Source organism: Phaeodactylibacter xiamenensis (genome assembly GCF_000759025.1).
Taxonomy (GTDB): domain Bacteria; phylum Bacteroidota; class Bacteroidia; order Chitinophagales; family Saprospiraceae; genus Phaeodactylibacter; species Phaeodactylibacter xiamenensis.
In genome coordinates this window covers 1-52,510 of the sequence record NZ_JPOS01000054.1, presented here as the reverse complement: position 1 = coordinate 52,510, position 52,510 = coordinate 1, and the positions used below count along the sequence as shown (strand labels likewise).

General features: G+C 52.1%; 29 protein-coding genes and 1 pseudogene. 13 read left to right on the top strand and 17 right to left on the bottom strand.

Features of this window, described 5'->3' with window-relative positions:
• From IX84_RS18325 to IX84_RS34650, 5 genes and pseudogenes are all read right to left on the bottom strand, one after another.
• The coding region (locus IX84_RS18325) for an FG-GAP repeat domain-containing protein (RefSeq protein WP_152605133.1) at nucleotides 1–2,291 on the bottom strand (2,291 nt) is incomplete at its 3' end.
• 317 nt (nucleotides 2,292–2,608) lie between these two features.
• The gene (locus tag IX84_RS18315) at nucleotides 2,609–6,280 is read right to left on the bottom strand and encodes a hybrid sensor histidine kinase/response regulator transcription factor (protein WP_160213822.1); all 3,672 of its coding nucleotides are present in this window, start codon (nucleotides 6,278–6,280) and stop codon (nucleotides 2,609–2,611) included.
• Between the two features lie 632 nt (nucleotides 6,281–6,912).
• Nucleotides 6,913–7,155 carry a Kazal-type serine protease inhibitor family protein gene (locus IX84_RS18310; RefSeq protein ID WP_044224018.1) on the bottom strand — a complete coding sequence of 81 codons (243 nt, stop codon included), beginning with the start codon at nucleotides 7,153–7,155 and terminating at the stop codon, nucleotides 6,913–6,915.
• Nucleotides 7,156–7,204: 49 nt separating this feature from the next.
• The gene (locus IX84_RS18305; protein ID WP_072013670.1) at nucleotides 7,205–7,537 is read right to left on the bottom strand and encodes a Na+/H+ antiporter NhaA; all 333 of its coding nucleotides are present in this window, start codon (nucleotides 7,535–7,537) and stop codon (nucleotides 7,205–7,207) included.
• A gap of 30 nt (nucleotides 7,538–7,567) precedes the next feature.
• A pseudogene (locus IX84_RS34650) lies at nucleotides 7,568–7,630 on the bottom strand (hypothetical protein); the annotation flags it as partial.
• A gap of 31 nt (nucleotides 7,631–7,661) precedes the next feature.
• Here IX84_RS34650 and IX84_RS18300 point away from each other — a divergent pair.
• The 12 genes from IX84_RS18300 (at nucleotide 7,662) to IX84_RS18245 (ending at nucleotide 24,423) form a co-directional block, all read left to right on the top strand.
• On the top strand, nucleotides 7,662–8,276 hold the full coding sequence (locus tag IX84_RS18300) for a hypothetical protein (protein ID WP_044224014.1): 615 nt from the start codon (nucleotides 7,662–7,664) through the stop codon (nucleotides 8,274–8,276).
• Nucleotides 8,277–8,650: 374 nt separating this feature from the next.
• A complete protein-coding gene (locus IX84_RS18295; RefSeq protein WP_044224033.1) occupies nucleotides 8,651–11,059 on the top strand; it encodes a TonB-dependent receptor in 2,409 nt (802 codons plus the stop codon).
• A 122-nt stretch (nucleotides 11,060–11,181) separates the two neighbouring features.
• Entirely contained in the window at nucleotides 11,182–11,469 is a 288-nt protein-coding gene (locus tag IX84_RS18290) for an ArsR/SmtB family transcription factor (protein ID WP_044224012.1), read from the top strand.
• Between the two features lie 39 nt (nucleotides 11,470–11,508).
• Nucleotides 11,509–12,840, top strand: coding sequence for an adenylosuccinate lyase (gene purB / locus IX84_RS18285; RefSeq protein ID WP_044224010.1), 1,332 nt, complete (start codon nucleotides 11,509–11,511; stop codon nucleotides 12,838–12,840).
• Nucleotides 12,841–14,529: 1,689 nt separating this feature from the next.
• The gene (gene tnpA, locus IX84_RS18280) at nucleotides 14,530–14,991 is read left to right on the top strand and encodes an IS200/IS605 family transposase (protein WP_044224008.1); all 462 of its coding nucleotides are present in this window, start codon (nucleotides 14,530–14,532) and stop codon (nucleotides 14,989–14,991) included.
• Nucleotides 14,992–16,038: 1,047 nt separating this feature from the next.
• Nucleotides 16,039–17,811 carry a hypothetical protein gene (locus tag IX84_RS18275; protein WP_044224007.1) on the top strand — a complete coding sequence of 591 codons (1,773 nt, stop codon included), beginning with the start codon at nucleotides 16,039–16,041 and terminating at the stop codon, nucleotides 17,809–17,811.
• A 61-nt stretch (nucleotides 17,812–17,872) separates the two neighbouring features.
• On the top strand, nucleotides 17,873–18,778 hold the full coding sequence (gldA, locus tag IX84_RS18270; protein ID WP_044224006.1) for a gliding motility-associated ABC transporter ATP-binding subunit GldA: 906 nt from the start codon (nucleotides 17,873–17,875) through the stop codon (nucleotides 18,776–18,778).
• A gap of 5 nt (nucleotides 18,779–18,783) precedes the next feature.
• The gene (locus IX84_RS18265) at nucleotides 18,784–19,485 is read left to right on the top strand and encodes a hypothetical protein (protein ID WP_044224005.1); all 702 of its coding nucleotides are present in this window, start codon (nucleotides 18,784–18,786) and stop codon (nucleotides 19,483–19,485) included.
• 6 nt (nucleotides 19,486–19,491) lie between these two features.
• On the top strand, nucleotides 19,492–20,223 hold the full coding sequence (gene gldF / locus IX84_RS18260) for a gliding motility-associated ABC transporter permease subunit GldF (RefSeq protein ID WP_044224004.1): 732 nt from the start codon (nucleotides 19,492–19,494) through the stop codon (nucleotides 20,221–20,223).
• A gap of 91 nt (nucleotides 20,224–20,314) precedes the next feature.
• The gene (gldG, locus tag IX84_RS18255; protein WP_044224003.1) at nucleotides 20,315–22,036 is read left to right on the top strand and encodes a gliding motility-associated ABC transporter substrate-binding protein GldG; all 1,722 of its coding nucleotides are present in this window, start codon (nucleotides 20,315–20,317) and stop codon (nucleotides 22,034–22,036) included.
• A gap of 12 nt (nucleotides 22,037–22,048) precedes the next feature.
• Nucleotides 22,049–23,089, top strand: coding sequence for a DUF4340 domain-containing protein (locus IX84_RS18250; protein ID WP_044224002.1), 1,041 nt, complete (start codon nucleotides 22,049–22,051; stop codon nucleotides 23,087–23,089).
• Between the two features lie 71 nt (nucleotides 23,090–23,160).
• The gene (locus IX84_RS18245) at nucleotides 23,161–24,423 is read left to right on the top strand and encodes a zinc dependent phospholipase C family protein (protein WP_044224001.1); all 1,263 of its coding nucleotides are present in this window, start codon (nucleotides 23,161–23,163) and stop codon (nucleotides 24,421–24,423) included.
• Nucleotides 24,424–24,429: 6 nt separating this feature from the next.
• On the opposite strand, the gene IX84_RS18240 is transcribed toward IX84_RS18245, so the two are convergent.
• The 5 genes from IX84_RS18240 to IX84_RS18220 all read right to left on the bottom strand — a co-directional run bounded on the left by IX84_RS18240 (nucleotide 24,430) and on the right by IX84_RS18220 (nucleotide 29,559).
• Nucleotides 24,430–24,996: a GNAT family N-acetyltransferase gene (locus tag IX84_RS18240; RefSeq protein ID WP_052516187.1), complete on the bottom strand. Its 567-nt coding sequence runs from the start codon at nucleotides 24,994–24,996 to the stop codon at nucleotides 24,430–24,432.
• Nucleotides 24,997–25,171: 175 nt separating this feature from the next.
• Nucleotides 25,172–26,203, bottom strand: coding sequence for a Holliday junction branch migration DNA helicase RuvB (ruvB, locus tag IX84_RS18235; RefSeq protein WP_044224000.1), 1,032 nt, complete (start codon nucleotides 26,201–26,203; stop codon nucleotides 25,172–25,174).
• A 58-nt stretch (nucleotides 26,204–26,261) separates the two neighbouring features.
• Nucleotides 26,262–28,430 (bottom strand): xanthine dehydrogenase family protein molybdopterin-binding subunit, encoded by a 2,169-nt coding sequence (locus IX84_RS18230; protein ID WP_044223999.1) that lies wholly within the window; start codon nucleotides 28,428–28,430, stop codon nucleotides 26,262–26,264.
• The gene (locus IX84_RS18225) at nucleotides 28,427–28,909 is read right to left on the bottom strand and encodes a (2Fe-2S)-binding protein (RefSeq protein ID WP_044223996.1); all 483 of its coding nucleotides are present in this window, start codon (nucleotides 28,907–28,909) and stop codon (nucleotides 28,427–28,429) included. Before IX84_RS18225 ends, IX84_RS18230 begins: the two co-directional genes overlap by 4 nt.
• A 26-nt stretch (nucleotides 28,910–28,935) precedes the next feature.
• On the bottom strand, nucleotides 28,936–29,559 hold the full coding sequence (locus IX84_RS18220; protein ID WP_044223994.1) for a hypothetical protein: 624 nt from the start codon (nucleotides 29,557–29,559) through the stop codon (nucleotides 28,936–28,938).
• 400 nt (nucleotides 29,560–29,959) lie between these two features.
• Between IX84_RS18220 and IX84_RS18215 the strand changes: the two genes are divergently transcribed.
• Complete coding sequence (locus IX84_RS18215; protein ID WP_081968833.1) at nucleotides 29,960–31,069, top strand: MBL fold metallo-hydrolase; 1,110 nt, start codon at nucleotides 29,960–29,962, stop codon at nucleotides 31,067–31,069.
• A 140-nt stretch (nucleotides 31,070–31,209) separates the two neighbouring features.
• On the opposite strand, the gene IX84_RS18210 is transcribed toward IX84_RS18215, so the two are convergent.
• The 7 genes from IX84_RS18210 to IX84_RS33435 form a co-directional block, all read right to left on the bottom strand.
• Nucleotides 31,210–31,626 carry a VOC family protein gene (locus tag IX84_RS18210; RefSeq protein WP_044223993.1) on the bottom strand — a complete coding sequence of 139 codons (417 nt, stop codon included), beginning with the start codon at nucleotides 31,624–31,626 and terminating at the stop codon, nucleotides 31,210–31,212.
• 122 nt (nucleotides 31,627–31,748) lie between these two features.
• Nucleotides 31,749–32,807, bottom strand: a complete 1,059-nt coding sequence (locus IX84_RS18205; RefSeq protein WP_044223991.1) for an NAD-dependent epimerase/dehydratase family protein — start codon at nucleotides 32,805–32,807, stop codon at nucleotides 31,749–31,751.
• Nucleotides 32,808–32,907: 100 nt separating this feature from the next.
• Nucleotides 32,908–33,813, bottom strand: a complete 906-nt coding sequence (locus tag IX84_RS18200; RefSeq protein ID WP_044223989.1) for a helix-turn-helix domain-containing protein — start codon at nucleotides 33,811–33,813, stop codon at nucleotides 32,908–32,910.
• A gap of 245 nt (nucleotides 33,814–34,058) precedes the next feature.
• Complete coding sequence (locus IX84_RS33440; protein WP_044223987.1) at nucleotides 34,059–50,615, bottom strand: HYR domain-containing protein; 16,557 nt, start codon at nucleotides 50,613–50,615, stop codon at nucleotides 34,059–34,061.
• Between the two features lie 889 nt (nucleotides 50,616–51,504).
• Complete coding sequence (locus IX84_RS18190; protein WP_052516185.1) at nucleotides 51,505–51,786, bottom strand: DinB family protein; 282 nt, start codon at nucleotides 51,784–51,786, stop codon at nucleotides 51,505–51,507.
• 4 nt (nucleotides 51,787–51,790) lie between these two features.
• Entirely contained in the window at nucleotides 51,791–51,970 is a 180-nt protein-coding gene (locus IX84_RS33995) for a hypothetical protein (RefSeq protein WP_052516183.1), read from the bottom strand.
• Nucleotides 51,971–52,141: 171 nt separating this feature from the next.
• On the bottom strand, nucleotides 52,142–52,510 hold a 369-nt coding region (locus tag IX84_RS33435; protein ID WP_044223986.1), incomplete at its 5' end, for a hypothetical protein.

Below are 52,510 nucleotides of genomic sequence, written 5' to 3'. Positions count from 1 at the left end.
GAGGCCGATAATACATCCGCGTCGCCATCACCGTCCAAATCCATGGCGTATACGGACCTGGCACCTTCCGCTGATGTCGTTATGACCTGCTGCGCGCCAAAATTGCCGCTGCCGTCATTCTCGTACCACGCTATCTTATTATCAAGAGATGAGGCCGATAATACATCCGCGTCGCCATCACCGTCCAAATCCATGGCGTATACGGAAATGGCACCATTCGCTGATGTCGTTATGACTTGCTGCGCACCAAAATTGCCGCTGCCGTCATTCTCGTACCACGCTATCTTATCATCAAATTCAGAGGCCGATAATACATCCGCGTCGCCATCACCGTCCAAATCCATGGCGTATACGGAAATGGCACCATTCGCTGATGTCGTTATGACCTGCTGCGCACCAAAATTGCCGCTGCCGTCATTCTCATACCACGCTATCTTATCATCAAACAAAGAGGCCGATAATACATCCGCATCACCATCCCCATCCAAATCCATAGCGTATACAAAACTTGCATGATCCACTAGGGTAGTGATGATTTGCTGCCCGCTAAAATTGCCGCTGCCGTCGTTCTCATACCATACTACCTTATCATTATCACTTGCCTCTGACGCCGATAAAACGTCCGAATCGCCGTCGCCATCCAAATCCGCAGCGTATATAGTCGATTCATTAGCTGCAGCCGTAGTAACGAGCTGGACGCTAAAATTCCCACTACCATTATTCTTGTACCACACTATATTGTTTGAAAACCTTGAAGCCGATAAAACGTCCGAATCGCCATCGCCATCCAAATCCGCGGCGTATACCACACTATAACCAGCATCCACCGTTATCAATTGCTGCGCGCCAAAATTGCCGCTGCCGTCATTCTCGTACCACGCTATCTTATCATCAAATTCAGAAGCCGATAAAACCTCAGCATCGCCATCGCCATCCAAATCCGTGGCGTATACTGATTTGGCAGCATTCGCTGAAATCGATATGATTTGCTGGGCACCAAAATTGCCGCTGCCGTCATTCTCGTACCACGCTATCTTATCATCATTTCTTGAGGCCGATAATACATCCGCGTCGCCATCACCGTCCAAATCCATGGCGTATACGGAACTGGCATCATCCGCTGATGTCGTTATGACCTGCTGCGCACCAAAATTGCCGCTGCCGTCATTCTCGTACCACGCTATCTTATCATCATTTCCTGAGGCCGATAATACATCCGCGTCGCCATCACCGTCCAAATCCATGGCGTATACCGAATAGGCACCATCCGCTGATGTCGTTATGACCTGCTGCGCACCAAAATTGCCGCTGCCGTCATTCTCGTACCACGCTATCTTATCATCATTTCCTGAGGCCGATAATACATCCGCGTCGCCATCACCGTCCAAATCCATGGCGTATACCGAATAGGCACCATCCGCTGATGTCGTTATGACCTGCTGCGCACCAAAATTGCCGCTGCCGTCATTCTCGTACCACGCTATCTTATCATCATTTCTTGAGGCCGATAATACATCCGCGTCGCCATCACCGTCCAAATCCATGGCGTATACGGAACTGGCAAAATCCGCTGATGTCGTTATGACCTGCTGCGCACCAAAATTGCCGCTGCCGTCATTCTCGTACCACGCTATCTTATCATCATACGAAGAGGCCGATAATACATCCGCGTCGCCATCACCGTCCAAATCCATGGCGTATACGGACCTGGCACCATCCGCTGATGTCGCAATGATTTGCTGGGAGCCAAAATTGCCACTGCCGTGATTCTCGTACCACGCTATCTTATCATCAACAAAAGAGGCCGATAATACATCCGCGTCGCCATCACCGTCCAAATCCATGGCGTATACGGACCTGGCACCATCCGCTAATGTTGTAATGACCTGCTGGGCGCCAAAATTGCCACTGCCGTCATTTTCGTACCACGCTATCTTATCATCAGCCGAAGAGGCTGATAATACATCCGCGTCGCCATCACCGTCCAAATCCGTGCCATAAATGGATTCAGGGCCATTCGCACGGGTAATGATTGTATTGGGAGTAAAGCCAGGGGCGCTACACGAAAAAGCACAAGGCGGGCAGTTGCTTCCGCCACAATCGACTCCCGTTTCATCCCCATTCTGAATACCATCGGAGCAGGTAACAGGAAGGCTGCTATCAGAGGACCGTAAAGACCGGTCAGGGCTCAAAGTCAGGCTGGCAGTTGACTCCGGCACCACCGAAGACCAACCAATCATCAACAAAAACAGAAAAGGGGAAAACAACAGGCTTAGGTGTCCTTTTTTCATGAGGGTTAAAAGCTTTTAAGATTAAGATTAACGTTAAAATGGAATAATAGAAGTAGGATTTTTTCAAATTTACACCAATACCAGCATCTTGGAATTGCACGATAATCCCAAAGAGTAGCATTATTGTCCCAACAGGATTAAAATATTGGAGATCAGAATATTAGGTAACAAATAACAGCGTGCTTAGAGGAAGGGAAACTGGGTAAAATCCCATATTTTCGATTCTGCGGGCTTGTCCCTGCCCTTAGGCCCGGGGTGTGCTGTGCTCCGGCATCTTCCCGGTGAGGATGCCGCAGTTTGCAAACCGTATTTGCTATTTAGAGATTTTTTCCTCCTGACTTTCTAAACTCTGATGGGCTTTTCCCAAAAGTTTTCTTGAATTGCCTCGCAAAAAAGTTAGGGCTCGAAAAGCCCGTTTCGTAGGCAATCTCTTTGATGGATTTCCCGGTTTCCAGTAGCATTTTTTTTGCAGTGGTGAGCCGAATGGATAAAATAAAAGTTTTCGGAGGCTGTTGAAGCAGGTTGTTGAATTTTCGAAACAACTGAGAACGACTCAGATTCAGTTCCCTGGCTAGTTGTTCTACATCAAATTGAGCATCAGATAAATTGGCAACTATTATTTTCATCGTGTTGACCAAAAAAGCTTCATCAGACTTGGCTGATGAAAGCGCTTCTGAATGGAGCCTTTGTAAGAGTTCTTCGACATAACCTTCTCTGCGGTACTTCTCACGCAATCGGGCCTGTGTGAGGAGGAGCTGCCCTATCTTAGCTTTTAGTTCGGTAGGAAGAAAGGGCTTGGTAATGAAGGCATCTGCTCCGCTTTTCCAGCCATAGGTTTTGGATTCCTCATCAAGCCCGGTAAGTAAAATGATCGGAATATGCTCAGTTGCTGTGTTCTTCTTTAATTGGCTGCACAGCCAAAAACCATCTTTTTCCGGCATTAAAACATCGCTGATTACTATTTCCGGAATAAATGAAAGGGCTGTCTCCAAACCTTCAAGCCCATTGGTAGCCTGAATGATGTGGTAATCGGCTTGAAGGACCATATTCAGAAACTGCAATACATCCTGATTATCCTCTACAATTAAAAGGGTAGGTTGAGCGCCTTTGACCTTGGAAGTTAACGAGCTCTTTTCAGGCCTTGTCTGCAAGGAAGATGGAGAGCTCCTTCTTTCATCAATAGGAAATCGCAGTATAAAGTTAGTCCCTTCGCCCGCTTTACTTTCTATCATTACAGTACCTCTGAGTAGCCTGACAAGCTCCCTTACCAGGCTTAAGCCAATGCCATAACCAGGCATTTGAGCAATACCCCGCTGATCTGGTTGTTGAAAAAAGCCGAAAATTTTCGAAAGCGCTTCTTTTTCAATACCAATCCCATTATCTTTTATCTGAATTTTAAAATATTGCCCTTCCTGTTCTACCTCAACCTCAACCTTACCACCGGGAGGAGTAAATTTAATGGCGTTGGAAATCAGATTCCTAATAATTAGGTTTAACTTTTCGGGATCATAGTGCATCGACACGCCATCTCCTGGCGCTATCAATTGCAAAGTGATTTGTTTGTTCAATGCCAAAGGCTGAAACGAATCTACCAAATAGCGCAAATAAGACACCACATCACCATAGACATAGGTTGTCTTGATTTCCGCCACCTCCAATCTCCTCAAATCAAGCAACTGTTTCACCAATCTACTCAAGTGGTCAGCATTCCGATTGATGAGCGCAATACCATCAGCAGTGTCACTATTTGGTTTAAAGAGCAACTCCTCTGATATTCCTTTTATAATACTCAGGGGAGATTGGAATTCATGCGTAAAATAGGTGTAGAGCCTACTTTTGATGATATCAAGTTCTTTTAGGTTTTTGTATTCTATTTGCTTGGTTTTCTGAGCCATTGCAGCATTGAAACCTAATATCAAAAGGCTAATAATTAATATTGCCCCCATTACTTTAGCCCAAAGCTGCCCATACCAGGGCGGCAAAATCTTAAAAGTTATTTTTTCCTCCAGAGGAGTATTCATTGCGCTATCGGCTGCTCTTATCCGGAACGTATAGGTGCCGGGCTGTAGGCTGACGAACTCCTTATAGCGCACCTTAGTCTCTTCCCAACCCTGTTGAATCCCCTGCCCCTCCAGCTTAGTTTGGTATTTTATTTCTCCCAGGCTCTGATAAGAAAGACCTACATAATGTATCTGAATCTTATTCTGATGATGGTTTAGTTCATAACTCGGTTTAAGCGCCAATGTCCGACCATTCACAGCAACTTTTGAGATAATCAAATTTGGTTGTTCACGTTTTGTAAGCAAAGAATCCGCATTGAATATTTTTAATCCTTTGCCAGCGGCCAGAATGATAGTTTCATTGACCAGAGATAAGTCATTAAGCTCATGAGCAGCAGTATATTGTTTAAGATTGATAAACTGCCAAGTCAATTGGTCAGGCGCTTCTCCCGCTAAGCTACATTTGATAAGCCCATCAGGAGTGACGGCCCATAAGTTGCCATTCCCATCTTCAGCAATAGATTTTACAATCTTGTTCTCCAAAATTACCCTTTGTCTTAGGTTTTTATCCAACACGAATAAGCCATGCCCGTTAGTAGCTACCCAAAGTCTTCCGGAATCATCTAAGTGGATATCCCTGACCGGTTTGTCTAATGCTTTGTAAATTGTTGGCTCATTGTCTATGCCCTCTTCATATTTAAGAAATAAGCCATCATTTCTACCCATGGCAAGCACCTCATTTTCGTCATCAAAGACCGTAGCGTACACTCTACCTTTGTGGATGGTGTCAAGCGTATTGTGGCGTTTATCGAACGTAAATACTCCCTCGGCTGCTGAAACGAAAATTTTGCCCGAATGGCTTTGCGAAATGTGCTTATAGTTTCCAGGAAAAAAGTGCTCAGCTTGCCAGCTGTTTCCATTTAAAGCCCTGTTAGACAACACCGCAAACCCGAAATCGCCAGCTATTAACATACGACGATTGGAGATAAAATGTATCGTTCGAATGTTACCCCCTCCAAAATGATCCTGAACATCAAAACATGACACAAATTTGTCTTTATCAAGGACAAACAACTCGCCAGACTTTGCGCCTATCCAGATTCGATGGTCAAGATCAAAAGCTAACTTCGTGCAGCTATTCGGTGATAAAGTTTTTGGGAGATAGATTTGGGCGCTACCTATATTTCTTGGAGTGAGCAGATACAGCCCATTAATTGTAGATATCCAAATATTTCGATTTCGGTCTTCTTTAATTATATTTAAATCGAGCGTACTTAGAAAGGCCATCCCGGGAACCCGCTTTAAATTCCTGTCCACTATAAAAGTGCCTTTAGAAGTTAACAGCCCCAACTTATCCTCACTTACTACAATCACTCTGTTCAGCACCAAATCCTGATCCAGCAAATCGGAAAAACTGACAGACCTTATCTTCATAAGGTCGTATGTATAGAGACTATCTTGTGTAAAGAAGCACCACTTAGAAGCAAACCATACCGCGCGTTTTATAAAATCGTTCTGGCTTTTTAGCTCAAGTTCCAGCGCCAACGAATCAAGCACCTTTTTATAAAGTTTGATACCATCATCAGCCGTTGCAAAGTAAGTTTGTCGTTCGTTAGCACTGCCTATGCCAATTACCTTTTCGTTATCAAAAGAGTGGATTTGCCTAACGGTGTCATGTACGACCTCATATAGGTTGCCTGTATCCTGATCTGTGGTAAAATAAACTCCATCCCCTTCTCTTTCATAGTAGCGGTAGATGAAAAATTGCGCTGAGCTATCCCTGGTGCATTTGTGAAATTGCCCATCTTTAAAATAGATGACTTCATTAAAAGTGGACAACCAGATCTTACCTTCTTCATCCTGAAATGTCCCCCATATATCAAGACTTGGAAGATTGTGCTCAAGATTAAAAACAGAAAAGCTGTAACCATCAAATTTAGCCAGCCCCCTATTGGTACAGACCCAAACATACCCTACCGAGTCTCTCATAGTGCTGTACACCTGCCTTGATGGAAGCCCCAGTTCGGGAGTGAAGTGAATATAGTTAGGCGTCTGAGCAGTCCCGGGGACCGTAAAGACAATTATTGCAATGACGGGTATAAAGCGCAGCAGTATTGACATGGCGAAAAACAAATACGACTATTCAGTACGCTTGCTTGCTGAATAGTTGAAAAACGATGGAATTATCCATAAACCAATTCCATAATGCTGTAAAATAGTATAAAAATCGCAGAATATAGCCGACGTAACCCTTAAAAGAACTTCCGGTCAGCCAAACCAAACGGCAGGAACTGGAAGCCCATATCCAAAAGCTGGGATAAGCGGAAAACAGCGTGTGTACAACAAACTACACAAAACAGAAAACCATACCACATTTAAGCGCTATGCTGCTGGGGTAGAGCTTCCCGCCTCTGCTCCAGCTTTTCCAGTGGCTGCTGGGGTAGAGCTTCCCGCTCTGCTCCAGCTTATCCAATGGCTGCTGGGGTAGAGCTTCCCGCTCTGCTCCAGCTTATCCAATGGCTGCTGGGGTAGAGCTTCCCGCTCTGCTCCAGCTTTTCCAGTGGCTGCTGGGGTAGAGCTTCCCGCTCTGCTCCAGCTTTTCCGGGAGAAAACAGCAATGCCTACTCTCTGTCCTCACAAGCCCCTTCTTCCCAGTAGGCGACGCCGCCATAATTTTCGGCGTAGCAGGAGTTCGAGTAGGTTTTGCCGTCACAGCCACAGACGGGCTGATAGATTTCGATGCAGGCCGCTGCCTTGTCGATCTTAGAAGAGTCAACACAATCATCGGTCACAGCACCGTTGCGGTTGCAGGTAGCGCTTATCAACAGCAGAGCGAATGCTGGAATTAGAAAGATATACTTCATTGGTAATGAGGTTTTCCTAAAAAACGCAGCATTGGGCTTACGAGTTGTATCAATGCGCAGTATCCTTATCAGGCTTGCCCAAAGTACGCAGCAACAGGAAACCAGTCAGGCCAGCAATCAGCGAGCCAATCAGAATACCCACTTTTGCAGAGTCCAGCAGCGCAGGGTTGTCCTTAAAGGCAAGGTTGGCAATGAAAATAGACATCGTGAAGCCGACCCCGGCCAGAAAGGATACGCCAAGTATTTGCATCCTGCTCACGCCATCGGGCAGTTTAGAAATACCCAGCCGAAGCGCCAGATTGGACATTAGGAAAATACCAACAGCTTTACCCACGATCAGGGCCAGGGTCTCCGGGTCGTTATTAGATAGTACAAATACCAACGCCGGGAAAGCAATCCCTCCAATAGCTGCGAATAAGGGGAAAATGGCCTTTTTGGGCGCGTTTAACTCTCCGACGGAAAGCTCCCGCTTAATTTCCAGCCCGATCAGGAAAAAGAAGAGCGGTATGACCTTCTTACCAAACCATTCGGGCGGTTTGCGCCATCAGCGCTCCGGGTTAAGCCTTTTCCTGATCGCCTTACTGATTGGGAATTGCAGGGGCGAACCTGATCCGCCACCTGAGGTACAAGAGCATCTGCAGTCCATTGCCCTTCAGCATTTTCAGGACATGCCTGTAAGTAAAAGCCTGCTGCCTATTGCTGATTATGACCGCTGGGTGGGTACGCGTATGCAAGTGCAGCACGATGGCCGTGGGCATGTCTTTACCGTTCCACCACCACCGCCTGTCGATACGGTTTTGTACGATTCGGACTTCCCTGTCCTCGCCCGGCAGGCTCAACTTACACGCGGAGATATCCGGGCTTTTCGTTCACAATTGTTGAGCACCAGCCAGCCTCAGCAGTTACAGCCTAGGCCCGGGCTGCAACAGATTGATCCTGCTACTGGTCCTTCCAGCGCTCATTATTGCCTTTCCGTGCCGCTCTTCAATGCAGATTACTCCAGGGCACTCTTGTCAGTTCACCACTGTATTCCTGGTGCATTCCGGGGTTTACATTATGTGCTGGAACGCCGGGATACGAGCTGGGAAGTGGTTTATTCCCGTTTGTATGTAATCGAATAGGCTTAACACCAAAACCTCCTTTTACAGAGCAGGAAAACGCACCTTTGCAAAAACCGGGATTTATTCCAGGAGACCATTGAGGAGCGCCTTCACATCGTCACCGGCATCGGCGGCAAAAGCATGACGGGTAGTCCGGGCTTTGCGGAGCAGCACATCCGGCAGTTGTTTGCGGGTGTGCCTGAAGTGCAGGAGCTCCGTTAGGTCTGCCCTTTAAAAACGAAAACGTTGCAGTTTACTACTTGCGCTAAGGCGGCGGTTTGCACCTTTTAGCATACCCTGATTGCCGTGCCCCCGACCATACGGTCATTGCCCCAAGCTCCGATTTTCCCTACCTTCGCAGAAAAAACGGGGAGCTGGCAAAGGCTCTGCTATATATGACAAAATCTTTCCTTACACTGCTGGGGCTATGGCTGCTGGCTGTGCCTGACCTGGATGCCCAATCACTTACCCTGACCAATGCAGGTCATACGCCTCTTCCGGGTGCAACGATCGTTGGGCAGCCCAGTGGCACTTTTGCCGTAACGGGCCAGGACGGGCAGGCTGACCTCAGTCCTTTCCCACCTGCTGACACCCTGATGATTCAGCTCCTGGGCTACAAAACACAGCAGATCACCTACGCGGCAGCCCGGGTACAAGGCTTCCGTGTACAACTCGAGATGACCGCCCTGGCACTGGATCAGGTCGTCGTTTCTGCCAGCCGCTGGGCACAGAATGCCAGCCACGTCCCCAATCGGGTGGCGACCATACGATCGGAGGAAGTATTGTTACGCAATCCGCAAACCGCTGCTGATCTGCTGGGCAGTTCGGGGGAGGTCTTCATACAAAAAAGCCAGCAGGGGGGCGGCAGCCCGATGATCCGGGGCTTCGCTACCAACCGCCTGCTGATTGCGGTGGACGGTGTGCGGATGAATACGGCTATTTTTCGGAGCGGCAACTTGCAAAATGTCATTTCCCTCGACCCCTTCGCCACTGAGCAAACCGAGCTGCTCTTCGGGCCCGGCTCTGTGCTCTACGGCAGCGATGCCATCGGGGGCGTCATGGCCTTTTACACCCTCACCCCTACCCTTGCCGATAGTCAGGAGCCGGAGTCTTCGGGTAGTGGCACCCTGCGCTATGCTTCCGCCAATGAGGAGCTGACCGGGCACTTCGACATCAATATCGGCGGGCAAAAATGGGCAGCAGTGAGCAGCTTTTCCCACAACCGCTACGGCGATCTCCGGATGGGGCAACACGGGCCGGACGATTACCTGAGGCCTTTTTACGTGGAGCGCATCGACGGGGCTGACAGGGTGGTTTCCAACCCCGACCCGCTGTTGCAAACGCCTACGGGGTACGAACAGACCAACCTGATGCAGAAGGTACGGTTCCGACCCAGTGCTGCCTGGGACTTCACCTACGCCTTCCACTATTCTGCCACCACGGACTATGCCCGCTACGACCGCCTGGTCCGCGACCGCAATGGCGTGCCCCGAAGTGCGGAATGGTCCTATGGCCCACAGGTATGGCAAATGAATCAGCTGCAGGCTTCACATACCGGGCAAAACATGTTTTATGACGAAGCCCGTGTAAGCCTTGCCCATCAGTTTTTTGAGGAAAGCCGTATTGACCGGGATTTTGGAGACCCGGTCCGGCGCACCCGCACCGAAGCGGTCGATGCACTTTCGGCCAATCTGGATTTCACCAAACGGATTGGGCGGCACCAACGGCTGCTATACGGATTGGAAGCCCTTTACAACAAAGTGGCCTCAGAAGGGCAGCTCAATAATCTGGACACAGGAGCGGAAGATGCTGGCCCGGCCCGGTATCCTCAAGCCAACTGGCAATCCTATGCGGCCTATCTGACGTATCAGCTTGAAGTAAACCCTAAGCTCCGTTTGCAGGCTGGGGCACGTTACAACCACTTTCTGCTTGACGCTGATTTTGATACCACGTTTTTTCCCTTCCCCTTCACCAACGCAAGCCTGAATAACGGAGCCCTAACCGGCAGTATTGGCGCTGTGTACCGCCCCGCGCCGTCCTGGGGGCTGCGCGCCAACTTCTCCACTGGCTTCCGCGCGCCCAATGTGGATGATATGGGCAAAGTCTTCGATTCCGAACCGGGCTCAGTGGTCGTGCCGAACCCTAACCTTGGGGCGGAATATGCCTATAATGCCGAACTGGGTTTTTCCAAAGTTATCAGCGATGTGCTACAGGTCGACCTGACGGGTTACTATACCTTGCTGGATAATGCCCTGGTCAGGCGGGAATTCGCGCTTTCAGGCCAGGATAGTATCCTCTACGATGGTACGCTGAGCCGGGTGCAAGCGGTGCAGAACGCCGCTCAGGCCTGGGTCTACGGAGTGCAGGCAGGCATCGGGGCGCAATGGCCCAATGGTTTGGGGCTACATGCCCGTTTCAACTTTCAGGAAGGAGAGGAAGAACTGGAGGAAGGAGGCACCACGCCCCTGCGCCATGCGGCACCCTGGTTCGGGGTATTCCGGGTGCAATATGAGCAGGAGGCTTTCCGCCTTGAGCTGAACGCGCAATACCACAGTGCTTTCGCTTTCGAAGAACTGCCGCTGACGGAGCAGGACAAGCCATACTTATACGCTGCTGACGCTAATGGCAATCCTTATGCACCGGCCTGGTACACGCTGGACTTCCGGGCGCTCTACCGGATCAGCGAGACTTTTACCCTTAGTGCCGGGGTGGAAAACCTGACCGATCAGCGGTACCGGCCTTATTCTTCAGGGCTGGCAGGTTCGGGACGGAATGTGGTGCTGAGCGGGCGGGTTGGGTTTTAAGAGGGTGTACCGCCTAAAGTCAAGCCTGCCTATTCCGGGAAAAAGAGGGGAAGAATGGAAAATGCACTTATGTTTGAGCTATTCTTCTGCCCCAACCTACCCACTCTGAAAACTCATGATCCATGGTCGCAACACCTCACTTCAAATCCTTCGAAAAACAGACGGAACAGCTCCGGGCCATTGCTCATCCTTTACGGCTTGCTATACTTCACCTACTCCACCGGCAGGCGCCCCTCACCGTTACGAATATCCACGAGGCCCTGAGCATTGAGCAGGCTACGGCTTCCCACCACCTGAAGATACTGAGGCAGGCGGGAATACTGCGTCCACGGCGGGACGGGCGCTATGCGTACTATGAACTCACGAGTGATGCCTTTGGGGAAATCCTGGAATTGATGGAAAACTCATGATTTGTTCCTATTTTTGCGCACGCAAAAATCAAGGACGTTATGCTCACCGCTATTTCCCCTATCGACGGGCGCTATGCCGCCAAGACAACAGACCTTTCTCATTTTTTCTCCGAATTTGCCCTGATCAAGTACCGGGTGCTGGTGGAGGTACAGTATTTCACGGCATTGGTCAACCACCCGCTGCCCCAGCTGCAGGACTTCCCAACAGCCAAGCTCGATGACTTGCTGCGGATGGCCAACCGGTTCTCCATGGAAGATGCGGAACGCATCAAGGCCATCGAAAAGGTCACCAACCACGATGTTAAGGCGGTGGAGTACTTCCTCAAGGAGCAGTTCGATACGCTCGGGCTGGAAAAATACAAGGAGTTCATCCACTTTGGGCTGACCTCTCAGGACATCAACAACACGGCTACCCCGCTCATGATCAAGCACGCCCTGTATCAGGTGTGGCTGCCGGCGCTCAAGGAGGTCCGTAGCCAACTGTCGGGCCTTGCAGAAGAATGGTCTGGTATCCCCATGCTGGCGCGCACCCACGGGCAGCCCGCTTCCCCCACTGCCCTGGGTAAGGAAGTTCAGGTGTTTGTAGCCCGTATTGATGAGCAACTGGAGCAGCTGGACCGCATCCCGTTCAAAGCCAAGTTTGGGGGCGCTACCGGTAATTTCAATGCCCACTATGTCGCCTATCCGGATATCGACTGGCACGCCTTTGGGCACGCTTTTGTAGAAGAAGCCCTCGGCATCCACCGGGCCTTCCCCACCACACAGATTGAGCACTACGACAACCTCGCTGCCATTTTCATGGCTCAAAAGCGGATCAACACCATCCTGCTCGACCTTTGCCGGGATATCTGGACGTACATTTCCATGGACTACTTTGGGCAGAAGGTGGTGGAAGGTGAGGTCGGCTCCTCGGCCATGCCGCACAAAGTCAACCCCATTGATTTTGAGAATGCGGAAGGCAACCTGGGCATCGCCAATGCGCTGTTCACCCATCTGGCGGATAAGCTGCCCGTTTCCCGCCTGCAGCGCGACCTGACGGACAGCACCGTACTGCGCAACGTTGGGGTACCCTTTGCGCATGCCCTGATTGCGTTCAAGTCTATTCAAAAAGGCCTTGGAAAGCTCCTCCTGAACCGTGCCAAACTGGAGGCCGACCTGGAGAAAAACTGGATGGTCGTCGCCGAAGGCATCCAAAATATCCTGCGCCGGGAAGGCTACCCACAACCCTACGAAGCGCTGAAAGCGCTGACCCGGGGCAAGACTGCCATCACCAAAGGGGATATCCACACTTTTGTGGATGGGCTGAAGGTGGCTGATGCCATCAAGGCGGAGCTGAAGCTGATTACGCCACAGAATTATGTTGGGAAATAAGCTTAAAGCGTGTGGCTGCGCCTGTTAATCTGCTCTTTTCGGCACTGCTTTGATACCACCTGGGCTTTGCTGTATTCCTTGGGGACATTGCACATTACGCACCTACGGCGCGGGAAACAGCAACTGATTAGAGGGTTACCCACATACAGCTCCTAAAGGAGCTCCAGGGGTTGCCTACACTTTCCCTTGAGCTTTGATAGCAGAATAGAGCGGTAACTGCTCTGTGTACACCCAGCTCTAGCTGCCCCAGTGCCCCATTAGGGGCATAATGTGGGCAACTCCCTGGCATCGCGCTGGCTCCGCGCCGTAGGTGCGGGAGGTGAACTACTCAGAGCGGCTACGCCTGGAAACGATGCCCTATCGCTCACGTCTGGCACCGAAACTTTCGACATACGCACATTACGCACCTACGGCGCGGGGAAGCGGCAACAGATTAGAGGGTTACCCACATACAGCTCCTAACGGAGCTTCAAGGAGTTGCTTACACCTTCCCTTGTGCCTTGATAGCGGACTAGAGCGGTAACTGCTTTGTGCACAACTCAGCCATCCCGGCCCCAGTGCCACATTAGGGGCATAATGTGGGTAACTCCAAGAGATCGAAAGGGCTCCGCGCCGTAGGCGCGGGATGTGAACTACTCAGAGCGGCTACGCCTGGAAACGCTACTCTATCCCTTACGTTCGGCACCAAACCTTTCCACATAGGCATATTACGCACCTACGGCGCGGGGAAGCGGCAGCAGATTGGGGTTACCCACATACAGCTCCTAACGGAGCTTCAAGGAGTTGCTTACACCTTCCCTTGTGCCTTGATAGCGGACTAGAGCGGTAACTGCTTTGTGCACAACTCAGCCATCCCGGCCCCAGTGCCACATTAGGGGCATAATGTGGGTAACTCCAAGAGATCGAAAGGGCTCCGCGCCGTAGGTGCGGGATGTGAACTACTCAGAGCGGCTACGCCTGGAAACGATGCCCTATCGCTCACGTCTGGCACCGAAACTTTCGACATAAGCACATTACGCACCTACGGCGCGGGAAGCGGCAACAGATTGGGGTTACCCACATACAGCTCCTAACGGAGCTTCAAGGGTTGCCTACACCTTCTCTTCTCTTGAGCCTTGATAGCGGACTAAAGCTGTATACTGCTTTGTGCACAACTCAGCTATCCCCACCCCAGTGCCCCATTAGGGGCATAATGTGGGTAACTCCAAGAGATCGAAAGGGCTCCGCGCCGTAGGTGCGGGAGGTGAACTACTCAGAGCGGCTACGCCTGGAAACGATGCCCTATCGCTCACGTCTGGCACCGAACCTTTCGACATAAGCACATTACGCACCTACGGCGCGGGAAGCGGCAACAGATTGGGGTTACCCACATACAGCTCCTAACGGAGCTTCAAGGGTTGCCTACACCTTCTCTTCTCTTGAGCCTTGATAGCGGACTAAAGCTGTATACTGCTTTGTGCACAACTCAGCTATCCCAGCCCCAGTGCCCCATTAGGGGCATAATGTGGGTAACCCAAAGGCATCGAAAGGGCTCCGCGCCGTAGGTGCGGGATGTGACTTGAATCTTTCTCTCGTAAAAGAGCGAAATGGTTAGTCTGCTACCTCCTGTTCCGTTGAGATAAATTGGGAGGTAGAGCTTATATTTGTCAGGCAACCTCTTTCTTAACTTTTGCTAATCCCCCTAAACCAATGCCAAATACCTACACACAAATTCACATACAAGCCGTCTTTGCCGTACGCTATCGTCAAGCTGCCATACAAAAAGAATGGCAGGAAGAATTATATCGTTACATCACCGGCATTGTACAAAACCACAACCATAAGGTTCTTCAAATTGGAGGTATGCCGGACCACGTACACCTGTTCTTTGGCATGCGCCCTACTCAATCTCTATCTGACCTGATGCGGGATGTTAAAGGAGAGTCCTCGGAATGGATAAACAAGAGCGGTTTTTGTAAAAATTACTTTTCCTGGCAGACCGGTTATGGCGCGTTTTCTTATGCCAAGTCCCAAGTACCGAGGGTAATCCGGTATATCCAAAAGCAAGAGGAGCACCATCGGAAAAAGACTTTTCTGGAAGAGTATGAAGACTTCCTGAAAGCCTTCGAGGTGGAGTATGATGAACGTTTTATCTTTAAACCCTTGGAGTGAAGCACATTACGCACCTACGGCGCGGGAAGCGGCAGCAGATTGGGGTTACCCACATACAGCTCCTAACGGAGCTTCAAGGGTTGCCTACACCTTCTCTTCTCTTGAGCCTTGATAGCGGACTAGAGCTGTATACTGCTTTGTGTACAACTCAGCTATCCCGGCCCCAGTGCCCCATTAGGGGCATAATGTGGGTAACTCCAAGAGATCGAAAGGGCTCCGCGCCGTAGGTGCGGGATGTGAACTACTCAGAGCGGCTACGCCTGGAAACGATGCCCTATCGCTCACGTCTGGCACCGAACCTTTCGACATAAGCACATTACGCACCTACGGCGCGGGGAAGCGGCAACAGATTGGGGTTACCCACATACAGCTCCTGACGGAGCTTCAAGGGTTGCCTACACCTTCTCTTCTCTTGAGCCTTGATAGCGGACTAGAGCTGTATACTGCTTTGTGTACAACTCAGCTATCCCGGCCCCAGTGCCCCATTAGGGGCATAATGTGGGTAACTCCAAGAGATCGAAAGGGCTCCGCGCCGTAGGTGCGGGATGTGAACTACTCAGAGCGGCTACGCCTGGAAACGATGCCCTATCGCTCACGTCTGGCACCGAACCTTTCGACATAAGCACATTACGCACCTACGGCGCGGGAAAGCGGCAACTGATTAGAGGTTACCCACATACAGCTCCTGACGGAGCTTTAAGGAGTTGCTTACACCTTCCCTTATCACTGATAGCGGACTAGAGCGGTGACTGCTTTGTGTAAAATCCAGCCATCCCAGCCCCAGTACCCCATTAGGGGCATAATGTGGGTAACTCCAAGAGATCGAAAGGGCTCCGCGCCGTAGGTGCGGGAGGTCAACTAAGACCCTGGGAATCCAACAGCACTCTCAGGTTATCGATCGTTAGCCTTGACCATACTTCCTGCCTTTGATTATTGCTTACGGACTTCGGCGAAGAAGCCCCGCCCCCCTCTTAACGTTTCATTAGGAAGCCAGACTAAGCAATTGTCCCAAATACGCGTTAACTTAGGACAAAGATTTTCCAAGTTATGCGTGGATACTCCGGATTACTGGCAGCTTTGGTGCTGGGGCTTATGGTTAGCTGTTCGCAGCCTGAACCTGAGGCAGCGGCAGCTGGTCAGGCCGGGTCTTTGCCCATACACGAGGCGCCCGTTGCACCAACCGACTACCGGATTCAGTGGGGGGCTTTGAGCATCCCACTGTCCAAATTCGCTAATCCGGAAGTTTACAAGGGCGAGGCAGCACTTCCGCTGGATGAGTTTAAAATGCTGATCGGGCAGCCGCTAAAGGTTTTCAGGGAAGCCCGGTCGCTGCCCTTTGAAGTCGTACAGCTGCACCGGGAGCCTTATCAGCGGTTTGGGCCTTTCTGGTTTTCCTACCCTGACTACACATCTGATCAAGGGTTCGACGCATCGGTAGTGGCTACTTATCAAAACGGTATCCGACCGGGAGATATCATCAGCCTGCGGATTGATGCTGCCGACAGTATCCGGATTCAGTCCCTGCACATCCGGGTCATTGACCCCATGCTGCCGTACAGCCCTGCCGTAAAGGTCCCCCACCCCCGGCATACACAGGAAGCTTTCGGGTTTCAGGTGATACAGGAAACCGGGCAGCGCCCCATCCTCCGTATTGATACTTCCGCAACCGGAACCCGACATATTTATGAGCTGTACCAGCAAAACGCCCTTTACAAAATCATTCACATACCAGGCTTCCGGACTTACAACCGCTTACTGGCCGACCGCGATCAGCTCTTTTCCACACAGGAAATCCGGCGTACGACCACGCTTACAGAGCCATTGGACTGGAAAGCCCTGCCCGATTATATGGACTACCGTGGGCCTGAGGTAGAGCTACGCTGGGGGCCACTAAGCGCCAATCCGATGAGCACGAATTATCATCTTTGGCAAATTGAAGGACAGTTGGCAGAGCCTGTTCGACTGTTTGTAGGGGCTGAAGAGCTACCCATTCACAGTTTTCAGATGATCATTGCTGGCACCTCCCAACAACCGGAGATGTGGGTCGCCAACAGCCTGCAGCAGCCCGAGCTGGCTAAGCGGCTCTGGCAGTTGCAGCCCGCCCAAACTCTTTATTTCAACCGCATCATCGTAGAGCCTGAACCCGGTTGCCTGCAACTTTTCCCGCAGGCTTTCGCCTTCAATATTGAATCTGCCCGGCCCTTCCGGCTCACAATAAAGGAGACCGGTGCCGCTCAGCCCTTCTTTGTTTCCGGCCAGGATACAACCGAATCCCCGGTTCGATTGTCTGTTATGGGAATGCGGCTTTCAGAAGTCCTGCCGAAACTGCTGGAAGTGGATACCAATCAGGTCCACTGTAGTGGCCTGTATCAGGATCCCCGGCTCGACATAATCTTTGCTTCAAGCCGGTACTCCCTTTCTGACGGAAAAGCGATGATCCTGGAGCAACTGGAAGAAGCATACCGATTGGAAATCGACTGGCGGCCTACGCCTCCGCAGTATGACTTGCAACTCAAAGACAGCCTGCTGCTGCAGGAGCACCTGACCACGGAAGACCCCGGGCGCATCATCTGGGACCAGCAGGAACGAACAGCACTGGTCCTGCGGGCACCGCTTTCGGAAGTCCTGCAGCTGATGCAGCGCGAGTTGGGCGTACCGGTGCACAACAACCTGTCTGTTTCGGAAAGGGCGCTGTTACGGGGGCATCTGGATTTTAGCAGCATAGCGGCCGCCCGGTCTTCACTGGCGCAATTTGGGTTGTCTTTGCAACGTTCGAAAGCCTGTTCGCAGGTCGTCATCCGACAAAGGCCATTGCAATAGAGCTTTCAGGGCGGGCTTGCGGTCATTTTTTTATAGTTTTGCGGACTAAAATTTGAATGCTATGTCGGTAGTGGTGCAGAACCTGACCAAAATATACGGGGAACAAAAGGCGGTCAATAATATTTCCTTCGAGGCGAAGCCCGGGCAGGTGCTTGGTTTTCTGGGCCCCAACGGTGCCGGAAAGACCACTACGATGAAAGTGCTGACTTGCTATATTCCACAAAGCAGCGGACAGGCCACTGTTTGTGGGTACGATGTGCAGGAAGCCCCTATGGAGGTCCGCCAAAACATTGGCTACCTGCCGGAGCACAATCCGCTTTATCTCGACATGTACGTGCGCGAATACCTCCGGTTTATTGCCGGGCTCCACAAGATCAGCAAACCCAATCAGCGCATCAGCGAGATGATCGAAATGACCGGGCTGGAGCGGGAGCAGCGCAAGCCTATTGGTGCGCTTTCCAAAGGTTACCGGCAACGGGTAGGCCTGGCGCAAGCCCTGCTGCATGACCCGCAAGTGCTGATTCTGGATGAGCCCACCGCCGGGCTTGACCCCAATCAGCTGGCTGATATCCGGGCGCTGATCAAACAACTGGGCGAGGAGAAAACGGTGATTTTTTCCACCCACATCATGCAGGAGGTGAAAGCCATTTGCGACCGGGTGGTGATCATCAACCGGGGTAATCTCGTAGCAGATGACACCATCGGCCACCTGCAGTCCGTCACTACCGGAGAGTCTGTGATTACGGTGGAGTTCCAGAGCAAAATCCCGCAGCAGCAGCTCAAAAAGATCAACGGCGTTAAGGAAGTCCGCCAACTTAATGGCTATCGTTATCAAATCCTGGCGGATGCGGAGGAGGACCTGCGGGCATCCGTCTTTGATTTCGCGGTAGACCAGAAAGTAAAGCTGCTGGAAATGCGCAAAGAAGTATTTGAGATGGACGAGGTATTCCAGCGCCTCACAAAGTAACCCTTATGCCTGCACTACAACGACTCCTTATTGGTTTGCTGTTTGCACTGCCTCTCTGGGCAGGTGCGCAGGCAGACTCGGCCCAGCTTAAGGCTGCTTTCCGGTTTCAGGATGGGGTTTACCTTACGCTGGATGCTCTGCGTAACAATCAGCCCGACTATCTTTGGAGTGACCTTAATGCCAAACTGGCTGCCAATGCGGAATCTTACCGGGCACAGGCCGAATATATCCGCTCTAAAGACGGTATGGAGCTACAGGAAGAGCTCTGGGGAATCGTACTCGATGGACTGCCTTATATCAAGTTACCGAATGAAATCATGAAAGATACGGCAGTACTGCACTTCGCCGGTTTGCGGGTTCGGGGCCGTATTTGCTATTACGAATTCGAGCGCGAAGAGGAGCGATTAGTAGAAATCAAAGCCTACAACCCACTGACCGGGCGCCCGTTCCGGCGGGGCAATATTTCCAAGCGGGAAATCATCAATGAGGCGCGTATCCTGCACCTGCTTACCGGGCAGCACGGCCCGCTCGATCAGCCTACCCTTATTGGCATGATTGGGGATGATACCAAGATGTACCGAACGGTTGATGAGCTGCCTGAGACGGCAAGTACCGACATGCTCTACAAATGTGTATTGATTTATGATGATCGCAATCCGGTTTATATCCCCGTACCGGAAGAAGAAGCAAAAAAATCCAAAAAGTAAGCCTACATGCAAAGTATTTTCCTAAAGGAAGTCAACGCATTTTTCAGTTCCCTGATCGGCTATATTGTCGTTGGGGTTTTTCTGGTCATTACCGGGCTCATTTTGTTTGTCTTCCCAGACACGAGCCTGTTGAATGTTAATTATGCCAGCCTGGGACCACTTTTTGAAATCGGCCCGATGGTGTTTCTATTCCTGATCCCTGCCGTAACGATGCGGTCTTTTGCAGAAGAATACCAAAGCGGCACCATAGAGCTGCTGGCGACCCGGCCCATTACCAGCCTGCAGATTATCCTGGGCAAATATCTGGCCTGTATAGTGCTGGTGCTTTTTGCCCTCATCCCCACCCTGCTGTACTATTACACCGTTTACCAATTGGGGTCACCAGTTGGGAATATTGACGGCGGTGCGGTGCTGGGCTCTTACATCGGGCTGTTCTTCCTGGCAGCTGCGTACGTGGCTATCGGGCTCTTTGCATCTTCCCTGTCTAACAACCAGATTGTCGCCTTTCTGCTGGCCACCTTCCTGGCCTTCTTCCTGTACTACGGCTTTGATTTCCTGAGCCGGCTTCCAGGCCTGGTAGGAAAAGTGGACGACGTGGTGCAGATGTTTGGCATTGACTACCACTACCGGTCTATCAGCCGGGGGTTAATCGATAGCCGGGATATCGTCTACTTCCTTTCGGTCATTGCATTGTTCCTGGGGCTTACCCTGTTTTCCATGGAACGCCGGAAATGGTAAATCAACAAAAGGCAGGATTCACGTGCTCAGAGGCAACCCTCGCACAGTTCTGATTGTATCATAGACTCAAGATCGTAACCTTTACGCTCCAATGGCTAAGCAACAACAAAAGACACAATTCGTCCTTCAGCTCCTGCTGTTCTTCGGCATTCTGCTGTTCCTCAATATCCTGGCTAATGCCCGGATAGCCGGTAAGCCTTTATACGGCTTCCTGGACATGACGGAGGAGAAACGGTTTACCCTCACCGAGCCTACCCGTGAACTACTCGAAGGCCTGGATGATGTAGTGTACATCCGGGTATTGCTGGAGGGGGAATTCCCCGCCGGGTTTAAGCGTTTACGCAATGCTACGCAAGACCTCCTGGACGACTTCCGGGGCGTCTCCGGCTATGTGGAGTACGAATTTGAAAACCCCAACCGGGGCACGACCCAGGAAATCAATGAGCGGCGGCAAAACCTTCGTGATCAGGGCATTACGCCCACTCAACTGACCGTAAAGGGCGTGGAAGGCACCGAGCGTAAGATGATCTATCCCTACGCTATCATTTTCTACAAAAACCGGGAAATAGCGGTCAATCTGCTGGAAAATGAAGTGCCAGGCATGCCACAGGAGCTCACCCTCAACAACTCGGTGGGCCTGCTGGAGTATAAACTGGCCAATGCCATACAACGGCTGGGCAGTACGGTTCAGCCCAATGTGCTTTTTACTACCGGCCACGGCGAACTGGAACGCATCGAAACTGCCGATCTGCAAAAGACACTGGAGGGATACTATGAATTTGGGCGCATCAATCTTGACAGCGTCGTGCACATCGGTGAAGAGGCCGACTTGCTGATCGTGGCCAAGCCTACGCGCCCATTCTCAGAAAAAGATAAATTTAAAATTGACCAGTACGTGATGCAGGGCGGGAAAGTCCTTTGGCTGCTGGATAAAGTACGGGTAGACCTGGACAGCCTTCAGGGCCGGGCACAGTACTATCCCAACGAATATGATCTCAACCTGGATGACCTGCTGTTTCGCTATGGCATCCGTATTCAGCCCAATCTGGTCCTTGATTTGCAGTGTTCCAGCATCCCGTTGGTGGTAGGCATGCAGGGCAATGCTCCGCAGTTTGACAACTTCCGGTATCCTTATCACCCGGTTGTTGCCCCAAAAGCGGACCACCCCATCGTCAACAACCTGGGGCTGGTTAACTTCAAATACCCCAGTACGGTCGACCTGGATGTGACCACCAAGACCGAAGTGGAAAAGATCCCCTTACTGCAGTCTTCCGATAATACCCGGGTGCAGTACATCCCGGTGGAGATGAACTTTGAATTCCTGCGCTACGACCTGGACCCCGACAAGTTCAATGCCGAGCCCCAAACGCTGGGGCTGCTGCTGGAGGGCACTTTTCCCTCTTTGTATGAGAACCGGGTGACCGAGAGTATGCTGCAGGGCATGCGAGACCTGGGCCTGGAGTTCCGCACCCAAAGCGAACCGACCAAAATGGTGGTGATCGCGGATGGCGATATAGCCCGTAATAAAGTTGGCCGGGATGGCAAACAATTCAGCCCGCTGGGCTTTAATGAATTTGATAAATACCTTTTTGCCAACAAAGATTTGCTGGTCAATACTCTGGAGTACCTGATCAATGAGCAAGGGGTCATTCAGGCCCGGGGCAAAGAATTGAAACTCAGGCTGCTGGACACTGTTGAGGCGCAGGAGCGCAAGGTTTTTTGGCAGTTTTTAAATATTGGAGTGCCGCTATTGTTTCTGGCACTTTTCGGATTTGCATACAACTTGGTACGGCGGCGCCGGTTTGCCGCTTAATAAAACTCAGAGATGAAAAGAACTTTAATTTTGCTGGTTGTTTTCCTGCTGCTCGGCGGCGGGGCTTTCTGGTACCTTTCTACGGATGATGAACGCAATAAAATGACATTGGCAGGCTCCGACCGGGATTTCGCCCTGGAAGACATGAGCCAGCTGCACAAAATCTTTATTGCTGGCCGGAAAGGCGAACGTTCGACTCTGGTGCGCAATGAAAACGGCGGTTGGGACCTGGAAGGCGCCGGCCCAGCTAACCCGCACGTGATGGAGCCCTTGCTTGAAGCCATCAGGAACGTTCGTATTAAGTACAAACCTTCCGACAATGCGGTGAAAAATATGGTCAATGTACTGGCTACTCAGGGCAAAAAGGTGGAGCTGTACGATAAAGCAGGAAATCTGCTCAAGGCTTACTACATTGGCGGCTCTACAGCAGATGAGCGCGGCACCTACATCATCATGGATGGTGCGGAGCAGCCCTACGTCGCAGAAATGCCAGGCTTCTCAGGCAACCTTAGTGTCCGCTTTGACCGATACGGTGACGAATGGCGGGACAAGCTGCTGTTTTCAGAAAAGGTAGAAGACATCAAATATCTCTCCGTCGAATACCCAAAGCAAAAAAACCAGTCTTTTATTCTGGAAGCAACGGGCAGCGACTATACGGTAAAGCCTTTCTACGATATTACGCCTGAGATTCGGCGCCCCTTTAAGGAAGGCAGTGTGGAAGCTTACCTGGTCAACTTCGAAAGTGTGGGCGCGGAGGCTTTCCGCAATGAGTACTCCAGCCGTGACTCCATTATGCAGACCATCCCCTTTTGCAGCATCACCCTTGTCAATACCAAGGAGGATACCACCCGTGCCGTATTCTACCCTATTATTAAGGAGAAAGTCACGACACAGGACCGCAAAACAGGGGACTATGTTACCACAGGTGGCTACCTCGACCGCTACTTTGTGTTGCGCAACCAACAGGACTTCATGTTGGCGCAGCATCTTGTGATGGAAAAGATATTTTGGGGCTACGCTTCCTTTTATAAGGATACCAACCTGTTAAACTGACAGTTATGAGGTTATTCTAAGCCCGTTAAAGCTTAATTTCACCTCATTTCCCAATATAACCGAGCCGGAACATGAATCATCAAAAGCCACTTCGCTCCAGGCAAACGAGCAGGAACGTCCTCATTGCCATACTATTATTGCTCATTGGGCTGGGCGCTGCGCCTTCTGAGCGCTGGGGGTTCTGGGGGCACCGTCGGCTCAACCGGATGGCCGTCTTCACCCTCCCACCGGAGATGATTGTGTTTTACAAGAAAAACCTGGAGTACGTCACTGAGCATGCCGTAGACCCTGACAAGCGCCGATACGCCACCCGCCACGAAGCCGTCCGCCACTATATTGACATCGACCACTGGGGCACTTACCCTTTCCCGGAAGTACCCAGGGACTGGACGGAAGCCCTGATGAAGTTTACGGAAGTAGGCGTTGTGGACTCCGATGGGGATACGACACTGCTCTACCGGGACACAATAGGCCGTCAGGTGCTCATCAGCCTGGATACAGATGGTGGGGCGATCAAGGTGCCCTATCAGTCGGACTACAAGACCTATTTCATTCAGGAAATCATGCCGCAGTACTATGAAGAAGAATGGAACCTGAGCTGTGATACCCTGGCCATGCTTTTTGGGCTGAGCCCGGGCGCGATTGATTGCGAAAAAGCCTACGCGGTGGACCACTTCTCGGAGTACGGCATTGTGCCTTACCACTTGCCCGCTATGCAGCGCCGCCTTACTGCTGCCTTTCGCAACCGGGATATACCCCGAATACTGCGTATCTCAGCAGAGTTTGGGCATTATATCGGGGATGCGCACGTGCCCCTTCACACCACCACCAATTACAACGGGCAGCTTACCGATCAGGTGGGTATTCACGCCTTTTGGGAAAGCCGGATACCCGAGCTGTTTGCCGATCAGGAGTACGACTACTTTGTAGGCAAAGCCGAGTACATCGCCAATCCCAAAGACTATTATTGGGATGTGGTGCTCGCCAGCCATCTCCTTGTTGATAGTGTCCTTCAGATTGAGCGGGACCTGAGCAAAACGTTCCCGGAAGACAAACAATATTGCTACGAAGAACGCCTCGGCCGCACTATTCGCACCCAGTGCAAGGAATATGCCAAAGCTTATCAGGAGCGGATGAAGGGCATGGTGGAAGACCGGATGCGGGCAACAATCCTTTCTATTGGCAGCGCATGGTATACTGCCTGGGTGGATGCCGGGCAGCCTGACCTTGACAATATTGACCAATACCGGCTGTCGCCGGAAGAGTTGGAGGAACTGCAAGTCCTTGAGGAGAAGGCGCGCAGCGGAAGTCAGAAGGGGCGTGCACATGAATAAAATCAGTTACAAACGAGGATTTACCTTTCCATACGTCCACACATCTAGTATCCGTCCATTCTTCACAATCGCTTTACGGGCAATGCCTTCCCGTTCGAAACCAGCTTTCTCCAGTACCCGCCGGGAAGCAGGATTGGTGTGAAAGACATTAGCATACACCCGGCTGTGCTGTAAGTCTTCAAAGGCGTGTTTGACAATCAAACCTATAGCTTCAGGCATGATCCCCTGCCCCCAGAAAGGCTCGCCCAGCCAGTACCCTAACTCTACTGAGGCCGCGTAAATATCGGGCTTAAAAATGAGGCTGATGACGCCTATGAGCCCTTCTCCCCAATCGATAGCGAAAACCGATTCTCCTTCATTTTCTGCTGCGTAATTGATAAACCAATGCGCACTTTCCAGGGTGTAGGGGTTTGGAAAGCGGTCCATCAGGTTAGCAGCAATTTTTGGGTTATTGGCGTAAGTGGTCAGTTTTGGGGCGTCTGCTGCGGTCAGGCGGCGCAACTTTAGGTCTCGTCCCTGCAATGCTTTTTGCCGGAAGGCTGTCTGGAAGTTGGGTATGGGTATGGTTGGCATGGTCCTTAGATTTCAAGGAGAAACGTCAAGCCTCGTGTAATCGTTCCTCCGGAGGATATACCGACAGCCCATTCTCAGTCCGGGATCTCAGAATTGCTGTATATTGAAAGCCAGAATTGGGAACCACTGAATACCCGCCCGTACGGGCAAAGAATACACGGAAGGTAGTGCCCCCCTACTCATCAAACAAAGTGCCTGCACGGCCAGGCGGCACTACACCCAAATGCTTGTAGGCTTTCTCTGTAGCCTCTCTCCCCCGGGGCGTACGCTGAATGTAGCCTTCCATAATCAGGAAGGGTTCATGTACTTCCTCAATTGTACCGGCCTCCTCTCCTACTGCAGTGCCGATAGTGGTGATGCCCACTGGTCCGCCTTTGAATTTATGGATAATGGTGGAAAGGATTTTATTGTCCATTTCATCCAGGCCGCCTTCGTCTACATTGAGGGCAGAAAGGCCGTATTCGGCAATCTTCCGGTCGATGGTACCATTGCCTTTAATCTGTGCGAAATCACGGATACGGCGTAACAAGGCATTGGCAATACGCGGCGTGCCCCGGCTGCGGCGGGCGATTTCCTTAGCGCCATCTTCCGTGATCGGCACGTCAAGTATGCCCGCTGATCGTTTGATAATGCGGTTGAGGGTCTTGGTATCGTAGTAATCGAGGTGGCAGTTGATGCCAAAGCGGGCCCGCATAGGAGCCGTCAGTAAGCCCATTCGGGTAGTGGCGCCAACCAGCGTAAAGGGGTTCAGCTCGATCTGTATGCTCCGCGCATTAGGGCCGCTGTCGATCATAATGTCAATGCGGTAGTCCTCCATAGCGGAATAGAGGTATTCCTCCACCACCGTATTCAGGCGGTGGATTTCGTCTATGAAGAGTACATCGCCTTCTTCCAGGTTGGTGAGCAAGCCTGCCAGATCACCGGGTTTTTCCAGTACAGGGCCGGAAGTCATCTTCAGCTCCGCCTGCAGCTCATTGGCGATAATGTGGGAAAGGGTCGTTTTGCCCAGTCCGGGAGGACCATGCAGCAGTACATGGTCCAAAGCCTCTCCCCTGCCCAGGGCTGCCTGAATGAAGATTTGCAGATTCTCCACAATTTTGGGCTGACCGCTAAAGTCATCCAGGGCCTGCGGGCGCAACTGCACTTCGGCGGTCTGCTCGTCTGGCGTAAATTCGTCACCCGTGGGATCAAGGTAAGGATTGCTCATGTCTACCGTTTTCATGTCCTGACAAAGATGGCATTTTTCCGGGAATCAAAAGCCATATTTAGGCAATCGTCAACGGTAACGACCGGAGCCGCTCACCGGTAAGCCGGAAGACTGCATTGGCAATCGCCGCGCCAATCGGACCCAGCGGGGGTTCACCGACCGCACCGGGGGCATCTGCATTTTCCAGGATGACCACATCAATTTCCTTTGGGGCATCCCGCATCAGCGCCATCCGGTAGGGGCCGTAGATCGTAGGCAGCAGCTGCCCGTCTTTCACGAACATACGCTCGTACATGGCCGCACTCTGCCCCATGATGATGCTGCCCTCGCACTGTGCCCGCACCTGATCAGGGTTGACCGCTATGCCGGGGTCGATCGCGCAGGTTACTTTGTGCACTTTGATTTCGCCATTTTCAATCGAGACCTCTGCCACCTGCGCACAGGGTGTCCGCGCATCTGTGGAAGCCGCGAAGCCCATCGCCCGACCATTGACGACCTCGTCTTTCCAGCCGGCTTTGTCAGCTGCAGCTTTGATGACCTCGCGCAGGCGGTGCCCGGCCTCATCCTCCTGAATGTGCTCCAGGCGGAACTGAACGGGATCCTTACCGGCTTTCAGTGCCAGCTCGTCCATAAAACTTTCGATGGCAAAGGTATTGGCCAGTAAGCCCAGGCTCCGCCACCAGCTTGTGGCAAAAGGGAGCTTCACCCGCCAGGATACCGTCCGGAAATTGGGGATGGCTTCGTACTGAATCATACCGCCCCGCCAGGCACCGACATCGGCCCCCAGAACAGGCTCGGCAATACCAGGGAACATGGGAGAGCCAAACATGACATCGCCACTTGATAAATTGTGCTCAATGGCTTTGATCTTCCCTTGCTTATCCAACACACCCCGCAACACATGATGAGTGGGCGGCCGGAAGGTATCATTCTGAAACTCCTCCCGACGGTTGAAAAAGCACTTCACGGGCTTACCTACGGCTTTTGAGAGCACAGCAGCCTGTACTGCATTGGGCGTATGCAAACGGCGGCCGAACCCTCCGCCAAGATACGTAGGAATGATGTTGACATCCTCCGGGGCTAACCCGAGCCGGTCAGCGACTTCTTTCCGGGTCAGATTCACCACCTGTGTGGACATTATGATCGTGGCGTTGTCATTTTCCACATGGGCGACCGCTCCGTTGGGCTCCATTTGGGCATGTGCACCGATCGGGCTGGTAAATTCTGCCGTAATGACCTCCTCCTCGTTGTCCAGAATACGCTTCGCCCGCCCGGTCTTCTGAATCGTTACCGGGTCACCCTGCCCTACTTTGATCATCGCCTCAATGTCTTCTGATTGCCAGTTGCGCTCGGTTGCCCATTCGGCTTTGATGGCTTGTTTGGCCTGTTCGGCTGCCATTTGGGAGGTGGCGACTACACCAACGAAGTCCGGTTCCTTGACCACCTTGACGACGCCCGGCATCTTTTCCGCCGAACTCGTATCAGCCCCTACGAAGGTGGCTCCAATGCGCTCGGATCGTACCACAGCGCCGTACAGCATATCGGGCAGGCTCGCGTCCATGCCAAACATAGGCGCACCGATCACCTTGTCTTTTAAGTCGACCCGGGGCACCGGCTTACCCACAAATTTATAGGTCGAAACATCCTTGAGCGGAGGCGTTTCGGGTATTTCCCACTCGGTGACGTTCTTCACGATCTCGCCGTAGGTTAAGGTCTGCCCGTTGTGGGCAACCACCCCGTTTTTGACCGTAAGTGCAGCGGCATCCGTACCCAGCTGTTTGGAAGCTTCGATTTTCAGCATCTCCCGCATCGTGGCAGCCAGTTCGCGCAGGGGTTGCCACAGGCTGGAAATGGAGGTACTGCCGCCCGTGGAAGTGCCGTCGATATTGCCGGAAGCGGTTGGCGCATGAATAACTTTGATTTGTTGGATGTCCACCTCCAGTTCGTCAGCTGCAATTTGTGCCAGCCCGGTGAAGGTACCCTGCCCCATCTCTACTTTGGGGGAGTTGAGGATAACCTCATTGTCAGCCGTGACTTCAAACCACAGGCGGGGCTCATCGGTACTGCCGTTGTAGGGGAGCTCTGCGGAATTGACAAAGCCGGCAATGGAGCGCCGCCATAGCGGGCGGGTAAAGTAGGTCGCGCCAATGGCAACGCCCACGCCTACCGTTGAACGGACAATGAATTTTCTCCGGGAGAATTTCTTTTTGGGTTTTGGAGTGCTCATGAGGGCTGGTTTTTAGCGTTTTGGGATTGGATATCGGCTGCCCGGTGGATGGCTTTGCGCATTCGGTAGTACGTGGCGCAGCGGCAGACGTTGACGATATTGTTGTTGATATCCTCATCCGTGGGATTGGGGATTTCCGACAGAAGGGCTGCCGTTGCCATCATAAAGCCGGGTTGGCAATAGCCACACTGAGGGACAATTTCCTCCATCCAGGCTTGCTGTACCGGATGGAGCTGATCGCCGTTGGAAAGCCCTTCGATGGTCGTGATATTTTTGCCCTCAGCGTACTTCACGGCGTAGGAACAGGAGCGGATGGCCTTGCCATCCACATGGAGGGTACAGGCTCCACAGGCCGCCTTGCCGCAGCCAAATTTAGTGCCTTTCAGGTCGAGCATGTCCCGAACGACCCACAGCAGGGGCGTATCGCCATCCACGTCAAGGGAGGTGGGCTGCCCGTTTATGTTGAATGAAATCGTCATATTTTTTTGTTTTCCGGTTGATCAGATTATTCTTCGGGGATCGGAGCGCCGCCCGCTGCCCAGGTTTTCACGGCTTTGATGTATTCCGCCTTGGGCACCGGCGGTTTTTCACGGGGTGTACCGTTGGCGTCCACGCCCGGCTCCCAGGCCCAGAGAACCAGTTCGTGTTCGGTGAGGTGGTGGACGGTTTCTTCAAGGGTGCGGCCGCCGTTGTTGTCGGGATTAAGCATAGACCGGGCAATTTCCACCCGCGTCAGCCCCTGCCAGGCCATTTTACGGGGGGCAAGGCTCCATTCCGGGGCACCGGGCACGCCGGCGTGGTTGTTGTTCTCAGACTGATGGCAGGTTTGGCATTGAAGAGCGGCGACCCCATGGTTGTCCGGTCCGCGCTGTACGCCAAAATTGTGAATATGGCTGTCTTCTCCCTGCCGTGGATAGTCATCGGAAGGGTGGCAATTGACACAGCGTTTGTGGGTCAGAACCTCCATCATAAGATCGAAAGCTTGCTCGGGGGTGAGTTCAGCGGCAGTGCTTTTGTTCCTTTCCGGTAGTTTAGGTTCAGGAGGGTGCGATCTTGGGGTGCTAAAGCCAAAAACCAGTAGGCCCAGAAGCAAGGAAAAAGCCAGATAGGCTCGGTGTGCTTTTTTCATTTCTATTCAGCGGTTTATACGCAATACGAAGTGGTCACCTACTGGCGCTAACGGCCAGCACGGGGAACGATAAATGTCGGGTCACTGATCCAGACATTCATCGTCTGGGATCTTGGATTTGCGACATCGACCACTGACGAAGCATAGCTTGTCAGGGCAAGCGCAAGCCACTTCCCAGCGTAAATACTGACATTGAGTAGGTTTGCTGTGGCAAACCACTTAATCGTCAGTATAGTTGTTGGTCAAAGTTGATCCAAATCAACCGGATTTATGCATGCCTGTTCCCGGAAATACTAACACAAAACCCGGAATGCAGCTGAAATCCGGACCAAAGTCTAAGATAACTCATTCTGTTTAGCTTTCTTTGACGATTCCCTTTTGATTCAAAATCTTGTACCTCTTGACAATTATTATCCTTCTTTCCATCCTGCTTTGTCTTGGCGTGGCGCTCTGGGCTTACCTTACATTCCACCCGCAGTTTGGCGGAAAAATCACACCCGAAGACCGGCAAAACTACGCCCGCTCCCCGCATTGGAACGGCAAGATTTTTGAAAACCTGAGCCCTACCGGCGATGATGTGAGCCTGTCCAATCTGCCGGGGCTCATTCAGGATAACCTGAAAGATGCCAAGCACAAAATCCCGCAGCGCCCGATCCCGGTTGTCCCCTTTGATTTGGAGACTTGGGAAAACAGCACTGCGCCTTTTCAGTTCATCTGGTACGGGCATGCCGTATGCCTGATGCGGCTGGGTGGTCAAAACCTGCTGATTGACCCCATGCTTGGGCCGGATGCCTCCCCGGTGGGCCCCATTCGCACTAAGCGCTTTAGCGATAATACTCTGTCGGTTATCGATCAGCTGCCTGACCTTGATGCGGTTTTTCTGACACACGACCACTACGACCACCTGGATTATAGCAGCATTCAGCGCCTGAAAGACAAAGCCGGGCATTTCTACGTTGCCCTTGGCGTGAAACGCCACCTCCGCCGATGGGGCATTGCCCCGGAGCAGGTTACGGAAATGGACTGGTGGGACGAAGGGCAGGTGAGCAATGTGCAGCTCACCTTCACCCCATCACGCCACTTTTCCGGCCGCGGGCTGACCGACCGCACGAAATGCCTCTGGGGAGGCTGGGTGCTGCAAACACCGGATTACAAGGTCTACTGGAGCGGCGATGGCGGTTATGACACCCACTTCCGGGAAATTGGGGAGCGCTTCGGCCCGTTCGACTGGGCATTTATGGAATGTGGGCAGTACTACAAGCTTTGGACTCAGATACATGCCCTGCCGGAGGAAGCGGTGCAGGGGGCGATTGAGGCCGGCGCGAAAGTTAGCACGCCCGTTCACTGGGGCGGCTTCAAGCTTGCCCCACACGACTGGCGGGATCCGGTACAGCGGTTTGTGAAGGCAGCAGCGCAGGAAAAACTGGATATTGTGGTACCGAAGATTGGGGAAAGGGTGAGCAGTGAGGCAAGGCCACCGGTTGTGGACTGGTGGGAGGATTATAACTGAGGATTGGACTCAATCCGACTTCTAATGGGTTAAATTCCAAATCTCTGATCATGCAAAATACAGCATTGGCGAAGGCTTTAAGGATAACCCTTGCTAACAGAGGTTCAGCAGCCATAGTCGATATGCGTTCCTGCCTGCTGTCATTTTATCATCAATCCTTTGTTATTCTCATTGGGTTCAATCAAATCCCACAAATTTCCATATAAGTCTTTGAATACTGCCACAGTTCCATATTCAAACTCAGCTGGTGGCCTTACAAAGCTTACTTCTCTGGCCGTCAATTTGTTATAATCTCTCCAAAAATCATCTGTGAAGAGAAAAAATCCAACTCGTCCTCCTGTTTGATTACCTATACTTTTTGTTTGCTGTTCATTCGCTGCCTTGGCAAGTAACAGGGAGCATTCTTTTGCTCCTGGTGATGCAACCATTACCCATCTTTTCTTTTCACTTATTCTCGTGTCCTCAAGCAATATGAAATCCAATTTTTGGGTATAAAATTCAATCGCGTCATCATAATCTTTCACAAGTAAAGCAATATGTGCTATTCTTTGAGTCATTTTTTTTCGTTCTAATTGCAGACTGCCGGGCAATACACACAAAGTACAACACAAGGTGGAAAACCTATTTTTTCGGGAAGCCCTTAGCCATCAGTATCCCCTTTAAGCGCTTTTACCAATCGTTAAAAAACTCCCGCCTCAATCAGTGCCGCAAAAGAGTCTTCCATCGTTTCCTGCATAGGCCGGTAAGTGACGCCCAGCTTCTCGCGGCTCTTGCTGTTGTCGGCGCGCCAGACGTGGTTGACGTTGTTGCGCAGGAACTTGCGGTCCAGAGATTTGTCCAGCAACGGACCGGCAAGGACCACCAGCCACTTGGGCAGGGCATTCTTAGGTACCGGATAGTCTTTGCCGTATTTGGGCTGTAAAGCCTGGGCTAATGCCAAAAAGTTAGTATTGTGCCCGCAGGTGATATGCCGGCCTTCTGCTTCCGGTCGGAAGCCAGCCTGAAAGTGGGCGTTGGCAACATCGCGTACGTCCACCAGGCCGATACCGACATTAGGCACACCGGTCTTAAGGGTACCATCGCCCAGTTGCTTGAGCAGGTTGAAGCTTTCGGAAGTGGTGGCTTTAGGATTGAGGGGCGGGCCCATCACCAGGCAGGGGTTGATGACCACGAGGTCCCAGCGGCTTTGCTTTTCGTTGATCTCCCAGGCGGCGCGCTCCGCCATGGTCTTGGAGTAGGAATAGGGCTGATACTCCAGGGAAGCGGTGGTGTTCCAGATGTCTTCCGTCAGCATGCCCTTTGGAGTATCTTTCACCTCGCTGGCATCGGTGTAGATGGAAGCGCAGCTGCTGGTGAGGACCACCCGCTTGACGGAGGCGGTTTTGTCGGCTTGCTCCAGCACGTTTTTTGTTCCCAGGACCGCAGGGTCTACAAGGTCTCTCTGCGCATCTTCAAAATTGGAGGTAAAGGGGGAAGCGGTGTGGTAAACGAGTTCACAGCCTTCCATGGCCTCGGCATAAGAACCGTCTTTCAGCAGATCGGCTTTGAAGTATTTGATGGAGCCTTTTGATGCGGCAGCAATCTGCTCCAGGTGAGCGATTTTTTCGGTTTTTGAAGGGTTCCTGACGGCAGCGTGGACTGTCAGGCCTGCTTCGAGGAGTTGCTTCACCAGCCATCCGGCTACGTATCCGGTTGCTCCGGTTACCATTACGGGTTTGCTTTGATCTATCATGGTCATTGAGTTTGAATTTTAATATTTGTATGGAATGGGCCGCAGCAGACTATTCTACCAATGGTTTTAGCACCTGGTGAACCGCTTACTACGGTAGAAATGATGCTTAATTTAACGAACGGAATTCCTGTGGTGTTTGTCCGGTCTTTGCTTTAAACAGGCGGCTGAAGTAGTGCGGGTAGTTAAAGCCCAGCTCATAGGCAATGCCGCTGATGGTATCCTGACTGTTGAGCAGGAGGTACTTGGCCTTTTCCACTACAAAGTCATTGATGTGGTCTTTGGCAGACCGGCCCGTCTCTTTTTTGAGCAAATCGCTGAGGTAGTCAGCGGACAGGTGGACCTCCCCGGCCAGGTTCTGCACTGTGGGTATGCCCTTTTTAATGAGCTGACCGGAGTCGAAATAGTCCTTTAACACCCGCTCAAAACGGGTCAGTAGGTCCTTGTTGGCAGTCGTCCGGGTATTGAACTGCCGGGCGTAGTAGCGGCGGCAGTAATTGAGCAACAGCTCGATATTGGAGACAATTACACTTTGGCTGTGATCGTCAATGCGCTGTTCGTACTCGTCTTTGATGTTATAGATACACTGCGTGATCGTAGCTTTCTCTGCATCCGACAGGTGCAGGGCTTCGTGTATCTCATAGGAGAAGAAGGTATACTGGTCAATTTTCTCACCGAGCCCCGTGGACCGGATCAGGTCGGGGTGAAAAAACAGCATCCAGCCCGCTTCATCCTCTGCCACTTCCCCGCTTACCGATACGACTTGCTGCGGAGCGGTGAAGACCAATGCGCCTTCCTCGAAATCGTAGTGGTTGCGCCCGTACTCTATACCGCAATCGGTTGTTTTTAACCAAACGGCGTAGAAGTTGGAGACTACGCGCACATTATGCATCTGGGCAGGCACCTGCAATTGCTGCGGGTCAAGCACGGTGATGAGCGGATGTTCTGGCTTACCACAGCCCAGCAGCTCGTGAAGCTGGGAGATGGATTCAATCTTTAGAATCGAGTCAGACATTTATTCCTGGTTTGCTTTATTGCAAAGGTGTGGACATTCCCGCTCAACGGCGCACACAATTTAGCGAATCGGCAACACATTTCCGGGAAATTGTTCCTCTGGCAACCAAGAGCAAACTGCAGGCATTTCTGGTGAGCATTACAACTGGAAAGCAGGAAATAACCATTGAGGCTGCCTCTATATCAAGAGACAGCCTCATCATCAGGTTTCAAAAGCCTAAAAAAACGTTATGCCAAATAGCAGGTTTAGAACTGTTTCCGGACAATTTTCAATACTTCCCGGTTACCATCTTCATGTTGCACTTCGAGATAGTACAGACCGGCAGCGAGGTAGACGTTGGCCCACCGGTGGTCTTTGGTTCCTTCCGGCAAGGTCACCTGACTAATCACCTGTCCCAAATCATTGCGGAGTATCGCATGAGCAGAGCCCTGAAGCGGCTGCTCAAAACGCAGGGTGAAGACGCCAAGTGTCGGGTTCGGGAAGACTTTAGCCTGGTAGCGCACACTTGAATCCTTACTTTGGCTACGGTTGCTTTCTATGCCTCCGGTCGGGGGTGCGAAGTTGTTCTCTACAGTGACAGTAGCAGTACAAGTGCTGCTATTGTCATTATCGTCAGTTACGGTGAGCGTAACAGTATTATCACCTACATCAGCAATACCAAAAGTAGTGATATCCAAAGCCAGCCCTGATACCCCACAGGCATCCGTGGAGCCATTTTCAATATCTGCAACGGTGATACTGGCCGAACCATTCATACCCAGCTGAATCGTCAGGTCCTGGCACTGGGCAACCGGGGCGATATTGTCCTCTACAGTAATATTGGCCGTACAGGAACTGCTATTGCCATTGACATCGGTGGCGGTGAGCGTGACGGTCGGAGCCCCTACATCGTCACAGCTAAACTCCGTTTTATCAAGACTTAGTGTAGCGATTTGGCATGCATCGTTGGAGCCGTTATTGACCTGTCCTGCGGTAAGGAAGCCTTCTCCAAATTCATCCAACTGAACGGTGAGGTCCTGGCACTGCGCCTGAGGGGCTATGTTGTCTGCCACCGTTACCGTTGAAGTGCAACTGCTGCTGTTGCCGTTGACGTCCGTGGCTGTTAACGTAACGCTCCGGATGCCCACATCACTGCAATCGAAGCTCGTCTGGCTCAGACTTAGGCTGGAAATACCACACACATCATCGGAACCGCCATCTATCTGGTCTGTGTTCAGGGCACCGTTGCCAAAGGCATCGAGCTGTACCGTAACGTCTTGGCAAAGCGCCTGTGGAGCTACATTGTCCACTACCGTGACCGTAGAAGTACAAGTGCTGCTGTTGCCATTAACGTCTGTCGCGGTCAGGGTAACGATCTGACTGCCCACATCCCCGCAATCGAAGCTCGTCTGGCTAAGGCTTAGGCTGGAAATATCGCATACATCGTTGGAACCGCCATCTATCTGGTCTGTGTTCAGGGTACCATTACCAAAGGCATCAAGCTGCACCGTCACATCTTCACACAGCGCCTGTGGAGCGATGTTGTCCACGACCGTTACGTTGGCTGTACAAGTGCTGCTGTTGCCGTTGACGTCCGTGGCTGTTAACGTAACGCTCCGGATGCCCACATCACTGCAATCAAAGCTCGTCTGGCTCAGACTCAGGCTGGAAATGCCACACGCATCACCTGAACTGCCATCTATCTGGTCTGTGTTCAGGGCACCGATACCAAAGGCATCGAGCTGTACCGTAACGTCTTGACAAAGCGCCTGTGGAGCTACATTGTCCACTACCGTGACCGTAGAAGTACAAATGCTGCTGTTGCCGTTGACGTCCGTGGCTGTTAACGTAACGCTCCGGATGCCCACATCATTACAACCAAAGCTCGTCTGGCTCAGACTTAGGCTGGAAATACCACACACATCATCGGAACCGCCATCTATCTGGTCTGTGTTCAGGGCACCGTTGCCAAAGGCATCGAGCTGTACCGTAACGTCTTGGCAAAGCGCCTGTGGAGCTACATTGTCCACTACCGTGACCGTAGAAGTACAAGTGCTGCTGTTGCCATTAACGTCTGTCGCGGTCAGGGTAACGATCTGACTGCCCACATCCCCGCAATCGAAGCTCGTCTGGCTAAGGCTTAGGCTGGAAATATCGCATACATCGTTGGAACCGCCATCTATCTGGTCTGTGTTCAGGGTACCATTACCAAAGGCATCAAGCTGCACCGTCACATCTTCACACAGCGCCTGTGGAGCGATGTTGTCCACGACCGTTACGTTGGCTGTACAAGTGCTGCTGTTGCCGTTGACGTCCGTGGCTGTTAACGTAACGCTCCGGATGCCCACATCACTGCAATCAAAGCTCGTCTGGCTCAGACTCAGGCTGGAAATGCCACACGCATCACCTGAACTGCCATCTATCTGGTCTGTGTTCAGGGCACCGATACCAAAGGCATCGAGCTGTACCGTAACGTCTTGACAAAGCGCCTGTGGAGCTACATTGTCCACTACCGTGACCGTAGAAGTACAAATGCTGCTGTTGCCGTTGACGTCCGTGGCTGTTAACGTAACGCTCCGGATGCCCACATCATTACAACCAAAGCTCGTCTGGCTCAGGCTTAGGCTGGAAATACCACACACATCATCGGAACCGCCATCTATCTGGTCTGTGTTCAGGGCACCGATGCCAAAGGCATCGAGCTGTACCGTAACGTCCTGGCAAAGCGCCTGTGGCGCAACATTGTCCACTACCGTGACCGTAGAAGTACAAGTGCTGCTGTTGCCATTAACGTCTGTTGCGGTCAGGGTAACGATCTGACTGCCCACATCTCCGCAATCGAAGCTCGTCTGGCTCAGGCTTAGGCTGGAAAGGTTGCACGGATCGCCGGAACCGCCATCGACCTGTTCGGCACTCAGGGCACCGTTACCAGAGGCATCGAGCTGTACCGTCACATCTTCACACAGCGCTTCCGGTGCGATGTTGTCTTCCACCGTGACCGTAGAAGTACAAGTGCTGCTGTTGCCATTAACGTCTGTTGCGGTCAGGGTAACGATCTGACTGCCCACATCTCCGCAATCGAAGCTCGTCTGGCTCAGGCTTAGGCTGGAAAGGTTGCACGGATCGCCGGAACCGCCATCGACCTGTTCGGCACTCAGGGCACCGTTACCAGAGGCATCGAGCTGTACCGTCACATCTTCACACAGCGCTTCCGGTGCGATGTTGTCTTCCACCGTGACCGTAGAAATACAAGTGCTGGTGTTGCCATTAACGTCTGTTGCGGTAAGCGTGACTGTATTTGTACCTACATCACCGCAATCAAAAGTGGTCTTATCCAGGCTGAGGCTGGCGAGCCCGCAAGGATCAATCTCGCCTTCGAATACCTGCCCCGGTGTAATACTTCCTGCACCGGAAGCGTCAAGTTGTACGGTCCGGTCTTCGCAGAGTGCCGCGGGAATCGTATTATCCTCCACCGAAACCGTAGCGGTACAGGTGCTGAGATTGCCATTGACATCCGTTACGGAAAGCGTGACCGTATTTTCACCCACATCACCACAATCAAATATTGTTTGATCAAGGGTCAGTTGGGAAATGCTACAGGCATCATGCGATCCATTACCAATTTGACCGGCAGTAATTGTAGCGTTTCCGGAGGCATTCAGCGCAACGGTGATGTCCTGGCAAAGCGCCTGAGGAGCAACGTTGTCCTCAACGGTTACCGTGGCGGTACAGGTGCTGCTGTTGCCGCTGTTATCGGTGACGGTAAGCACTACTGAATTGGCTCCCACATCAGTGCAGTCAAATTCGGATTGGTCGATTTCGACTCCGGCAATACTACAGGCATCATTGGAGCCAGCATTTACTTCAGTAGCAGACAAGCTAGCTATTCCAGCAGCATCCAACTGAACCGTCACATCCTGGCATAAGGCTTCAGGAGCCGTGTTGTCTACCACGGTGACTACGGCTATACAGGCACTCATGTTGCCACTGAAGTCCTCTACCGTCAGCAATACATTATTCGTACCAATATCCCCACAATCAAAGCTGGCAATATTTAGCCCTCGTTCTGCCAGGCCGCATGCATCAAAGGAGCCGTTATCAATCTGGTTTACGGAGATGAAGGCCATTCCACTTGCATCCAACTCAACGGTCAGGTTCTGGCAAACGGCTACAGGTGCGGTGTTGTCCTCAACCGTAACCTCGGCAGTGCACGTGCTGGTATTTCCGTTCTCGTCTTCTACGGTAAGGGTGACGCTTTGTCCATCTACATCACTGCAGTCCAGATTACTGATGTCCAGGCTCAGGCTCTCGATACCGCAGGCATCGTTGGAGCCATTGTCTACCTGATCAGCGGAAAGCATTACCATGCCTTCCGCATCCAAGTCCACGGTCACATCCTGGCAGAGCGCAACTGGTACTACGTTGTCTTCAATGGTTATACTAGACACACAGGTGCTTGTATTGCCGTTGGCATCAGTGACCAGCAACGGTACGGTTTGCACACCTACTTCCCCACAGCCGAATTCAATCACCGAGGGTAATTCGTCACCAAAGGCGAGACTAATACCGCAGGCATCTGCTGAACCGGCATCCAATTGTGCCGGAGTGAGAATGACCGCGCCGCCCGCATCCAACTGCAGGGTCAGATCCTGGCAGGAAGCTACGGGGGCGATGTTGTCTTCCACTGTGACCGCTGCCGTGCAGGTGCTCGTATTGCCATTCTCATCCTCTGCGGTAACCACTACCGTATTCTGACCAATATCCGCACAGTCGAACGCGCTGATATCCAGCGTAGTGCTTGCCAGGTCGCAGCCCTCAGATGGCGTGCCCACAATCTGGGCAGGCGTGATGCTTGCCAATCCATCGTTTTCCAGCTGTACGGTAATGTCCTGGCAGTCCAGGCTTGGTGCCGTATTGTCCTCAACGGTGACTGTTGCGGTGCAGGTGCTGGTGTTTCCGTGCTCATCTTCCACAGTAAGGGTGACTATTTGAGTACCAACATCAGCACAAGTGAAGGAAGTAATGTCAAGGCTCAGGGCATCAATTCCACAGGCATCATTGGATTCATCATCGATCTGAGCGGGCGTTAAGATAGCGCTGCCCAGTGCATTCAGTTCTACCGTTACATCCTGACACAGAGCTACAGGGTCTACATTGTCTTCAATTGTAATATTAGACACGCAGCTGCTGCTGTTGCCATTGGCATCAGTAACGACAAGCGGAATACTCTGTACGCCCACTTCGCCACAACCGAATTCAATCACTGAAGGAAGATCATCCCCGAAGGCGAAAGACAAGCCACAAGCGTCACTTGCCCCCCCATCTAATTGTGCCGGAGTGAGAATGACTGCGCCACCGGTATCCAGCTGTAGAGTCAGGTCCTGACAGGAAGCTACAGGCACGATATTGTCTTCCACTGTGACGATTGCGGTGCAAGAGCTTGTATTGCTGTTATCATCTGTTGCGGTTACCACTACCGTGTTCGGACCAACATCCGCACAGTCGAACGCGCTGATGTCCAGCGTAGTGCTTGCCAGCCCGCAGCCCTCGGATGGCGTGCCCACAATCTGTGCAGGCATAATGCTTGCCAATCCATCGTTATCCAGCTGTACGGTAATGTCCTGGCAGTCCAGGCTTGGTGCGGTATTGTCCTCAACGGTGACTGTTGCCGTGCAGGTGTTGGTATTGCCGTTGTTGTCTTCCACGGTCAGCGTGACTTCTTGGGAGCCAACATCCGCACAGTCGAAACTGCCGATATCTATGGCTACACTTGCCAGACCGCAAGCATCGCTGGAACCATTATTTACCTGAGCTGGCGTAAGGCTGGCATTGCCCAGAACATCTAACTCCACCGTCACATCCTGACAAAGCGCAACCGGCACCACGTCATCGATAATGGTGATATTCGAAATGCAGCTACTGCTGTTACTATTGTTGTCTGTAACCGTAAGGGTAGCTGCTTGCGTACCCACATCGCCGCAGCCAAAGGCGGTAACGTCAAGGCTTAAGACACCAATGCCACAAGCATCGTAGGAACCTGCGTCTACCTGGGCAGTGGTAAGTTCAGCCACGCCATCTTCGTCCAGCAGCAATACCACATCCTGACAAACAGCAGCCGGTGCTACAGTATCAGCAACGGTCACTACGGCACTGCATTGGCTGGAATTCCCTGCGTTGTCTTCTGCGGTAACAGTTACAGTCTGCGGACCAACAGCGCTGCAGTCAAATGTGGTCACATCCAGATTCACAGTAGCCAGCCCGCAGGCATCGCTAAGGGTGGTGGCCACCTGGGCCGCAGTAAGTTCAGCAGTACCATTGGCATCCAACTGCACCGTGATATCTTCGCAGATCAATTCCGGTGCTACCATATCCACCACCGTTGCGGTAAAGGTGCAGGTGCTGCTATTGCCGTTATAGTCCGTAGCAGAGATCGTAAGGGTATTCTCACCCAGATCACTGCAATCAAAGGTTCCAAAGTCCCAGGACCAGGATTCAATGCCACAGGCATCACTGGAGCCGTTGTCAACTTCCTCCTGCGTGATGATGGCAGTACCGGAGGCATCTAATTGCACCGTCACATCCTGGCACACCATATCAGGTCCGATGTTGTCTTCAATGGTTACCGTAGCCGCGCAGGTACTGGTATTTCCGCTATTGTCCTCCACAGTCAGGGTGAGGACCTGTTCGCCCACATCACCGCAACCAAAGATGGTGGTATCGGATGTAATGCTCAGGAGGACGCCCGGCAATCCGTTACCGGAACAAGCATCATTAGAGCCCGCATCAATTTGTTCCGGGAAGACTTCAGCTGCGCCATCATTATCCAATTCTATGGTAATGTCCTGGCATAAAGCCACCGGAGCAATATCATCGACAACGGTGACGATGGTTTCGCAGGTAGTGGTATTCCCACTTGGATCGGTAGCCGTCAGCAAGACCGGGTTAGGCCCTACATTCGTACAGTCGAATGCTGCTGTACTCAGAGACAACTGATCGTTCGGTATTGGATTACTACAGGCATCGGTTGCTGAAACCAGTACATCATCGATACTGATAGCCGCTGTGCCATTCTGATCCAAAGAAAGGGTTAGGCTTTCGCAATTCACCACTGGAGCGATGGTGTCGAGGACGGTGACCAAAGCCACACATTGGCCGGTATTTCCATAGACATCCTCGGCCGTGAGCGTCACTTCATTAGTGCCCACATCTGCACATCCAAAGGTGGTTTGATCTGCGCTCAGCGAGGCAAGACCACCAGGGCCATTACCGGATGGGCAGTTATCAGAAACGCCCCCATTGAGTGCTGCCAGGGTAGTGCTGCCGTTGCCGGAAGCATCCAGCCAAACCGTATCCGGCAGGCAGGTGACCACCGGTGCTTCATTGTCTGCTACAGTAATATCAAAAGTGCATACATCGGTATTGCCGTGGTAGTCGGTGGCGGTGTAAGCCAGCGTAGTCGTCCCAATCGGGAAAGTACTGCCCGAGCTCAACCCTGTGATATCGATTTGATTGATGTAAACCGTTGCGAGGGCATCCCAGGACAGGATAACCTTTCCGTGCCCGTAGTTGAGCCCTGTGACGTTATTTTGTGAAGTGCCGCTATTGAAAGAGCCGCCGCCGCCACCGGCACCGTACTGATCACCACCGCCGGCAGCACCGCCACCGGAGTAGCCGCCACCACCGCCACCGGGACCATAGCTTAAACCGCAGTTGTAACCACCGCCACCGCCACCGAAGCCGCCGTAGGCATCAATCGTTCCTCCAGACTGCCCGCCGAAGCCGCCGGTCTGATAAGAACGGCCGCCGGTAGAGGAACAATCGCCATTGGCGCCATCCGAAAAGAAGCCACCGCCGGCTCCGCTCATCTGTGTAGCGGTACCTGCTTCACCGCCGTTACCGGAATTACCACCGGCTCCTACCCCACCGGAAGCATTAATACCGGCAGAGCCAAATGGAGCAACTTGTCCGGGCGCGCCATCGTGGATGGTACCACAGCAGAACCCGGCACCGCCGCCACCGCCGCCAGCGATAATCAGCGGCATACCGGTATCGTGGTCTACCACAAAGGTGCCGCCGCCACCACCGTTGGATACGGCTGGTTTTTCTCCAACCAATACATCAATGACTTGCCCTGGCGTTACCACGAAAGTACCGCTCATGTAAGCCCCCAGACCACCAAATCCTACATTGGCGTCGCCGCCCTGTGCACCGTAGGCTTCAATCTTTAGGGAAGTCACCCCTTCGGGCACAACGAAAGTCTGAATCGTCCCGTTAAACTCCAGCGTATCGGAAGATACAGCTTCATCACAAACAAAAACAGCCTCGGGCAGATCGTAGGCCACTATGGCATCGCAAACACCGGGATCCGTATCTGTTGTGATGTCCCCGGGACAGATCGCTGTGGGCCCGTTGGCATCCTGAACGATGGCCATAGCGGTACAGGTGCTTGTATTGCCGTTGTTGTCCATGACCGTCAGGGTTACCGGATTAGGGCCAAAATCTTCGCAGCTAAGCGTTTCAATATTCAGTGAAAAACTACCAATGCCGCAGGCATCGGTGGAGCCATTATCAAAATCCTCAGGTACCAGCCCGTAGGCAACATCTGAGACTGGCTCTACCACAACATTTTGACATTGGGCAACGGGTGCGATGTTGTCCTCAACGGTAGCTACTGCTGTACAGGTGCTCAGGTTACCATTGATATCCGCAACGGTGAGTGTCACGGTATTCTGACCCACATCCTCACAATCAAATTGAGTCTGATTGAGGGAAATCCAGTCAACACCACAAACGTCGTTGGAGCCCGCATCAACCAGTGCCGGAGGCAGCACCCCTTCACCCGATGCGTTCAGCTGAACGGTAACGTTTTGGCAAAGCGCTTGTGGTGGGGTTTGGTCCTCCACCGTTACGGTAGCCGTGCAGGTGCCGCTATTCCCATTAACATCCGTTTGAGTGAGTGTAACGGTATTCTCACCGATATCAGCGCAATCGAAATCGCCGCGGTCAAGCGTCAGTGTTTCGGGCCCACAGGCATCAATAAAGCCGCTACTGACTTGTGCCGGTGTGACGCTGCCCAGCCCATCTGCATCCAGCGCAATCGTCACATCCTGGCATAGAGGCACGGGTGGGGTATTGTCTTCCACGGTGACGGTGGCACTGCAGAAACTGCTGTTGCCGTTCACATCGGTAACGGTAAGTACCACCAGGTTCTCGCCTACATTTTCGCAGTTAAATGTAGTGCTGCTCAGTACCATATCTTCAATGCCGCATGCATCGGTAGAACCAGCATTTATTTCATCCACAGTGAGGCTTCCCAATCCTGTACCAGACAGCACAACAGTTGCATTCTGGCAAAGCGCAGTGGGCGCTACATTATCTTCAACGGTCACCTGACTGGTACAACTGCTGCTGTTGCCATTAGCATCAGAGACCGTCAGAATGACGGTATTCGGACCAAGGTCATTACATCCGAAAGCGTCAATGTCGAGCAACAAGCTTTCAACACCACCCGGTACGGGCCCGTATGGGCAGGCATCTGAGGATCCGTTATCAATTTGAGCCGGCGAAAGGATGACCTCCCCGTTTTCATCCAATTGTGCGGTTATGTCAGCGCAGGAAGCAACCGGCGCGATATTGTCTTCTACCATGACCGTAGCATTGCAGGAACTGCTGTTCCCGTTCACATCGGTGAGCGTGAGGATGACCAGGTTAGGCCCTACATCATCGCAATCAAATGTAGTGATATTCAATCCCTGAGTAGCAATGCCACAAGCATCAATGGAGCCGGCATTGACTTGAGCCGGAGACAAAATGGCACCACCATCAGCATCCAGCTGAATGGTAGCATTTTGGCAAAGCGCGAGAGGGGCTTCAGTGTCTTCTACCGTGACGATAGCGGTGCAGGTGCTGCTGTTGCCGTTAGTATCCGTCGCTGTAAGGGTGACTTCATTTAGACCGGTGTCCGAGCAATCGAATGTAGTGACATCCAGGGAAAGCCCCGATAGCCCGCAGGCGTCTTCTGATCCATTATCGACCTGCGCGGGGGTAAGCGAGCCGCTGCCACCGGCATCCAGCTGTGCCGTCACATCCTGGCAAAGCGCCTGAGGCGGCACATTATCTTCCACAGTGACTACAGCGGTACAGGAACTGGCATTGCCATTAGCATCTACAACGGTAAGTGCTACGGTATTGGCACCGACATCCTCGCAGTAAAATGTAGTGATGTTCAATCCCTGAGTAGCAATGCCACAAGCATCATTAGAGCCCGCATCAATCTGAGCGGGTACAAGACTGGCGACACCATCTGCATTGAGTTGGATCGCAATGTCCTGGCAGAGGGCCTGCGGTACGATGTTGTCTTCCACAGTGACTGAGGCGGTACAGGTATTGCTGTTTCCGTTATTATCTATACCGATCAATGTTACTGTGTTGACCCCAACATCGCTGCAACCAAAGGTATGCTGGTCGAGGGCAAGGCTGGAAATAGTACAAGCGTCAGTTGATCCACCATCAATTTGATTCACGGTTATGCTACCGGCACCATCCGCATCAAGCTGTACCGTCAGATCGTTACACACCATCGTTGGAGGTACATTGTCTTCAACCGTCACAGTAGCCATACAGGTACTGCTGTTGCCGCTGGAGTCTGTTACCGTCAGGGCGACTTCATTTAAGCCTACATCTGTGCAGTCAAAACCTGTTAGATTGATGGAAAGGTTTTCTACGTTGCCCGGTACGGGCCCGTATGGGCAGGCATCATTGGAACCATCGTCCACCTGATTAGCGGTGAGAACTCCTAAGCCATCAGTATCCAATTGTACGGTTACGTCCTGGCAAAGTGCTATCGGTGCAACATTATCCTCTACTGTAATCAGGGCGGAGCAGGTACTGTGGTTACCGTAAATATCGGTAGCAGTCAGGGTAACGGCATTCGGCCCAATATCGGCACAATCAAAGGTTTCGGTATCTATCGTCAGATTGTCCAGACCACAGGCGTCACTAGAGCCATTATCCACCTGAGCGGCCGTGAGGCTTCCGGAGCCATTGGCATCCAATTGAACAGTCACGTCCTGGCACAAGGCTTCCGGGGCTACATTATCTTCTACAGTAACCGTTGAGGTACAGGTGCTGGCGTTCCCATTCACGTCTATGACAATTAGGGTGACCAGGTTAGGACCGATATCCGAACAGTCAAAGCTATCGTCACTAAGTACCAGGCTGGAAACGCCGCAAGCCCCGGCAGAGCCACCATCTACATCAGCAGGTGAAAGGCTAGCCGTGCCATCGGCGTCCAACTGTATGGTCACATCCTGGCAAAGGGCAGTCGGTACGATATTATCTTCTACAGTAATCTGGGCAGTGCAACTATCGGTATTTCCATTGACGTCACTGACCGTTAGGGTAACCGTTTGTGTACCCACATCGTTGCAATCGAAAGTATTCTGGTCCAGAACCAAACTTCCAATACCGCAGGCATCAGCTGATCCGGCGTCTATTTCTTCGGGGTCAAGCTGACCAGTACCTGAGCCATCGAGCTGTACCGTTACATCCTGACAAAGGGCTTGCGGTACCACGTTATCTTCCACAGTGACTACAGCGGTGCAGGTACTACTGTTACCGTTTACGTCTGTAGCTGTTAAGACCACGTTGTTTTGACCAACTGCATCGCAGCCGAAGGCCGTAATATCTAAAGAAAGGTTATCAAGACCACCCGGTGTAGAGCAGGCATCATTCGAGCCGTTGTCGATCTGGGTAGCAGTCAGGCTGGCATTACCGGTGGCGTCGAGTTGAACCGTAATACTCTGGCAAAGGGCTTGTGGTGCCACATTGTCTTCTACGGTGACGATAGCGGTGCAGGAACTGCTGTTGCCATGCGTGTCTGTTGCGGTCAGGGTTACAGGGTTCTCTCCCACGTCTTCACAACCAAAGGATTCGGTACTGAGTGAAAGCCCGGCGAGTCCACAGGCATCATTGGAACCATTGTCAACCTGTGCGGCGGTGAGCGTGGCGGTGCCGGAGTCATCCAGCTGTACCGTAACGTCCTGACACAGGGTAGTAGGTGTTAAATTGTCTTCAACGGTTACTTCTGCGTCACAGGAGCTGCTATTACCATTTACATCGGTAACGGTAAGGGTGACGGTCTGAATACCAATATCCCCACAACCAAATGAAGCCTGGCTAAGACTAAAGCCATCTAGCCCGCCCGGTACGGGCCCGTATGGGCAGGCGTCGGTTGAGCCACCATCTACCTGAGCAGCAGTGAGCGTCCCTACTCCATTGGCCGCTAACTGTACGGTCGCGTTCTGACAAATAGCTTCCGGGGCGACATTGTCTTCAACAGTGACGGTAGCGGTGCAGGAACTGCTATTGCCATTAACATCCGTTGCAGTGAGGAGGACTGCGTTATCCCCTATATAGGAGCAATCAAAAATCGCAATATTCAGGCTTAGGTTATCCAACACGCAGGCATCTGAGGAACCTCCGTCCACGGCAGCAGGAGTGATACCGCCTGTACCGTTTTCATCAAGCTGAACGGTGACTGGCTGGCACTGCACATCAGGTGCAATATTATCTTCTACGGTAACGAGTGCCGTACAGGTACTGCTGTTGCCATACTCATCTTCAGCCGTAAGGGCAACGGTTTGCGTACCCACCTGATCACAATCGAAGGCAGTGATGTCAAGGGAAAGGGATACCTCACCACAGACATCACCGGAGCCCGCATCGACTTCAGCGGGTGTCAGTGTGCCCAAACCATCGGCATCGAGCTGTACGGTAACATCCTGGCAAAGGGCTTGTGGAGCAATGTTATCCACTACAGTAGCCAGTGCGGAGCAGCTGCTCTCATTGCCACTGGGGTCCGTTACGGTTAGAAGGACCGGATTGGGCCCAATATCATCACAATCAAAATTAGTAACATCAATAGCCAACAGGTCTACGCTGCAATTATCTGTTGAACCGGCATCTACTTCAGCAGCCGTCAGGCTCCCCAGGCCATCCGCGTTCAACTGTACCGTCACGTCCTGGCAGCTGGCGATCGGATCTATGACATCCGTTACGGTGACGATGGCGGTGCAGGTATCGCTGTTGTTGTTTTCATCTTCCACAGTAAGGGTGACCAGGTTGGTACCCAGGTCCCCGCAATCAAACATATCCTGATCAAGCAGGAAGGGGCCTACCCCACCCGGTACGGGCCCGTATGGGCACGCATCGGTAGAAGCATTCTCCACATCGGCTGGCGGAAGCACGGCAAACCCGAGGGAATCCAGTTGTATGGAAACATCCTGGCAGCCGGCTACCGGTGGTACGTTATCTTCCACGGTTACGGTGGCGGTGCAATTACTGCTGTTGCCTGCCAGATCGGTGACCGTGAGCGTGACCGTATTGGTACCGACATTACCACAACCAAAGGTGGTTTCATCCAGTATTAGTGTATCCAGACAGGCATCACCCGAGCCGGCATCGATCTCCTCAGCGTCGAGGATCCCTACACCAAAAACATCAAGCTGTACCGTGGCGTCTTGACAGAGGGCCACCGGCATGATGTTATCTTCAATAGTAACTGTTGCAGTGCAGGTACTGACGTTACTGTTATTGTCCGTTACGGTAAGGGTTACCGTATTGGCACCTATATCTGTACAATCGAAAAGGGTCTGATCCAAAACAGTACTTGCGATCCCACAGAAGTCCAGAGAACTGGCGTTGAGGTCTGCCTGGCTCAGGGTCGCTTGCCCGGAGCCATCGAGTTGCAAGGTAGTGGATGCGCATTGTACCTGAGGTGCAATATTGTCTTGTACTGTGATGGTAGCGGTACAGCTATTCATGTTTCCATTCAGGTCCACTGCGGTTAGCGTGATGGTATGCTCACCAACATCCGCGCAATCAAAAGCGGTTTGGCCTATATATAAGGTGTCGAGGCCGCACGCATCACTGCTGCCTCCATCCACATCTGCCACACTGAGGGTGCCCTGCCCGTTGGCATTAAGCTGCACGGTGACAGCCTGACAGAGCACTTCGGGCACTACCGTGTCGGCTACGGTAACGATTGCGGTACAGGTTGCCGTATTCCCGTTGGTGTCCTCTGCAGTCAGGGTTACCGGATTAGCTCCAATAGAACCGCAGTCAAAATTTGTAATATCAAGTTCCAGGCTTGTTAGCCCACCCGGTACGGGCCCACCCGATACGGGCAAGGATGGGCAGGCATCTGAGGAGCCAGCATCTATGATTGAGGCAGTGATGCTTCCCAAGCCATCAGCATCCAACTGAACGGTTACGTCCTGACATAGCGCCTGTGGGGCAATGGTATCCGCTACGGTTACTGCAGCGGTACAGGTATTGAGGTTACCATTCTGGTCTTCAACGGTAAGGGTTACGGTATTTTGCCCCACGTCCGCACAGTTGAATGCAGTGGTGTCTGCGCTAAGGCTCAAAATTCCGCAAGCATCGGTTGAACCGTTATCGATATCTTCGGGTACAATACTTCCCAGCCCACCAGCGTCCAACTGAATGGTGATGTCCTGACAAACAGCGGCAGGCAGGACATTGTCTTCCACAATGACTTTAGCAATACAAGTATCGGTATTGCCGCCAACATCTTCCGCGGTTAGCGTCACAGGGTTTGTGCCGATATTGTCGCAATCGAAATCAGTTTCGGACAGGGAAAGACTAGCCAATCCGTTGGGGCAATCGTCAGTGGACCCTGCGTCCAGGTCATCTGTGGAAATTGTGACGAACCCATTCTCATCCAGCTGCACGGTAATATCCTGACATGCCGCAACCGGTGCAGAGGTATCGGCAACGGTAACGGTCCACGATCCCAGAGATACTTCAGGGCTGGTATTACAGGTACTATCGCTGGCGTAGCGCCGGAAGATAGTGGTTTGCGGCAGCTCATCCTCAGGTGTGTAGGTTGAATTATCAGCACCCGGGATAGCCGCTGTAAAGTTATCAGCGGAAGAACGCCAGGTGTAAGAAAGCTGTCCATCCCCACCCGTTGCCAGGAATTCATTTGGAATAGTGGATGGCGTGCCACCGGGGCAAATCGTTTCACCTTCGTCAGCGATCTGACCAGGATCAAAGGCGGGCAGTACGGTGACGGTCCATTCTCCAATGGCGGGAGTGGGGTCTGTACTGCAGGTCTCGTCTATAGCGTAGCGGCGGAAAGTGGTGGTTTGTGTCATGCCATCGCCCGGCGTATAGGTAAGGCCATCGGCCCCGGGTATTGGGCTGGAAAAGTTGTCTGCAGAGGAGCGCCAGGTGTAGGTGATTTGCCCATCCCCACCGGTAGCAGGAGCGGTACTTCCTATTTCCGAGGGCATACCTTCAAAACAAATAGTCTCCCCTTCATTAGCGAGGTGTCCCGGATGAAATTCGTCGAGTACGGTGACGGTCCATTCCCCATCTGATGGTGTAGGCGTGGTGCTGTAGGTCCCATCGTTGGCATAGCGACGGTAGGTGGTGGTTTGCGTCAGCCCGGCAGGCGGAATGAAGATCGGTGCGGTTGCGATAGGTATTGGATTCGTGAAGTTATCAGCGGAGGAACGCCAGGTGTAGCTGATGTTTTCATCCCCTCCACTCGCCAGGGTCACGTTGCCGATCATCATGGAAGGTGTACCACCGTAGCAGATGGTTTCCCCTCCGCTCACGATCACGCCCGGATCCAATGGGTATATACAAATATTCTCAAACCAGTATACTTCATCATCATAGTTGGCCGCGCCAAGCACATCCGGATCGCCGTCACCGTCCAGATCTACTGCGTATACCGAAATGGCACCATTGGCATTTCCATCAATAATGCTTTGCGGGGCAAATGTGCCGTCGCCCAGGTTTTCGTACCAGGCAATTTCGTCATCGTACTGAGAGGCAGACAGGACGTCAGGATCCCCATCGTTGTCCATATCCACCGCATAAACCGACAGCGCACCATTAGCGGCGAAGGAGATAATTTTCTGAGCAGAAAAAGTACCGCCCCCCAGGTTTTCGTACCAGGCGATTTTATCATCCTGAAAGGAGGCAGAGATCACATCCATGTGCCCGTCGAGGTTGATATCCGCCGCGTAGACGGATCGGGCCAGATTGGCTGAAGAAGTGATGACCTGCTTACTGCCAAAGGTACCGCTCCCCAGATTTTCATACCAGGCAATCTGATCGTCGAAACCAGAGGCGGTAAGTACGTCCATATCACCATCATTATCCAGGTCCGCAGCATAGGCATCGTAAGCACCATCTGCATCCGTTGCAATGATTTGCTCTCCGGAGAAAGCGCCGCCGCCCAGGTTCTCAAACCAGGCAATTTTGTCATCGAAAACCGAAGCCGAAAGAATGTCCAGATCGCCATCCCCGTCCAGGTCTGAAGCATTGACAGATATGGCGCCATTAGCGTTAGTAGTCAGGACTTGCTGTGGTCCAAAACTTCCACCCCCCAGATTTTCGTACCAGGCTACTTTATCATCATACCCGGAGGCAGAAAGGACATCCACATCGCCATCGCCATCCAGGTCAGCGGCATGTACAGAGAGCGTGCCGTTCATGATGGTGGAAATGACCTGCTGCGGGCCGAAGTTGCCGCCGCCAAGGTTTTCGTACCAGGCGATTTTGTTGTCGTTGAAGGAGGCTGAAAGCACATCCATATCGCCATCGCCGTCGAGGTCCTCAGCAAAGACCGCGTAAGCTCCATCGGCGAGACCGCCAGCGACAGGGGCACCCGAAAACGTGGGCTGCGGGCAGGGCTGCGCAAAAATAAGGATTGGGCTAACTAACACGAGAAAGGATGCCAGGCGCATACCTCTACTTGGTACCTTGGGTAGTAATTGTGTAAACATGTTTAACGTTTTCTCTGATCAGACCCTTTCCTAAGCGATAAGTGCCTGAAAATGAAATAAGCCCGTTCAGGTTCCCGGTACACGGGCATCCTGAGGACCAATTCAATAGTATGTTCCGAAAAGCAGGCAACACTAAGGTGTATAAGCTCCTTCGGTATGTTTGTTGAAAAATTTACGATCCAACCGAACGGATTAAAGGTTCGGCCTAAAGAACATGAATACCAAAATCCACCGGAAAAAAGAACGACTCTGCGGGGTGACACACAAACAGCACCCCACAGGCGTTGCGTAACGCGGTGGAAATCAGAAAAGGTATCAAGTTAAAGTATCAAGGTTCAGGCTATCACCGACTGCAGAAGGTTGAGTCCTGCCGCCGGCACAAGCGTAAAAGGTCAGAAGCGACCATAATCGGTTTACCGGTGATAAGGGCAATTCCAGTTGGAATCACCCACACTCAGCAAGGAAAGGAAAGCATAAAATATTCCGGTCTGCTGCCCGTCACCTTACCGGCATCGTGGCAACTCTGTAGGAATTTAGACTGATCAATTATAAGGATCAGTTCGGTTTTCATTGCTTTGGGGGCTTGCTTGCTGTATGTATGTTTGCTTGCATAAATTATTTGCGAACTTATTAAATATTTTTGGAATATCCTAGAATAGAATTCCAGTATTTATATATCGAGTAACAAATTTTCAGAACTTAAATATAGAAAACCTAGCATATCAAAGGCGAGATATTGCAGCTTATTCCTTCATTACAATGCTAAAGCTGGCTGTAAATAATGAATTATGTGGGCAATGTGCATTTACTTTTTTATTAAGTATTTCTCATGCACAGTCCCCACCGTTGCTACTAAATGGCAGACCGCTGAATTCGTAAATCCGCCGATTTATTTGGCATTTTGGAAAGCATTATGGTGTTGGTGAATATCTACTGCCCGCTCAGCCTGCTCCATATGCCGCTGATTGTGGTAAATGACCACCCGAAAGGTATCGCCCAGCCGAAGCCTGATCCATGAAGAAATAGAGATACTGGTCTTTGTCCGGGTAAGATCCACTGTTTTGGCCTGCTCCAGCAACCTCAGCAACTCCTGCTGCTGCTTCAGGAAAGTCGTAAGAACGGATTTATCCAGTTGACTGCCGACCGGGTCCATGGAAGAAAAAGTCTTCATTTTATTAAGCTTTGGTTTGGGCAGCAGGCTTTTGGCGAAGTAATTGCCGAGCCAGCCGGTCATCGACCTGTCCTTCCATGGTGAGGAACTGATTGCGGTCGAGTAAGATGGACTCATCCCAGTCCTGATGCTGACTGATGAGGTGGTGAAGGGTTTGGATGGGATGATTGGTCATTTCAGCCATTAAATTGAACACTCAATTTACCCTTAAAGCTAAGAAAATTGAAGCACCTATCAACTCAATGCTCTTCTACAACGAGACGCGTTCCAATCGACTGATAAAAAAAGCCCGGGACAATGCCCGAGCCTTATCATTTGGGTTTTTTAAGTCCTCCAACCTTTTGAAACGAGCCTATTACCGGACCAGCAGCAGTTTTTTGGTCTTAGGAGGCTGACCGGGTTCGAACAGCACCACTACGACGGCTGTATTTTGAGCACGCCATTCGGATACATTCAACATTTGTACCTGAACTCCATCCAGTCTATAACGGGCTAACTCCTGCCCCCAAAGGTTATATACGACAGCCTCGGTTCCTTCGGCCTGCCGGGAAAGCACCAGAGATGCCTCATCTCTGGCTGGGTTCGGGAAAATATCAAACTGTAGCTCACTTAGTTCGCGGCTTACCTGCTCCCAGTCAACGGGTGGCAGCCTATCGCCTGTCCGAAGCGCTGCACCCCCTCCCCCATCGAGCGAATTGGGCAAAGGCAGCGCTGCCCCAACTTC

Bases quoted from the DNA above. Each gene is read 5' to 3' on its own strand.
- gldG (WP_044224003.1), top strand. From the start codon at position 20,315: ATGGCTAAGCAACAACAAAAGACACAATTCGTCCTTCAGCTCCTGCTG.
- IX84_RS18230 (WP_044223999.1), bottom strand. From the start codon at position 28,430: ATGAGCACTCCAAAACCCAAAAAGAAATTCTCCCGGAGAAAATTCATT.
- IX84_RS18200 (WP_044223989.1), bottom strand. From the start codon at position 33,813: ATGTCTGACTCGATTCTAAAGATTGAATCCATCTCCCAGCTTCACGAG.
- IX84_RS18220 (WP_044223994.1), bottom strand. From the start codon at position 29,559: ATGAAAAAAGCACACCGAGCCTATCTGGCTTTTTCCTTGCTTCTGGGC.
- gldF (WP_044224004.1), top strand. From the start codon at position 19,492: ATGCAAAGTATTTTCCTAAAGGAAGTCAACGCATTTTTCAGTTCCCTG.
- IX84_RS18310 (WP_044224018.1), bottom strand. From the start codon at position 7,155: ATGAAGTATATCTTTCTAATTCCAGCATTCGCTCTGCTGTTGATAAGC.
- IX84_RS33440 (WP_044223987.1), bottom strand. From the start codon at position 50,615: ATGTTTACACAATTACTACCCAAGGTACCAAGTAGAGGTATGCGCCTG.
- IX84_RS18250 (WP_044224002.1), top strand. From the start codon at position 22,049: ATGAAAAGAACTTTAATTTTGCTGGTTGTTTTCCTGCTGCTCGGCGGC.
- IX84_RS18240 (WP_052516187.1), bottom strand. From the start codon at position 24,996: ATGCCAACCATACCCATACCCAACTTCCAGACAGCCTTCCGGCAAAAA.
- IX84_RS18205 (WP_044223991.1), bottom strand. From the start codon at position 32,807: ATGACCATGATAGATCAAAGCAAACCCGTAATGGTAACCGGAGCAACC.
- IX84_RS18290 (WP_044224012.1), top strand. From the start codon at position 11,182: ATGGTCGCAACACCTCACTTCAAATCCTTCGAAAAACAGACGGAACAG.
- IX84_RS18190 (WP_052516185.1), bottom strand. From the start codon at position 51,786: ATGAAGACTTTTTCTTCCATGGACCCGGTCGGCAGTCAACTGGATAAA.
- IX84_RS18300 (WP_044224014.1), top strand. From the start codon at position 7,662: ATGACCTTCTTACCAAACCATTCGGGCGGTTTGCGCCATCAGCGCTCC.
- gldA (WP_044224006.1), top strand. From the start codon at position 17,873: ATGTCGGTAGTGGTGCAGAACCTGACCAAAATATACGGGGAACAAAAG.
- purB (WP_044224010.1), top strand. From the start codon at position 11,509: ATGCTCACCGCTATTTCCCCTATCGACGGGCGCTATGCCGCCAAGACA.
- tnpA (WP_044224008.1), top strand. From the start codon at position 14,530: ATGCCAAATACCTACACACAAATTCACATACAAGCCGTCTTTGCCGTA.
- IX84_RS18210 (WP_044223993.1), bottom strand. From the start codon at position 31,626: ATGACTCAAAGAATAGCACATATTGCTTTACTTGTGAAAGATTATGAT.
- IX84_RS18225 (WP_044223996.1), bottom strand. From the start codon at position 28,909: ATGACGATTTCATTCAACATAAACGGGCAGCCCACCTCCCTTGACGTG.
- IX84_RS18315 (WP_160213822.1), bottom strand. From the start codon at position 6,280: ATGAGAGACTCGGTAGGGTATGTTTGGGTCTGTACCAATAGGGGGCTG.
- IX84_RS18275 (WP_044224007.1), top strand. From the start codon at position 16,039: ATGCGTGGATACTCCGGATTACTGGCAGCTTTGGTGCTGGGGCTTATG.
- IX84_RS33995 (WP_052516183.1), bottom strand. From the start codon at position 51,970: ATGGCTGAAATGACCAATCATCCCATCCAAACCCTTCACCACCTCATC.
- ruvB (WP_044224000.1), bottom strand. From the start codon at position 26,203: ATGAGCAATCCTTACCTTGATCCCACGGGTGACGAATTTACGCCAGAC.
- IX84_RS18295 (WP_044224033.1), top strand. From the start codon at position 8,651: ATGACAAAATCTTTCCTTACACTGCTGGGGCTATGGCTGCTGGCTGTG.
- IX84_RS18245 (WP_044224001.1), top strand. From the start codon at position 23,161: ATGAATCATCAAAAGCCACTTCGCTCCAGGCAAACGAGCAGGAACGTC.
- IX84_RS18265 (WP_044224005.1), top strand. From the start codon at position 18,784: ATGCCTGCACTACAACGACTCCTTATTGGTTTGCTGTTTGCACTGCCT.